This window comes from Phreatobacter sp. (assembly GCF_016793595.1).
Taxonomy (GTDB): Bacteria; Pseudomonadota; Alphaproteobacteria; order Rhizobiales; family Phreatobacteraceae; genus Phreatobacter.
On sequence record NZ_JAEULY010000029.1, the window covers coordinates 55,517 to 112,736 of the forward strand.

Genomic DNA, 57,220 nt, shown 5'->3' on the forward strand with positions numbered 1-57,220 from the left:
CGCGTCGATCGCCGCCGGGACGCCGCAGTAGATCGCGGTCTGCAGCAGCACCTCGCGGATCTCCTCGACCGTGCAGCCGTTGTTGACGGCGCCGCGCAGGTGGAGCTTCAGCTCGTGCGGCCGGTTCAGCGCCGTCAGCATCGCCAGATTGATCAGGCTGCGCGTGCGCGGCGGCAGCTCGGGCCGCGTCCACACCTCGCCCCAGCAATAGCTCGTGACGAGCTCCTGCAGCGGCAGGTTGAAGGCGTCGGCCGAGGCGATGGACTTGTTCACGTAGTCCTCGCCGAGCACGGCCTTTCGCATCCGCAGGCCCTTGTCGAAGGTCTCGCTCGTCATGGCGTCGGCTCCGGAATCATGGTCTGACGGCCAAGCCAGACACGATGCCGGCATGCCGATCAAGTGCGGCGCGCGGCCGGCCGGGGGCGCTCCATGATCACGATCAGGGCGATCATCGCCCCGACGAGCAGGCTGAGGAGCAGGAAGATGTCGGCGAAGCTCATCACCAGCGCCTCGCGGCGGACGAGTTCGCCCAGGCGCTTGAGAGCGATCGAGTTCCCGTCCACCCCCTGGTCTCCGAAGCGCGCCGCCATCCCGGCAAGCGTCTCGACCGCGACCCCGCGCCCCCAGCCCACCTGCTCGCGCAGGCGCACGAGATGCAGGTCGAGGCGCTGGTTGAGGACCGTGTTGATCAGCGCGAGGCCGAGCGCGCCGCCGAGATTGCGCATCAGGTTGTAGAGGCCGGCGGCGTTCTTGAGCCGGTCGACCGGCAGCGTGCCCAGCGCCAGGTTGTTGATCGGGATCATGCAGAACATCAGCGAGCAGCCGCGCAGGATCTGCGGCACGAGCAGCTCCCGGAAGTCCCAGTCCTTCGTGATGTCGGTCAGCAGGAAGGTGCTTGCCGAGAAGAGCGAGAATCCGAAGAGCAGCATGGCGCGCGGGTCCATGCGCGCGACCAGTCGGCTGGCGATCGGCGCGGTCAGGAACATGAACGCGCCGGTCACGAACATCGTCTCGCCGATCTGCAGCGGCGTGAAGCCGCGGATGCGGGCGAGATAGAGCGGATAGAGGTAGGTGAGCCCGAACAGGCCGGCGCCCATCACCACCGAGTAGAGGGAGCCGAGCGCGAAGTTCCGGTTGGCGAAGGCGCGCAGGTCGACGATCGGCACCTCGGCGCGGAAGGCGCGCCAGAAGAAGAGCAGTCCGGTGGCGGCGCTCGCCGCGGCGACCGAGCACAGCGTGTCGTCGGCGAACCAGTCCTTCGACGGCCCCTCCTCGAGCACGTACTCCATCGTTCCCAGGAAGCCGGCCATGGCGAACAGCCCGGACCAGTCGGTCTTGCGGAACAGCCCCCAGTTCGGCTGGTCGTAGTCGATCAGCGTCCAGGCCGCGATGGTCACGCCGATGCCCGGCACGAGATTGACGTAGAACAGCCAGTGCCAGGAGAACGCGTCGGTGAGCAGGCCGCCGACGGTCGGGCCGATCGTCGGCGCGAGCGGCACCACCAGGCCCATCATCGGCATCACGATGTGCCGCTTCGACAGCGGGAACATCGCGAAGGATGCCGCGAAGGTGGTCGGGATCATGCCGCCGCCGATGAAGCCCTGCAGCGCGCGGAAGACGACCATCTCCTCGATCGACGTCGCCATGCCGCAGAGCACGCTCGCGGCGGTGAAGCCGGCCGCCGAGATCGTGAACAGGATCCGCGTCGACAGGATCCGCGCCAGGAACCCCGACAGCGGGATCATGATCACCTCGGCGATGAGGTAGCTGGTCTGCACGTAGGCGATCTCGTCGCTGCTTGCCGACAGCCCGGCCTGGATCTCGACCAGCGAGGCGGAGACGATCTGGATGTCCAGGATCGCCATGAACATCCCGAAGATCATCGCCAGGAAGGCGACGAGCCGGCGCGGATCGACGCGGTCCTCGGTGGACGCGCCGCCGGCCGCGCGCGCCGGGCTCATCGCGCCGGGGACGCGGCCAGGGCGCCCTCCGCCGCGCGGGTCTCGACGCGCACGACGACCGACAGGCCGGGGCGCAGCAGTCCCGTCGCGACCGCCTCGGGCGCGACGGCGATGCGCACGGGCACGCGCTGCACGATCTTGGTGAAGTTGCCGGTCGCGTTCTCGGGCGGCAGGAGGCTGAACACCGCACCGGAGGCGGGCGAGAAGCTCTCGACCCGGCCCTCGATCGGCCGGTCGGGCAGCGCATCGACCGCGAGGCGCACGCGCTGGCCGACCTGCAGCCGCGCGAGCTGCGTCTCCTTGAAGTTCGCCTCGACCCAGATGCGGTCCAGCGGCACGAGCGCCGCGAGGCGCGCACCCGGCTGCACGAAGTCGCCCGCCTGCACCGCCTTGTTGCCGATCACGCCGTCGAAGGGCGCCTTGACGAGCGTGAAGCCGAGATCGCGTTCGGCGCGCGCCAGCGTGGTCTCGAGCTCGGCGACCAGCTTGCGACCCTCCTCGCGCTGCGCGACCGCGACCTCGACATTGGCCTGGGCGGCGACCAGCGCCGCCTCGGCCCAGGCGACGGCGGCGATCGCGCGCTCGCGCTCGGCGCGCGCCTGGTCGAGGCGGCTGCGACTGGCGAAGTCGCTCGCCGCGAGCGCGCTGAAGCGCTGGAAGTCTGACTGCGCGCGCGATGCCTCGGCCCGGGCGCCCGCGATCTGCGTCGCGGCCTGCGCCGCGCCGGCCTGCGCGGCCTCGACCTGCCGGCCGAGCCGCAGCTGCGCCGCGCGCTGGGTCTCGACCCGGTTGCGCGCCGCCTCGACGGCCAGGCGAAAGTCGCCGTCGTCGAGCCGCGCGATGACGTCGCCGGCGCGGACCCGGTCGCCGTTGCGCACGTCCATCGCCGCCACATAGCCGCTGATCTTGGTGGCGACCGTCGTGACCTCGGCACGGACATAGGCGTCGTCCGTGACGACCAGGAAGCGGCCGTCGACCCACCAGTCCCAGCCCCAGCGTCCGGCAACGGCCAGGGCGAGCAGCACGACGGCCGCGAGCACGAACCGCGCGAATCCGCGCTTACGCGGCGGGGCCGGTGCCGGGCCCGCGGCGGGGGCGAGCGGCGTGTCGCGCGTCACCGGCGGCACCACGGCCGGCGGCGCCGCAGGTGACGGCGGAGCTGTCGGGGCCGAGATCGCCGGCGCGTCGTCGGGTCGGGGGCGCTTCACGCCGGCAGACTAGCGCAACGCCCCGCGCGGCACCGCTCCGGCCGTCGGAAGCCTGCCTTGCGTCAGGCGGCGAGCTTGGCGAGATCGGGCAGCGGCCGGCGCAAGGCCGGGTCGCTCGCCATCGCCTGCTCGAGCGCGAGGGCGATGGACAGCACCTTGGCGTCCCCGCCATACGGGCCGACGATCTGCAGATGCATCGGGGTCCCCGTCGGCTCGAGGCCGCAGGGGATGGTGATCGCGGGATGGCCGGTGAGCGTCACGCCGTAGGCCATCGACAGCCAGTGGAAATACGTGCGCATCCTCACGCCGTCGACCTCCTCGGCGTAGAGCTGCTCGATCGGGAACGGCGGGATCGTGACCGCGGGGCAGATCAGCACGTCGTGGGCGCGGAAATACTCCTGGAATCCCCGGAAGATCCGCGTCTGGCGGGCGTGCGCCTTGGCGACATCGACCGCGGAATAGCCGAGCCCCTGCTCGACATTGGCCACGATGTTCGGCCCGAGCAGATGCCGGCGCGTGCGGTAGTTCTCGAGCTGGCTCGCCAGGAAGTTCTGGGCGCGGATGACCTCGAACGTCTCGTCGGCCTCGGCCATGTCCGGATCGGCCCAGGCGCATTCCCTGAACCAGCCGCCGATGCGCTTGACGCGATCCGCGAAGGCGGCACGGATGCGCGCGTCGACGATCGCGAAGCCGAGATCGGTCGAGACCGCGAGGCGCAGGCTGCCGAGGTCAGCAGGCGCCGGCGGTCGCAGCAACGCCGGATCGATCCCGTGGAAATGCGGGTCGGCGCCGTCGGAGCGGACCTGGGCCGCCAGCAGCAGCGCCGCATCGGCGACGTTGCGCCCCATCGGTCCCTGGACCGAGATGTTGGTCCAGCCGAGCGGCCGCCGCTCCGTCGGCACCACGCCGGGCGAGACCCGGAAGCCGACGATGCCGCAGAAAGCGGCGGGCGTGCGCAGCGAGCCGCCGGTGTCCGAACCGGTGCAGATCGGCAGCATCGAGGCCGCGAGCGCCACGGCCGAGCCGCCCGACGAGCCGCCGCAGATCCGCGCGGTGTCGAAGGGATTTCGCGTCGGGCCGTAGACCGGGTTGTTGGTGTTGGCGCCGGCGCCGAACTCCGGAACATTGGTCTTGCCGACGACGATCGCGCCCGCGGCACGGCAGGCCGCGACCATGCGCTCGTCCTTGGCCGGGACGTGGTCCTTGTAGATCGGCGAGCCCCAGGTCGTGCGCAGCCCCTCGGTCTCGTTCAGGTCCTTCACGCCGAGCGGCAACCCCTCCAGGAGGCCCAGCGCCTCGCCGCGCCGGACCTTCGCCTCCGCCGCCGCGGCCTCGGCCCGCGCGCGATCCCAGCAGGTCGCCGTCACCGCGTTGAGCCGGGGATTGACCCTGGCGATCCGCGCCTCGCAGGACGCGAGCAGCTCGACCGGCGAGATCTGCTTGGCGCCGATGAGCCGCCGCAGCTCGACGGCGGTCAGGTCGCAGAGTTCCGTCATGGTTCAGAGTCCCTTCGACTTCGGGTCGTGCCACCAGTGCGCGAACGGGTTGGAATGGAGGATGCGCTCGATCGTCTCGTTCGACACCGGCGGAAGACCCGAATGGCCGATGACCCGGTTGACGTCGCGCAGGCCCTGGATCGATTCCTCGACCTCCGAGAACGGGAAGTCGGTACCCCAGAAGATCTTGTCGCGATGCGCGATCGTGTACTCCTCGGCGGTCTTGAGGATGTTCCAGAACTGCCACGGCCGGTAGAACAGCGCCGAGACCTCGCAGTACACGTTGGGCTGCTTGCGCGCGACGATGATGCATTCCTCGAACCAGGGATGGCCCATGTGCGCCATCACCATCTTCAGGTCCGGGTGCCTTCGGGCGACGTCGTCGACGTAGATCGCGCGGCCGTATTCCGCGACCGAGTTCGCCGCGAAGGTCGTGCCCATGTGCATCGTCAGCGGCAGGTCGTGCTTCACCAGGTAGCGGTAGATCGGCTCCATGCGCGGGTCGTTGAGCGACACGCCGTTGTAGATCGGCCCGAACTTCACGCCCTTGAGCCCGAGGTCCTCGATCGCGTGGACGAGCAGGTCCATGCAGTCCGGCATGCGCGGATCGATGCAGGCGAAGCCGACGAACTTGTCGGGATGCTTCGCCACGGCCGCAGCCGTGACCTCGTCGTCGCCGTCGATGCCGGCGGCGTCCCTGTAGCGCAGCGAGAAGATGATCGCCTTGTCGACCTTGGCCATCGCCCGGTGCAGCGTCTCGGCGTCGGCCTTGATGCCGACCGAGCCGGGGCGCGCGAAGCGCGTCTGCTCGCGGAACATCTCCGTGCAGTGGCGGTCTTCCCAGATGTTGACGTGGCAATCGACGATCATGCGGCGGCCCTCAGCCTCATCGCGCGCCAGCCGAGCCAGGCAAACGGCGCAATCCAGATCACGAGCGTGAGCGCGCCGAGCGTCCCGCCGATCGGGCGCTCGAACAGCCCCGCGACGTTGCCGCCGACCTTGATCATCGACAGCAGGAAGTTCTCCTCGATCATCTTGCCGAGCACGAGGCCGAGGATAGCCGGCGAAGTCGGTATGCCGTTCTCCTCGAACAGGTAGCCGATGATCCCCATCACCAGCATCACGCCGACATTGAACAGCGAGTTCTCGATCGCGAAGGAACCGACCACGCAGAACAGCAGGATGACGGGCATCAGCACCTCGCGCGGCACCGACAGGATTCGGCGAGACGCCTTGATCATCGCCCAGCCGAACGGGATCATCAGCAGATTGGCGAGGAAGAAGACGATGAACAGGGCGTAGACGAGCTCCTGGCTCTTGATGAAGACCGTCGGCCCCGGGTTCATGCCCTTCATGTAGAGGACGCCGATCACGATCGCCGTGATCGAATCGCCGGGGATGCCGAAGACGAGTGCCGGCACCCAGGCGCCGCCGAGCGCCGAGTTGTTGGCTGCGCCGGCATCGACGAGGCCCTCGACATGGCCGGTGCCGAACTTCTCCGGCTCCTTCGAGAATTTCTTCGAGACCGCGTAGCTGATCCACGCCGCGATGTCGGCGCCCGCGCCGGGCAGCGCGCCGATCAGCACGCCGATCACGTTGCCGCGGAAGTTGTTGACCGGATAGCGCTTGAACAGGTCCCACTGGCCACGGAACACCGAGCCGATCTTCTGCGTGACGACCTCGACCCGCCCGTAGTTGGCGGTGACGTTGCGGATCAGCTCGGGAATCGCGAAGAAGCCGACCAGCGCCGGGACCAGGTCCACGCCGCCGGAAAGGCTGATGCTGCCGAAGGTGTAGCGCGGCGTGCCGTGCACGACGTCGATGCCGATCTGCGCCACGCCGAGGCCGAAGCACAGCGAGATGACGCCCTTCAACGGATCGCCGCGCGACACGAACACGGCGCAGGTCAACCCCAGGCAGGCGAGCCAGAAATACTCGAAGGTCGAGAACTTGAGGGCGAACTCGGCCAGCGACGGCGCCGTGAGCACCAGGGCGGCCGATCCGAACAGGCCGCCGATCACCGAGAACACGAGGCAGGCGCCGAGGGCGAGCTCGGACTGCCCCTTCTTCGTCATCTCGTAGGCCTCGTCCGTGTAGGCGGCCGAGGCCGGCGTTCCCGGGATGCGCAGCAGCACGCCCGGCACGTCGCCGGAGAAGATCGCCATCGCGGTCGCCGCGATGATGGCGCCGATCGCCGGCACGGGATCCATGAAGAAGGTGACCGGCACGAGCAGCGCCGTCGCCATCGTGGCCGTGAGGCCCGGGATCGCGCCGAAGAACAGCCCGTAGAAAGATGCCAGGAAGATGATCAGGAGCGTCGTCGGCTCGAAGACGAGGCCGAGCGCCTTCATAAGGTTGGCGGTGTTGACCAGCCCCTCGAACATGGCGCGCGCCTCAGAAGAGCTTGAAATAGGGGACGATGCCCCAGGGCAGCGGCACCAGCAGGACCTGGACGAAGAACTGGTGGATCACGAAGCTCGAGGCGACGGCGACCGCGAGCGCGACGAACGGATGCCCCCATAGCAGCCAGATCAGCCCCCAAAGCAGGACCGGCGCCACGACGAGGAAGCCGAGCTCTTCGGAGAACAGCAGGTAGGCGAGCAGGAAGCCGAACACGCTGGCGCCCTGGAGCACCAGCCGCGGCTTCGAGAACCAAGGATCGAGCTCGATCCAGGGATGCGCGGCGCGATTGACCAGTCCCTTGACGATCAGGCCGATGGCCGCGACCGCCATCACCGACGCGACGATCGTGGGAAAGAAGCCCGGGCCGAACTTCTGGCCCTGCGGCGTGTGGAATCCCTGGGTGAGCGCGATCATCCCCAGGGCGAGCGCGAGGAAGATCGCGCCCAGGATCGCATCGTTGAAGCGCATGGCGATGGGGGCGAGCCGTGGCGGCCCGCCCCCGTCCCCGTCACTTCGCGAGGCCGACCGCGACGATCGTCTCCGCGAGCGACTTCTCGTGGCCCTTCATGAACTCCAGCGTCTGCGCCGAGTTCATCCACTTCAGGCCGAAATTGCGCTGCTTCATGCCGTCCTGGAATTCCTGCGACTTCCAGATCTTCTCGAGCGTCGTCTCGAGCGTCTTCACGATGTCCGCCGGCAGGCCCTTGGGGCCGGCCACCAGACGGAACGCGCCGCCCTCGTGATCGATCCCGACCGCCTCCTTGGAGGTCGGCACGTTCTGGAACGGCGCGCCCTGGCGGCCGTTGGCGATCACCATCAGCGGCCGCAGCTTGCCCGCCTCGATCAGCGCCTTCGCCTCCGGCAGCGACGCCATCACCATGTCGAGGCCGCCCGAGGCGAGGTCCTGCAGGCTCGGCGCGGCGCCCGCGGCCGGCACCATCACCGGCTTCTTCACGTCGATGCCGTACTTGATGAACAGCTCGGCGTTCGGAATGTGCCACGAGCCGCCGCACGCGCCGCCGCAGCCGATCTTGTACTTGCCGCCATCCGCCTTCAGCGCGTCGTAGGCGTCCTTGCCCGTCTTGAACGGCGAGGTGTCGGCCACGATGAGGGCCGAGGGATCGACGTTGTAGAGCGCGATCGGCGTGTAGAGCGTGTAGTTGATGTCGGCTTGGCCGAGCATCTTCCACTGATAGTAGTTGTAGACGATGCCGAGCGTGTACCCGTCGGGGCGCGCCGTCGCGATCTGGGTGTGGCCGACGATGCCGCCGCCCTGGCCGTTGTTGACGATGTTGAAGGGCTGCTTGAGCTCGTCCTGCAGCTGCTTGGCGAGCAGCCGCGCGGTCCCGTCGGTGCCGCCGCCGGCGCCCGCCGGGACGATGATCGTCACCGGGCGCTCCGGCCACGCCGCCTCGGCGCCGCCGACCAGGGCGAGCGCCGCAAGGGCCACACCACCGAGAATTGCCGTCGTCGTCTTGCGCATTTGTTCCTCCCCACGAGTTCCGACCGGCGGCGGCCTCCCGCGAGGCGCCGCGACGTCGACCCGATTATGGCAAGGCGCCGCGCGAAAGCCAGCCGCGCTTCGCCACCCGAAACGCGACGCGCGCGGTCAGGCGTCGAGCCGCCAGCCGTCGACCGCGACGACGCGTCGCTCGCGCACCGATTGTTCGGCCGCGAGTCCGACCGCGACCGCGCGCAGCCCGTCCTCCATCGTGACGTCGATCGCGCCGCCGTCGAGCACCGCGCGGCGGAAGCCGAGGTGCTGGAAATAGGTCGACCCGTGATGGTCGCCGAGCTTGAGCACGGCCTCGTCGACATGGACCGGCCGGCGCTCCGGTCGCTTGGCCGCGCGCGGCGACAGCTCGATCTCGGCGACGCGCTCCGCGCCGCCCGGCCAGAACCTCGCGGGGCCCGGGATGAAGCACTCGACGCGGCCGCCGTCGCCCGTCGCCGCGATGATCTCCTGCCAGTAGGCGCCGTCCGCGAACATGCAAAGGTCGAGCATGGCGCGGATGCCCGAGCGGAAGTCGACGACGACATAGGCGTTGTCGAGGATGTCCGGCACGGCGCCGTCGTAGCGTTCGTCGCGATGGTTCACGTCGGCGGCACCCGAGGCGTAGACGCGCACCGGCTCGTCCTGCGCGATCAGGCGCATCAGGTCGAAGAAGTGGCAGCACTTCTCGACGAGCGTGCCGCCCGTGCGGCGCGCGAAGCGGTTCCAGTCGCCGACCTTGGCGAGGAACGGGTAGCGGTGCTCGCGGATCGACAGCATGCGCAGGCGGCCGACATCGCCGCCGGCGACATGCGCGCGCAGGGCCGCGACGGGCGGCATGTAGCGATACTCCATCGCGACCCACACCGGTGCGCGATGCGCCGCGGCCGCCGCGGCGAGCGGCGCGCAATCCTCGATCCGGGTGCAGACCGGCTTCTCGACGATCACCGGCAACGCGCGCGGCGCCGCGAAGACGTCGGCGAGGATCGCGGCATGCGTGTCGTTGGGGCTCGCGATCACCAGGGCATCGACGAGGCCGCCGCGCAGCAGCGCGCGATGATCCTCGAACACGGCCGGCGCCGCGCCGAACAGATCCTGCGCGAGCCGCGCGCTCGCGGCGCGCGAGCCCGCATCGGGATCGCTCAGCGCGACCACGCGCGAGCCCGGGATGATCGCGAGATTGCGCATGTGCTCGCCGCCCATCATTCCGGCGCCGACAAGGCCGTAGCGAAGCGGTTCGGTCATGGCTCGGGCTTCCTCGCGTCTCGGGACGGGATGGCGCGCCCGCGGGCCGGACCCGCGTCGCGGGGGCGGGCGACACGTCCCCGGCGGGGGCCCCGGATCGATAGGCGGCAAGCCGCCGCGATGCAATGAGCGGTTCTCAGGAGCGGCGCGCAGCGACTATCCTGCCGCTCCGAGAAAGGCCCGCCATGACACGCAAGCTCCTCGCCACCCTCTCCCTCGCCGCCGCCACGTCCCTCGCCGCCTGCGTTCCCGGCGGCCCCGACGGCGGCCTCAACGCCTCCGCCGATCCGCGCGCGCGCATGGGCGCCCAGCAGGCCGGACGCAGTGGCGCGGCGCCGGCGGCGATGCTCGAGGCGATCGCCGACGCGCAGAGCGCCGAGTTCGACGCATTCGACTACCTCGATGCGGGCCAGTCCATTGCCCTCGGCGCCCGTGGCCGCGCGACCATCGCCTATTTCGAGAGCTGCCGGGTCGAGCAGATCCGCGGCGGCACCGTGACCGTCGGCAATGCCGAAAGCCGCGTCGCCGGCGGCCAGGTCAATGCCCGCACCATGGCCTGCAAGGGAACCAAGCCGGTCGTCGTCGCCGAGGCGCGCGAGGCAGGCGGCGGCGTGTCGCGCGCCTTCCCCGCCGACCGCTGGGCCGAATGGTCGCTCAAGTCGGGCCGCCCGATCTTCAAGTGGAGCGGAGGCGCCGGCGCGCCGGCGCACCGCATCACCGTCACCGAGCTCGAGCAGCGGCCGGGGCGCGTGGTGTGGACGGGCACGGCGCGCGGCAGCTACGTCGCCTATCCGCCCTCGGCGCCGGTGCTCGCGCCGGGCATGCCCTATCTCGTGAAGGTCGAGGGACCGTCGACGACCGCCGAGTCGGTGTTCTCGATCGATCCGAACCTGGATATCGCGGACACGCCCGCCTCTCGTGTCGTCGTCGTCGGCCGCTGACCGGTCGAGCTTCGCCGCACGCCGCCGGCGCGTCGAGCAGCGGCGCCGCGCGCTGCGGCTTTGGCGCGGCCGCGCCGCGGTCGCGCTGCTGTTCGGACTGATCGCCGGGCTGATGACCGTCGCGCCGTGGGCCGGCCCGCTCGAGCGCGCCGGGCTCGACGCGCTGTTCGTGGCGCGGCACTGGCTGTTCGGGCCGCTGTTCCCCGCCGAGCGCTCGGACGTCGCCGTCGTCGTGATCGACGAGGAGACCTATCACACCCATCCCTTCGCGGCCCGGCCGCGCGTCGCCTGGTCGCCCTACCTCGCCGCGGTCATCGAGGCGATCGACGCCGCGGGCCCGCGCGTCATCGGCTACGACCTGGTGGATCCGACGACCCTCGACCAGCCCGATCTCCTGCCGCGCTTCGACCGGCCGCTGTTGCGCGCGCTCGCGGGGCCGGGGCGCGAGGGCCGGCTCGTCCTCGGCGAGATCCGCCTCAGCGGCGAGATGATCGGCCCGACCCGCGGCCAGCGCATCGCCGTCGGCGGCGACGACAACGTGCGGCTGCTCAACCTGATCGTCGATCCCGACGAGGTCGTGCGCCGGCAGGCGATCTCCTTCACGACCGAAGGCGGCGGCGCGATGCCGTCCTTCGCGGTCGAGCTCGCGCGTCGCGCCGGTGCCGCGATCCCCGCCGCCGAATTCCTGGTGAATTTCAACACCGGGCCCGGCGACCTGCCGACCTACTCGCTGGGCGACCTGCTCGCCTGCGCCGAGGGCGGACGCCGCGAGTTCTTCGAGCGCGCGTTCAAGGGCAAGGTGGTGCTGATCGGGCTCGCGCTCGACGTCGAGGATCGCCGCTACGGCGCCAAGTGGCTGCTGCCCGAGCGGGCCGACTCGTCGCGGCAGGCGCGTTGCCTGCTGCCCGCGAACGCCGAGCGCTTCGATGCGCGCATCGAGCGCCGGACGATGCCCGGCGTCTTCATCCACGCGGCGGCGGTGAACACGCTGACCAAAGGCCTCGCGCTTGAGCCGCTCGGCCCTGCCGCCCGATTCCTCGCCGTGACGCTCGCCGGCATCGCGATGGCGCTGATCTTCTTCGCGCTGTCGCCGCCGGCCGGCCTGCTCGCCGGCGCCGCGGCCTTCGCGGCACAGGCGCTCGGCGCCGTGGCGGCCTTCCGCGCCGGCCTGGTCGCGCCGGTCGGCCTGCTCGCCGCGACGGCCGCCCTCGCCTTCGCGCTGGTCTACGCCTACCGCTTCGTGATCGAGGATCGCGACCGCCGGCGCATCTCTGCGGCCTTCCGCCACTACCTCGCGCCGGAACTCGTCGATCGCCTCGCCGCCGACCCCGACGCCCTGCGCCTCGGCGGGGAGCGGCGGCGGATCACGGTCATGTTCACGGACCTCGTCGGCTACACCGCGCTGACCGAGCGGCTGGGCGAGCAGCCGGAGCGGCTGGTCGAGATCCTCAATCGCTACCTCGCGGCGGCGAGCGCGATCGTCGGCCGGCAGGGCGGCTACGTCGACAAGTTCATCGGCGATGCGGTGATGGCGATCTGGGGCGCGCCGCTCGACCACGCGCAGGCCGAGCGCCACGCGGTCGAGGCGGCGCTCGACCTCGTGGCCGCGGTCGCCGAGCTCGCCGCGACGATGCCGGCCGGCGATGCCGGCCTGTCGGTCCGCGTCGGCATCAATTCGGGCGTCGCCATCGTCGGCAACATGGGCTCCGAGAGCCGCAAGAACTACACGGCGACCGGCGACGTCGTGAACCTCGCGGCGCGGCTCGAAGGCGCCAACAAGGCCTATGGCACGACCATCATGATCGGCGCCGGCGTCGCGGCGCGGCTGGGCGATGCGTTCGTGCTTCGCGAGCTCGACCGCCTGATCGTGAAGGGGCGGACCGAGGCCGAGCGCGTCTTCGAGGTCGTCGGGCGGCGAGAGGCCGTCGATGCGCGGATCATCGCCCGGCTGGAGGCCTTCGCGGCGGCCTTGGCCCGCTATCGGGCCCGCGACTTCGCGGCGGCGGCCGACGCCTTCGGCGCCCTGGCGCCGGTCGACCCCGTCGCGAGGCTCTACGCCGGCCGCGCGAGCGACTATGCTCGGCATCCGCCGCCGGCCGACTGGACCGGCAGCTTCGCGCTCGACACCAAGTGACGCCGGCCCGCGGCGCACCCGATCGCGCACGACGCGACCATGACGGCTACGATTTTGACGCCAACGACATCGACGGCAACGGCCATGATCTCGACGACCACGATTGCGACGACCACGATTGCGACGACCTCGACCGCGCCCCCCTCGACGCCCCGCTGCGGAGATCGCCCATGACCAGCCCTGATCCGACCCGCCGCACGCTGCTGACCGCCGCCGCGGCCCTCGCGGCCGCTCCCGCCGCGGCCCAGGTGCCGTTCAACACGCTGTTCAACGCCGGCAGCTCGGTGATCCGCGCGATGCAGATGAGCGAGCCCGACGAGCTCGCCCTGGGCCGCGACCTCTACCGGCCGCTGCTGCAGGAATCCGGCGGCGTCTACGCCAATCGCAAGGTCCAGTCGGCCATCCAGCGCTTCGCCGCGCCGCTGTTCGCGACCAGCGCGCGGCGGAACTTCCAATGGGAAATCGCCGTCGTCGACGACAATTCCGTCAACGCCTGGGCGCTGCCGGCTGGCAAGATCGCGATCAACAAGGGGCTGGTCCGCTACACCGAGACCGAGCACGAGCTCGCCGCCGTGGTGGCGCACGAGATCGGTCACGCCGAGCTCAGCCACCAGATCCAGGCGATGCGTCGCGAGAACTTCACCCAGGCGATGACCGCCGCGGGCCGTGACATCGTCGCCTCGCAGCTGCGCGGCCCGGGCGGCGCCCTGACCTCGGCCGGCATCGACGCGCTGCGCGCGCCGATGCATGCGATGATCCGGACCGGCTACGGCCGCGATGCGGAGCGCGAGGCCGATGCCCACATCCTCGCGGTCTTCAGGTCGACCGGCCACGATCCCGCCGGCGCCCCGGCCTTCTTCCGCACCATGCTGCAACTGGTGCCGCCGGGCTCGGAGGCGACGACGTCGCTGTTCAGCACCCATCCCGGCACCCAGGAGCGCATCGCCAATCTGGAGCGCGCCGGCGCCGGCTTGCCCCGCGGCGCGGGCAGCCGCGCGACGGCGACCGCCTTCGCGGAACTCAAGGAGACGTTCCCGACCCGCCGCAGCTTCCGCCGCAACATCGGCTGAACGGCGAAGTGGCGCCGCCGGCGGTGCGCGATTCGAATGGCGTCCGGATAGCGAACGCCCGGCGGGGCCCGCCGCGGCGCGAAAGTAACAATGCCTTCATGGGGCGCTGTTAGACCGGATCGACCGCGGTCGAGGCGGTCCGCGGCGATCGGGCGAGCTCCCGAGGAGCCGCGACCGAGCCGCGCAACCCGGGCCAGATGCCGACCGTCCAATCCTTCCTCGAGGGTCTCGCGACTTCGCAGCTGGTCGGCTTGCAACGGCCCCGCCGACGCATCCTGCTCGCGATGGTGGGCGTGCTCGTCCCGATCTGGACGATCGTGGCGCTCGCCAGCTTCCAGCAGCGCGAGGCCGCGCGCAGCGGCGCGCTCGCCAACTCGGCCACGGTCGTCAAGCTCGTCGAGGCCTGGGCGCTCGCCACGCTCGGCCGCATCGACGATCTCGCGACCTCGATCGAGGGCCACATCGCCTGGGGCGTCGAGGGCCGGGGAATTTCCGACATCCTCGACCGGCACAAGACCAACAATCCCGATCTCTTCCGCCTGACCGACGTCATCGCGCCCGACGGCACGCCGATCGCGTCGACGGCGCCGGGGCATGCCTCGCTCGCGACGCGCAACTACGACAGCGACAACGGCCCGACCACCGACGTCGCCATCGGCCTGCCGCGGTTCGTCGGCGACACGGTGCTGGTGCCGATGGCACGCACGCTTCGGGGGCCCGATGGGACCGCGCTGGGAACGCTGGTCGCCGAAGTCGATCCGTCCTATTTCGCCGGCTTCTACGGCGATCTCGGCATGCCGCCCGGCGCCTCCGTGCTGCTGTTCCGGACCGACGGTCCGCTGATCGCGCACAACATCCCGAGCGTCGGCGAGCTCGGGAGAAGCTATCCCGACATCCCGATCTGGCGGGCCGTGGAGTCGCGGCCCGACGGCAGCTACCAGGGCATCGACATCGACGGGACCAACCGCCTCGTCTCCTACCGGGTGAACGGCCGCATGCCGATCCTGGTCGCGATCGGCCTGCCGAGCCGCACCGTCTACGGCCAGGCCCACAACCGCATCCTCGTCGCGGTCGCGCTCACCGCCATCCTGTCGATCGCCGTGATCGCCTTCGGGGCCGCGACATTGCGCGGGCTGCGGCGCTACGACGTCGTCGCCAAGGCCCTGGCGCTGTCGGCGGCCGGCGTGCGCTCGGCAGGCAGCGGCATCGCCATCCTGCGTCTCGCCCGCGGCGATGCGGCGATCGTCCAGCACAACCCGGCCTTCGTGGACCTGTTCGGCGCCCGGCGGGACGGCGACCTGCCGGCGGCCTGGACGCGGATCGCCGGGCCCGCGGCGCTCGCGTGGCTGCCGCCGGCCGGCGACCTCGCGGAACGACGGCTCGAGGCCGAAATCACGCGCGCCGACGGCGCATCGTTCTGGGCCGAGATCCGCGCCGCGCGCGTGCGCGACGCCGGCATGGGCGGCGACCACGTCGTGGTGGTCGTCACCGACATCAGCGAGCGAAAGCACGCCGAGGCCGCGCTGATCCAGGCGCGCGACGCGGCCGAGGCCGCCAACCGGGCGAAGTCGGAATTCCTCGCCAACATGAGCCACGAGCTGCGCACGCCGCTCAACGCCGTGATCGGCTTCGCCGACATCATCGCCGGCGAGCTCATGGGCCCCGTCGGCACGCCGATCTACGGCGCCTATGCGCGCGACATCAGCATGTCGGGCAACCACCTGCTCGGGATCATCTCGGACATCCTCGACTTCGCGAAGATCGAGGCGACGGCGATGCGGCTCGACGAGACGGACGTCGAGATCGGCCCTCTGCTCGAGACCTGCCTTCGCTTCACCCAGGCGCGCGCCGCGGCGGTCCAGGTCGTCGTCGAGGCCGACTATCCGGACGACCTGCCTTTGCTCCGCGCGGACGAGCTGCGCATCAAGCAGATCCTCCTCAACCTGCTCAGCAACGCGATCAAGTTCAGCCCGGCACGCCGCACCGTCCGGCTGGTCGCGCGGGTGAACGGCCTCGGCGGCCTGGAGATCTCGGTCGTCGACCAGGGGCCGGGCATGACGGCGGCCGAGATCCGGCTCGCCGAGCAGCCGTTCCAGCAGATCGACAATCCGGCGAACAAGCGCACCGAAGGCACCGGCCTCGGCCTGCCGCTCGCCAAGCGCCTCGCCGAGCTGCACGGCGGCGATCTCGTGATCGAGAGCGTGCCGGGGCGCGGGACCTGCGTGACGCTGTTCCTGGGCGCCGACCGATTGCACGCGGCCGCCGCGCCGGACCGCCGCGAACGACGCGCCTAGCGCCGGAACAGCTGGCCGCGGATCTCCCCGCTGGGATGGCCGGGCGTGTGCACGTTGATGTACCAGCGGCCCGCCAGCATGTCCTGGACCTGCTGCTCGTTGATCGTCGCCTTGCCCTCGATCACGCCGCTGCGATCGAGCTTGCTCGCGATCGGGACGAGGATCGGCGCATTGCCGTTGGTCGCTGCGGGCCCATGGAAGTGCGTCGCACTCAGCGGGGTCGACAGGTCGCGAAAGCGCAGCGTCCAGCGGATCTCGCGCGTCGCGGTGTCGACCAGCACCTCGGCCTCGCCCTGGGCCGCGGTCGCGACCGGCGGGACCTCCATGTCGCCGCGCAGCTGGGCGCGCAGCCAGACCCCGTCGGCCCACGCCATCGCAGGCAGCGCGGCCAGCGCCGCCGCCAATCCGAAACGAACCGGAACTCCCATCGACGTCCTCCCGAGACGATCGCGCGTCGGCGACGCGCGGGGAATGCGGCTTAGGGAAACTCGGCTAACCAACCGTTAAGAGGCGCGGCGGCCAGCATCAGGGCTTGCCGGAAGCCTTGCCGACGAGGCGCGTGGTCGAGTGCCCCTGCTCGAGATCGACGAGCACGACCTTGCCGCCCCAGGACTGCACTTCGCGGGCGCCGACGACCTTGTCGATCGTGTAGTCCGCGCCCTTCACCAGCAGCTCCGGGCGGATCTGCTGGATCAGCTGCAGCGGCGTGTCCTCGCCGAACACCACGACGCCGTCGACGCTGGCGAGCGAGGCGAGCACGGTGGCGCGCGCCGCCTCGTCCTGGATCGGGCGGTCCTTGCCCTTGAGCCGCTTGACCGAGGCGTCGGAGTTCATGCCGACGATGAGGCGGTCGCAGGCGGCGCGCGCCTTGCGCAACAGCGTGACATGGCCGGGGTGCAGGAGGTCGAAGACGCCGTTGGTGAAGCCGACCTTGAGGCCGAGCCGCCGCCAGCGCGTCGTCTGGTCGGCGGCCTGCGCCGCCGTCAGGATCTTGGCCTCGGTCGCCACGTTGGCCTCGTGGACCAGCTCGCGCTTGATCTCGTCGGGATGGACCACCGCGGTGCCGACCTTGCCCACGACGATGCCCGCCGCGACGTTGGCCAGCAGGGCGGCGGTCGGCAGGTCGGCCTTCGCCGCCAGCGCGGCGGCGAAGGCGGCGATCGCCGTGTCCCCGGCGCCGGAAACGTCGAAGACCTCGCGCGCCGAGGCCGGCAGCAGATGCGGCTTGCCCGTCCGCCCGACCAGCGCCATCCCGTCCTTGCCGCGCGTGCACAGGATCGCGTCGAGCTGCAGCGTGCGGATCAGCTTGCGCGCCGCGGCCGCGATCGCGGCCGCGTCGTCGACTGCGGCGCCGGCCGCGAGCGCGAGCTCGGGCCGGTTCGGGGTCAGGATCGAGGCCCCCTTGTAGCGCGACCAGTTGCTCCCCTTCGGATCGATCAGCACCGCCTTGCCCGCCTTGCGGGCCGCGGCGATGACCTGGCGCGTCGTATCCTCCGCGAGCACGCCCTTGGCGTAGTCGGACAGGACGACGATGTCGCAGTCGCGCACCGCCTCGGCGATGACGCCCTGGATGTCGCGCGCGGTCACGCCGTCCAGCGCCGCGCTCGACTCCTGGTCGGCGCGCAGCAGCTGGTGGCCGTCGGCGACGAAGCGCGACTTGATGGTGGTCGGCCGCTGCGGATCGACGAGCAGATGCGGCTCGACGCCGGGCAGCTCGCCCACGAGGCGCATCACGTCGCGGCCGGCCGCGTCCTTGCCCACGACCGAGACGAACTCGACGCGCGCGCCGAGCGCCACGAGATTGCGCACGACGTTGCCCGCGCCGCCGAGCATCGCCTGCTCGCGATCGACGCGGATGACCGGGATCGGCGCCTCGGGGCTGATGCGCTCGACGCGGCCGTAGATGAACCGGTCGAGCATGACGTCGCCGACGCACAGCACGCGCACGCCGGGCAGGCGATCGACGACGTCGGCGAGGGACTGCGGAGCGCTCATCGCCGGCGCCTCAGACGCCGTGGTACTTCCGGAACCAGTCGACGAAGCGCGGGATCCCCTCGTCGATGGGAGTCTTCGGCTCGAAGCCGAGGTCGCGGCGCGAGGCCTCGATGTCGGCGTAGGTCTCCTTCACGTCGCCGGGCTGCATCGGCAGGAACTCGATCACCGCCTTGCGATTGGTCGCCCGCTCGATCTCTCCGATGAAGCGCATCAGGGGCTCTGAGCGGTGGTTGCCGAGGTTGTAGCGGCGATGGCGCGCGCCCGCGCCGGCCGGCGGGCGGTCGAGCGCGGCGATGATCCCGGCGACGATGTCGTCGACGTACGTGAAGTCGCGCTTCATGTCGCCGTTGTTGAAGACCTGGATCGGCCTGCCCTCGAGCACCGCGCGGGTGAAGATGTAGGCCGACATGTCGGGACGCCCCCACGGACCGTAGACCGTGAAGAAGCGCAGGCCGGTCTGCGGCAGGCCGTAGAGATGTGAATAGGAATGGCTGATCAGCTCGTCCGCCGCCTTGGTCGCCGCGTAGAGCGACACCGGGCTGTCCACCTTGTCGTCGACCGAGAAGGGCAGCTTGGTGTTGCCGCCGTAGACCGAGGACGACGACGCGTAGACGAGATGCCGGATCGCGCCGTGGCGGCGGCAGGCCTCGACGACATTGAAATGTCCGATGAGGTTCGAGCGGATGTAGTCGCCGGGATGCTCGATCGAGTGGCGCACGCCGGCCTGCGCGGCGAGATGCACCACCCGGTCGGCGCCGGACTCGGCCAGCGCGCGCGCGAAGGCGCCGTCCTCCTCGAGGGGCGCCTTCACGAGGCGGAACGCCTCGCCGTGGCGCGCCAGGCGGTCGAGCCGCGCCTGCTTGAGCTTCGGGTCGTAGTAGGCGTTGACGACGTCGAAGCCGACCACGCGCTCGCCGCGCGCGATCAGCGCCTCGCTGACATGGGAGCCGATGAAGCCGGCGGCGCCGGTGACGAGGACGGTCATGCGGGAGTGCCTGGGCCCTGGGAAGACGCGGAGGAAGCCGGGATGGCTCGGAGAGGGCGTGTTATAGAGGCCCGCCCCCGGAAAATCACGCCACCCCGCCATCCATCAGGGACAAGCTTCGTTCAATGGGCCTTAACGTTCTCGTCGCCGGCGGCGCCGGCTATGTCGGCGCGCATGTCTGCAAGGCGCTCGCCCGGGCCGGTCACCATCCGGTCGTCCTGGACTCGCTGGCCCACGGGCATCGCGAGGCGGTCCGCTGGGGACCGCTCGTCGAGGCCGACATCGCCGACCGGGCCGCGGTCGGCCGCGCGATCGGGTCGCACCGGATCGACGCGGTGATGCATTTCGCGGCCTGGATCTTCGTCGGCGAGTCGATGACCTCGCCGCTGAAGTACTTCGCCAACAATCTCGGCGGCAGCCTCGCCCTGCTCGACGCGGCGATGGCGGCGGGCGTGCGCCGGGTCGTGTTCTCGTCGACGGCGGCGGTCTATGGCGAGCCGCGCCAGGTGCCGATCCCGGAATCGCATCCCACCGAGCCGATCAATCCCTACGGCGAATCGAAGCTGATGGTGGAGCGCGTGCTGCGCTGGCTGGACCGGCAGCAGGGCCTGCGCTTCGCCGCCCTGCGCTACTTCAACGCCTCGGGCGCCGACCCCGATGCCGAGATCGGCGAGCGCCACGATCCCGAGACGCATCTCGTGCCGCTGGCGATCCTCGCCGCCCTCGGCAAGGCGCCGGCGCTGAACATCTTCGGCGACGACTACGACACGCCCGACGGCACGGCGATCCGCGACTACATCCACGTCGCCGATCTCGCCGGCGCCCATGTCGCCGCGCTCGAGCATCTCGCCGCCGGCGGCGCCAGCCTCACGCTCAATCTCGGCGGCGGCAGCGGCACGAGCGTGCGCGAGATCGTCGACGCGGTCGCCCGCGTCGGCGGCCGGCCGGTGCCGGCGAGTTTCGCGCCCCGCCGTCCCGGCGATCCGCCGCGGCTGGTCGCGGACATCGCCGCGGCTCGCGCCGCCCTCGCCTGGTCGCCGCGGCATTCGGACATCGACACGATCGTGCGCACGGCCTGGGCCTGGCACACGCGCGGCTGAGCTGAGCCGCGCCGCCCGACCGGCGACCGGCTCAGCCGCAGCGCCGGCAGCGGCGCTCGAGGAAGATGCGCTCCTCCTCGGCGTCGAACATCGCGTGGTCGAGGACCACGCGCAGCGCCTTCGAGGCGTCGGGCAGACCGTAGGCCCTGGCCATCTCGGCCAGCCATTCGAGCTGGTCGGACTCGAGCTCGAGCTTCTCGACGACCTTGTGCTTCTGCATCCCGCGGGGCTCCCTTCGCCGCCGCGTCAGGCGCGCAGCGGCTCCAGGATCGACACGTAGTTCGCGACCGCCGCGCCGCCCATGTTGAACACGCCGGCGAGGCCGGGGTTCGGCACCTGCATCGGGCCGGCCGTGCCGGTGGCCTGCATCGCCGCCATGATGTGCATCGACACTCCGGTCGCGCCGATCGGATGGCCCTTGGACTTCAGCCCGCCCGAGGCGTTGATCGGCAGCCGCCCGTCCTTCTCGGTGACGCCGTCCAGCGCCGTCTTGCCGCCCTGCCCCGGCTTCGCGAGGCCCATCGCCTCGTACTGCAGCAGCTCGGCGATGGTGAAGCAGTCGTGCGTCTCCACGAGGCGAAGATCGTCGACGCGCGTGCCGGCGGCCGCATGCGCCTGGCGCCACGCCGCGCCGCAACCCTCGAAGGCGACGATGTCGCGCCGGCTCATCGGCAGGTAGTCGTTGACCTGCGCGCGGGCCCGGAAGGCCACGGCCTTCTTCAGGCGCAGCGCGGTCTCGACGTCGGCCAGGACGAGCGCAGCCGCCCCGTCCGAGACGAGGCTGCAATCGGTGCGCCGCAGCGGCCCCGCGACGATCGGATTCCGGTCGGACACGGTGCGGCAGAACTCGAAGCCGAGATCCTTGCGCAGCTGGGCGTAGGGATTGTCGACGCCGTTGCGATGGTTCTTCGCCGCGATGCGCGCCATCGCATCGGACTGGTCGCCGTAGCGCTGGAAGTAGAGCTGCGCGATCTGGCCGAAGACGCCGGCGAAGCTCATGCCGTCGCGATCCTCCTCCTTCACGTAGCTCGCCTTCATGAGGATGCCGCCGATCTGCTCGCCCGGAGTCTCGGTCATCTTCTCGACACCGACGACAAGCACGACGCGCGCCTCGCGCGCCGCGATCGACGTGACGCCCTGGAAAACGGCCGCCGAGCCCGTCGCGCAGGCGTTCTCGACGCGCGTCGCCGGCTTGAAGCGCCAGGCGTCGCAGGCCTGCATCACCAGCGAGGCCGGGAAATCCTGCTTCACGAACCCGCCGCCGAAATGGCCGACATAGATCGCGTCGACGTCGCGCGGCTCGAGGCCCGCATCGGCGATCGCGCCGACCGCGACCTCGGCGATCAGCGCCTCGAGGTCGAGGCCCTCGCGCTTGCCGAACTTGCCGTGCGACCAGCCGACGATGCATGCCGTCATGGCGTGTTCCTTTCGATCGGATAGGCGAAGGACTATAGGCCTCGCGAGCCGCGGATCCAGCCGCGCCGTCAGGCCGCCGGCTCGATCCGCCAGGCCAGCGCGGTCTCCGGGAATGCGCGCACCCGCGTCGGCCCGGCTCCGACCGCCTCGGGTGCCGGCTGCTGCGCGCGCACCAGCACGATGCGCTCCTCGTTCGGCGGCAGGCGGTAGAAGCGCGGTCCGTTGAGGCTGGCGAACGCCTCGAGGCGGTCGAGCGCGCCCTCCTCGTCGAACACCTGGGCATAGACCTCGATCGCCGCGCCGACGTTGAAGATTCCGGCGGCGCCGCAGGCGCACTCCTTCGCCTCGACGCCGTGCGGCGCGGAGTCCGTCCCGAGGAAGAACTTGGCGTTGCCGGATGTCGCGACGCGGCGCAGCGCGATGCGATCCTCCTCGCGCTTGGCGATCGGCAGGCAATAGAGGTGCGGGCGCAGGCCGCCGCGGAAGATGTCCGTGCGGTTGATGACGAGGTGGTGCGGCGTGATCGTCGCCGCGACGCGCTCGGGCGCCGCGAGCACGTAGTCGGCCGCGCGGCGCGTCGTGATGTGCTCGAGGACCAGCCGCAGGCCCGGATGGCGCTGGACGAGCCCGTCGAGCACCTCGTCGATGAACAGCGTCTCGCGGTCGAACACGTCGACCGACGGTCGCGTCACCTCGCCGTGGACCAGCAGCGGCAGGCCCGCGCGCTCCATCGCGGCGAAGACCTTGTCGAGCTTCGCGACATCCGTGACGCCGTGCGCGGAATTCGTCGTGGCATGCGCGGGATAGAGCTTCACCGCCGTGAACACGCCCTGCGCCGCCCCGGCCGCGAGGTCGGCGGGATCGGTGTGATCGGTGAGATAGGCGGTCATCAGCGGCGTGAACCGCGCCGAGGCGGGAACCGCGGCGCGGATCCGCTCGCGATAGGCGATCGCCTCGGCGGTGGTCGTCACGGGCGGCACGAGATTGGGCATCACGATCGCGCGGGCGAAGCGCGTCGCGGTGAGCGGCGCCACCGCCGCGAGCATCGCGCCGTCGCGCAGATGGACGTGCCAGTCGTCGGGGCGTCGGATCGTGAGCCGATCGGTCATTCCGGTCATCCTGCGGGCGTGGAGGCGAGGCAGTCGAAGACGTCGCCGTCGGCCCCGAGGCCGAGGACGTGGCGGCGGTGCCAGAGGGCGTAGAACAGCAGCGTCCAGGCGGCGAAGCCCTCGCGCTTGCCGCCCCGCGTGAAGAGCCGCTCGATCGTGCCGGGCCGCGCGATCTCGGCGATGCCGGGCTGGCGCGCGACGAGCGGGCCCAGCCGCGCGCCCTCGGCGAGGATCCATGTCGCCACCGGCACGGTGAAGCCGCGCTTGCGCGCCATCGGCTCCGATGCCGGCAGCGCCCCGGCGAGCCAGCGGCGCAGGATCCATTTGCCGAGGCCGTTGCGGATCTTGAGCCCGTCGGGCAGGCGGAAGGCGGCGTCGGCGACCACCGGGTCGAGGAAGGGCGTCCGGCCCTCGATGCCGTGGGCCATCAAGCAGCGGTCGAGCTTCGCAAGCAGGTCGTTGGACAGCCAGTCCGCGCTGTCGAGCGCCTGCGCGACCTGCAGGCGCGTGCGCCCGTCCGTGCGTGCCGCCACGTCGGCCGCCTCGACGCCGTCGCGCCAGCCGCGGCTCGGCTCGCGCAGGATGTCGAGGGTCTGCAGATTGCCGCGACGGCGCATCGCGCGGCCGCCGAGCCACCACGGCCGCATCACCGCGCGATAGCGGCCGTAGCCGCCGAACAGCTCGTCGCCGCCTTCGCCCGAGAGCACGACCTTGAGGCCGGCGGCGCGCGCGGCCTTCGCCAGGTGCCAGGTCGGCACGATCGCGTAGTCGGCGGCGGGATCGTCCATCGCGGCGGCGATCGCCGGCAGCGAGGCGAAGAAGTCCCGGGCCTCGACGGCGACGTCGGTGAGCTCGGCGCCACAGGCCTCCGCCGCCTTGCGCGCCGCGCCGCGCTCGTCGCGCGCCGGGGCGTCCGGGAAATACGCCGTCAGGGCGCGCACCGGGCGCTCGTTCACCCGCGCCATCAGCGCCAGCACTGCCGAGGAGTCGATGCCCCCCGACAGGAACATGCCGTAGGGCACGTCGGAGCGCTGGTGGACGACGACCGAGTCCGTCAGCGCCGCCTCGAGCTCGCGCAGTGCCGCCGCCTCGTCGCGATCGACAGGGCCGCCGTCCGGCAGCGCGGCCCGGCGGCGGCGATCGACGATGCGGCCGCCCGAGACCACGATCGTCTCGCCGGGCATGACGCGCTGGATTCCCGGGAAGATCGTCTCGCGGCGCGTGGTGAACTGCAGCTCGAGCAGCTCGCCGAGCGCGGTCGGATCGACACCGCGCGCGGCGAAGCCGCCGGCCAGCAGCGCCTGCGGCTCCGAGGCGAACGCGACGCCGTCGGCGCCCTCGACGTAGTAGAGCGGCTTGATCCCGAACGGATCGCGGCTGAGGACCAGCCGCCCCTCGCGCGGATCGTGGATCGCCATGCCCCACATGCCGCGCAGCCGGTCGACGAAGCCCAGCCCCTCGCGGCGGTAGAGGACGAGCGGCGGCTCGCAGTCGGACTGCGTGGCGAAGGCGGCGTCCGGCATCGCCCGGCGCAGCTCGCGGTAATTGTAGATCTCGCCGTTGGCGATCAGCGCCGTGCCGTCGGCATCGAGGAGCGGCTGCTCGCCGGTCGTCAGGTCGATGATCGCGAGCCGGTTGTGCGTCATCGCGACGGCGCCGCTCTGGTAGTCGCGCATGCCGTCGGGACCGCGATGGGCCAGCGCCTCGCCCATCCGCGCGACATCGCGCAGGCGCAGGCCCTGGCGGTGCGCGGCCATCATCCCTGAGATCCCGCACATCAGCGTTGCTCCAGGGCCCGGGCGAAGAATTCGAGATAGCGGTCCACGACGGCGGCCTCGGTATAGCCGGCTTCATAGGTCGCGCGACCGGCCGCAGCAAGCGCATCGGCGAAGCCGCGGTCGGCCAGGACGGCGCGTATGGCGCCGGCAAGCGCGTCGGCATCGTCGATCGGCACGAGCAGGCCGGTCTGGCGGTCCTGCACGAGCTGCCGGGGCCCCTCGCTCGCCGCCGCCACCACGGGCCGGCCATGGGCCCAGGCCTCGATCACCACGTTGCCCAGCGGCTCGTGGCGCGACGGACACACGAGGAGATCGGCAGACGCCAGCAGCGCCGCGATGTCGCGGCGCCAGCCGAGAAAATGCACGCGCCCGACGAGGTCGCCCTGCGCCGCCGCCGCGCGCAGCTCGGCCTCGAGCGGCCCCTCGCCGGCGATCCAGAGATGCAGCGCGGGGAGCCGCGTGGCCGCCGCGATGAGCACGTCGAACGCCTTGTTGGGGTGCAGTCGGCCGAGCGCCAGCGCGACCGGCGCATCCGCGGGCGTGTCGAGGGTCGCGCGGTCGACCGGCGGCGCCGCCACCGCGTCGACGAAATTCGGCAGGTAGACGGCGCGCGACGCCGGCCATCCCGCGCGCACGACGTAGTCGCGGATGTCCTGGGTGTTGCCCACGAGCCAGTCGCAGCGACGATAGTATTTGAGATCGTAGTAGCCGCCCAAGCGCCCGACGGTGACGTAGCGCGCGCCGCGCACCAGGCTGCGCGGCGGCAGCGCGGTCGAGGCGCGATTCATCCACCCCAGCACGATACTGGGCGCGAAGGCGCGGAGCTCGCGCGTCAGGGCGATGCGCGTGGCGATGTCGAGCGGGCCGCGGAACCCGAGCTCGACGACGTCGACCGCCGCGGCGCGCAGCCGCGCCGCGCGGTCGGGGTCCCGGCGGATCGCGACCCGCTGCGCCAGGCCCCGGCGCTGGACCGCGGCCGCGAAGCGCTCGAAGAACGCCTCCGCGCCGCCGACCTTCGCGCCCGCCATCGCCTGGAAGAGTCGCAGCCTGTTCGCCATCGCCCGGCGGGTGTGCCCGATCGCGACGCCGGGAACAAGGCGCGTCGCGCGCGCGGGTTGACGGCACCGCGCTCGGGCGTCGAAGGTCGCGCGCGCCGTGATCCCCGACTCCCCACGACCCGAGACCGTCGTCCTCCAGGGCCTGCCCGGGATCGGCGACGCGCTGTGGCATCTGCCGGCCTGCCGTGCGATCGCCGCGGCGAGCGCGGCCGGGCGCATCGTGCTCGCCGCGCCGGCGCGCACCCAAGGCGCGCGCCTGTTCGCCGCCGAGCCGTGGTTCGGCGGCGCGATCGACCTCGCTCGCGGCTGGGCCGGCCTGCGGCCGCTCGCCGCCGCCCTGCGCGCCGGCGGATTCGCGCGGGCCATCATCCTCCATCACAGCCCGACCCTCGCCGTCGCCGCCTGGCTCGCGGGCATCCCGGAGCGGCACGGCTTCGGCTATGGCGCCCAGCGCGTCCTCCTGTCGTCGCGCATCGCCCTCGAGGCGTCGTTGCGCCGCGCGCCGCAGCTCGCGCGCGTCGAGGCCCTGCTCCGGCGCCTCGCGATCGAGCCCGTCGCCCCGACGCCGCTCGCCGTCGCGCCGGACGCGGCGCGACGGGTCGCCGCGCGACTCGCTGCCATGCCGGCACCGCGCCTCGCCCTGGGCCTCGGCGCCTCGGAGGCGTTCAAGCGCTGGCCCGTTCCGGCGATGGCGCGCTTCGTCGCCGACCTCGCTCCGGGCCGCTGGCCCAGCGTGCTGCTGCTCGGCGCCGCCGCCGACGCGCCGATCGGTGCCGCGGTCGCCGCCGCCGCGGCGCGCCGAGGCGTCGACGTCGTCTGCGACCTGGCGCTCGACGAGAGCGCCGCCCTGCTCGCCACGGTCGATCGCTATGTCGGGCCGGATTCCGGGCTGCTCAATCTCGCGCTGGCGATGGGCATCCCGTCGACGGGCCTGTTCGGCGCCACGCCCGTCTTCACGCGCGATCGGCGGCTGTCGGCGCTCGTGCCGCCCGGCGGGCCGAGCGCCGAGGGCATGGCCGCGATCACCCCGCAGGCCGTGCTGGCGACGCTGACACCACGCGCGTGAGCAGGGCCTCGGCGGCCGTCGTCGCGGCCGCCACCGAGATCGACTCCATGAGCCGGCCCGGCTGCGTCTCGCCGGCACGCGCCCGCGCCATCAGTGTCGCGAAGTCCTGGTCGGCGCGGAGCACGGCCGCGCGCGAGCCCCACGGCGCGTAGCGCGCGTCGGGGCTCGGCCCGAACAGGCCCAGCGTCGGCGCTCCTGCAGCGGCGGCGAGGTGCATCAGGCCCGAGTCGTTGCCGACATACAGGGCCGCCCGCTCGAGGCAGGCCGCGACGTCGAGGAGGTCGTCGCCGCCGGTCAGGTCGATCAGGTCGCCGGGCGCAATTGCCGCCAGCATCGGCGCGATGAGCGGGCGCTCGGCAGGCGCCGCCGCGACGAGCACGCGCGCCCCGGCCAGCGCCGCGCCCGGCCGACGCAGCGCCTGCATCAGCGCGACGAAGCGGTCGATCGGCCAGGTCTTGGGCGGCCAGTTCGCTGCCGGGCCGATCGCGAGCACCGGACGGTCGGCCGGCACCCGCGCGGCGGCGCGGGCGCGATGTTCGGGCGTCAGCCAGACCCGGGGTGCGGGCGGCGGCTCGACCCCGGCGAGACGGCCGAGCTCGACCACACGATGCGATCCGGGATGAGCGCCGCGATCGACGAGCGAGCGCGCACGCCACAGGAAGTTCGTGAGCAGCGAGCCGCGCAGGTCGACCGCGACCGTCCAGCGCGTCGGCAGCGTCGACGCCCAGAGCCCGAACCAGTGGCCGGCGAATTTCCGCTTCTCGAGCACGATCAGGCGCTCGAGCCCCGGCACTGCGGTGAACAGCGAGCGCGCAGGCGCGCCGCAGGCGACGGTCACCCGCGCGCCGGGATGGCGGTCGAGGAGATGTCCGAGCAGTCCGGTCGACAGGACCGCGTCGCCGATCCGCGTCGCGGTGACGAAGAGCAGCCTCACGCGGGCCGCCACCCGCTCACCCGACCAGGCCTTCGAACTCCGCAGCGGCGATCGGCCAGGTGCGGCCGCGGCGCAGCTCGCGACAGCGTGCGCTCATGCGATCGAACACGGCGCGATCCTGCAGCAGCTCGATCGTCTTCGCCGCGAACTGGGTCTCGTTGCCGGCGACCCAGCCGGTCTCGCCGTCGACGACGCGCTCGGCGAGCACCGCCGACATCGGCCGCACGACCGCGGGCAGGCCGAGGGCCTGACTCTCCGCCAGGGTGAAGCCGTAGGTCTCGTTGGCCATGCCCGGATAGAGGAAGGCGCGGGCGGCGCGGTAGGAGTCCGCCATGCCGGAATCGCCCTGCGGCCGCATCACCAGGATGCCGCGGTCGCGGGCCGCGTTCACCAGATCGACCAGCGGCTTCAGGCCCGGCGCCACCTCGCCGCCGAGGATGCCGCGATTGAGCAGCGCGGAGTACACGTGGAGTTCCGCGTTCGGGACCTGGGGCCGGATCTTGTCGATCCACAGCGGCAGCAGCCAGCCGAGCCCCGCCTGGGGATGCGCCGTCGTGACGGCGCGCGGCGGCTCGTAGACGCGCATCGGGTCGCTGTCGAGGTAGTTGGTCGCGAGCGCGGTCTCGAACACGCGCGCCTCGAGCTTGAGCGGATTGGCCCAGCGGTCGAGCTGCGACTTGGAGAAGAACAGCACCAGCGGCCGATGGCGCTCGAGCGGCGGCCGGTTGGCGGCGCCGTCCAGTTCCGCCGGATCGCCCGCACACCACAGCACGCGCTTGGTCGCCGTGGTGACGAAGTCGAGCAGTTCAGGCTTGCGCAGCGCCACCAGCACGTCGGTGTCGGCCGGCCGCTCGGTCTCGAACGGCTCCCAGCGCGCACCGTCGACCTGCAGGCCGTAGGTTGTGCGATTGAACACCGTCGCCTCGTGGCCGCGCTGGACGAGCGGACCGGGCAGCAACGCGAACGCCTTCTCGGGGCCGGCCATCGGCTGGCTCGAGGGGCTGTAGCCATCAAAGGCGAAGGAGTCGTCGACGAACAGGAAGCGCATCGGAGGAGCCGGGTTATAGGGACCGCGCCCGGCCTTGCCAAGCCGAGGGGCGGACCTTAGCTCTCCATACTCCGGCAATCCTCAACCGCGAGCGCCCGACCGATGAGCCCGCCGACATCCGTCGTCCTCGATTCCCGTGCCGTTCTGGCCGTGACGGGCGAGGACCGGCGCGCCTTCCTTCAGGGGCTGATCTCCAACGACGTGAACAAGGTGGCCGCGGACCATGCGGTGCACGCGGCCTTCCTGACGGCGCAGGGTCGGTTCCTGCACGAATTCTTCGTGGCCGAGCTCGGCGACCGGCTGCTGCTCGACGCCGAGGCGCCCCGGCTCGAGGACCTGCGCCGGCGCCTCGCCATGTACAAGCTGCGCGCCAAGGTCGCTCTCGAGCCCCTCGCGGACGGTTTCGCGGTGGTCGCCCTGATCGGCGACGGCGCCGCCGCCGCGCTGGGCTGCGGCGGCGCGCCGGGCGATGCGGTCGGGTTCGCAGGCGGCATCGCGTTCGTCGACCCGCGGCTGGCGGAGCTTGGCCTGCGCGCGATCCTGCCGCCGACGGAGCTGTCGGCCCTGGCGGCGCGCGGCTTCGTCCCCGGACGCCTCGAGGACTACGATGCGCTGCGCCTGACGCTGGGCGTCGGGGATGGCAGCCGCGATCTCGCCGTCGAGCACGCGCTGCTGCTCGAGAACGGCTTCGACGAGCTCAACGGCGTCGACTGGAAGAAGGGCTGCTACATCGGCCAGGAGCTCACGGCCCGAATGAAGTACCGAGCTCTGGTCAAGCGCCGGCTCACGCCGGTGCGGATCGAGGGTCCGCGGCCGGCGCCCGGCACGCCCGTGACGCTCGACGGCGCCGAGGCCGGCGAGATGCGCAGCAGCTCCGGAACCCTCGGGCTCGCCCTGCTGCGCATCGAAGCCCTCGAGGCCCTCCGGGCCAGGGGCGGCACCCTCGTGGCGGGCGAGGCGCGGCTGGCACCTCAGACGCCCGCCTGGCACGCCGGCGCCTGAGCGCGCAGCGCGCCGGGAGCATCAACGAAAGGTTAAGCGCATCGCCGCATCCTCCGCGGGACCCGTACGCGGAGCCACGCCTTGCGTCCGACCCTCGAAGCCTCCGGCAGCACGCCGATCCGCGAACCGCTCGCCGGGCTGCGCACCACGCTGTTCGCGGTCACGATCGGCCTCAGCGCGTTCCTGCTCTTCTCGGTCCAGCCGATGTTCGCGCGGCTGGTCCTGCCGCTGCTCGGCGGCGCGCCGGCGGTCTGGAACACCGCCATGGCCTTCTTCCAGGTGGCACTGCTCGCCGGCTACGCCTACGCCCACGGCGCAACGCGGGTCGCGCCGGCGATCCAGCGGCCATTGCAGCTCGCCCTGCTCTGCGCCGGGGCCTTCGCGCTGCCGATCGCGCTGCCCGCCGATCCCGGCGTGCCGGTCGACGGCTCGCCGATCCCCTGGCTCCTGGGCACGGCGACGACCACGATCGGCCTGCCTTTCCTCGCTCTCGCCGCCAACGCGCCACTGATGCAGGCCTGGTTCGCGCGCGCGAGCCGCGGCGCCGATCCGTACTTCCTCTATGCGGCCAGCAACATCGGCAGCGTCGCCGCCCTCCTCGCCTACCCCCTCGTGATCGAGCCGTCGCTGCCGCTGCCCGACCAGGCGCGGCTGTGGACGCTTGGCTATGCCGCGCTCGCCGTCCTCATCGCCGGCTGCGCACTGGCGAGCGGCCGCGAATCGCAGGTGCACGACGCCGCGGCCGAAGCACGCGCGACGACCCCGATCCGGATCCAACTGCAGTGGATCGCGCTGGCTGCGATCCCCTCGGCGCTGCTGCTCGGCGTCACCGGGCACATCACGACGGACATCGCCGCCGTGCCGCTGCTCTGGATCGGCCCGCTCGCGCTCTACCTGGCAACCTTCGTGATCGCCTTCGCCGCACGCCCGCCGATCGCCGCGGCGACGAGCCTGAAAATCGCGCCCTATGCCGTGGTCGCGCTCGTCCTCGGATTCTGGCTGCCCGGCGCGAAATGGGCCGCCTTCGCGCTGCATCTCGTCGGGTTCTTCTTCCTGGCGCTGGCCTGCCACGGCGCGCTCGTCGAGCGGCGCCCGCCGGCGGGCCAGCTCACCCGCTTCTACATCTGCCTTTCCGCCGGCGGTGCGCTGGGCGGGACGCTGACCGCGCTCGCGGCCCCGATGGTCTTCGCCGACATCCTCGAATACCCGCTCGCGATCGCCGCCGCCTGCCTCGCGCTACGCGCCGCCGATGCGCCGCGCGCCACCTGGCGCGATCCCGCTGTGGGCGGTGCCGCGGCGATCGGGTTCCTGGCGGTCGCGCGGCTCCTGGATCCAGGCGCGGGCGCTTCCGGGGCCGTGCTCGGTCTCGCGGTCGTGGGGCTGGGTGCAGCGCTCGTCTTCGCGACGCGCGCCCGTCCGGCTCGTCTCGCCGCGACCGTGGCGGCGGCGCTGCTTGTCGCGCCGGTGACGCGCAGCGTCTCTCCGCTGCTGCAGGAGCGCAGCTTCTTCGGCGTCTTCCGCGTGTCCGACGACGCCGACGCGCGCCATCGACTGTTCTGGCACGGCACCACGCTGCACGGCGTCCAGGCGACGACGCCGGGACGACGCCGCGACACGCTGGTCTACTACGACAAGGACGGCCCGGTCGGGCAGATCGCCGCGCGCTTCGCCCAGCGGCTCGAGGCCGCGCGCATCGGCGTCGTCGGGCTGGGAGCCGGCGCGCTCGCCTGCTACGCGCGGCCCGGCCAGGACTGGACCTTCATCGAGATCGACCCGCTGGTCGTGCGCATCGCGCGCGACAGCGGCCTGTTCACGCTGCTCGCCGAATGCGCGCCGCAGGCGCGCACGGTGCTCGGCGACGGCCGCCTCGTCCTGCAGCGCGAGGCGGCCGTGCGCTACGACGCGCTGATCGTCGATGCGTTCAGCTCCGACGGCGTGCCGACCCACCTGCTGACGCGCGAGGCACTGGCGCTCTACCGCGCGCGGCTCGCACCCGGCGGCCTGCTGCTCCTGAACCTTTCGAACCGCTTCCTCGCGCTCGAGCCGGTGCTCGCCGCGACGGCGGCCGAGGCCGGCCTCGCGGGAGTGGCGCAGGAATACCGGCGCGCGGCGAGCGCCCCGGGCGAACTCGCCGTCGCGGCGCACTGGGCGGTGCTCGCCGCCGAGCCCGCGACGCTGGCGCCGCTCGCGGTCGACACGCGCTGGCGCCGGCTCGTCGCCGACGGTCGCACGCGCGCCTGGACCGACACCTACTCGAACGTCTTCGCCGCGCTGCGTTGAGGGCCGCGCCGCGCCCGCGTCAGCGCTTGCGACCGCGCGGCTTGCCCTTGCCCTTGGGCGCGGAACCCCGCTTCGCCGGCCCCTTGGCCTTGGGTTTGGGCTTGGATGCGGCCGGCCGTTTGACGCGGCTCGGCTTGGCGGCAGCCGGCTTCGCAGCTGCCGTCTTCGCCGCCGATGGCCGCGGCTTCACGGATTTGACCGGTCCGCGCGTGGCGGACTTGCCGACGGAGACGCGGCCCGAGGCCGAGCGGCGGCCGGCGGCGAGCAGCACGCGGCGATGGCGCTCGTCGTTCGCCGTGCCGCGGGTCGGCGCCTTGGCCACCGCCTTGTCCGGCGTCGCCAGCGCGGCCTGTGCCGCGGCGAGCCGGGCGATGGGCACGCGATAGGGCGAGCACGACACGTAGTCGAGACCGACCTTCGCGCAGAAGCGGATCGAGGCGGGATCGCCGCCATGCTCGCCGCAGATGCCGAGCTTGAGCTTCCCGCGCGTCGCGCGGCCGCGCTCGGCCGCGATGCGCACCAGCTCTCCCACGCCGTCCTGGTCCAGGCTCACGAAGGGATCGACGCTGATGATCTTGGCGTTCTCGTAGGCGTCGAGGAACGCGCCGGCGTCGTCGCGGCTGAGGCCGAAGGTCGTCTGGGTCAGGTCGTTGGTGCCGAAGGAGAAGAATTCCGCCGTCTCGGCGATCTCGCCGGCGCGCAGGGCCGCGCGCGGCAGCTCGATCATCGTGCCGAGCTGGTAGGCGACGTCCGCGCCCGTCGCGGCCTTGATCGCGGCATGCTCCTTGGCGACGAGATCGCGCATCAGGTCGAGCTCGCGCCGGGTCGCCACCAGCGGGATCATCACCTCGACCAGCGGCGCCTTGCCGCCGGCGCGCGTGACGTCGACCGCGGCGCCGAAGATGGCGCGCGCCTGCATGGCGTAGATCTCGGGATAGGTCACCGCCAGGCGGCAACCGCGATGCCCGAGCATCGGATTGAACTCGTGCAGGCGCTGCGCGCGCGCCTTGATCGCGGCGATGTCCTTGCCGGCGATGCGCGCGAGCTCGGCGTAGTCCTCCTCGCGCTGCGGCAGGAACTCGTGCAGCGGCGGATCGAGCAGGCGGATCGTCACCGGCAGGCCGGCCATGATGTCGAACAGCGCCTTGAAGTCCTGGCGCTGCATCGGCTCGATCTTGGCGAGCGCACGGGCACGGCCCGCGCCGTCCTCGGCCATGATCATCTCGCGCACCGCCAGGATGCGCTCGGGGTCGAAGAACATGTGCTCGGTCCGGCACAGCCCGATGCCCTCGGCGCCGAACTCGCGCGCGGTGCGCGCGTCGAGCGGCGTCTCGGCGTTGGTGCGGACCTTGAGCCGGCGGAACCCGTCGGCCCATTCCATCAGCGTCGCGAAGTCGCCTGACAGCGTCGGCTGGATCGTCGGCACCTCGCCGACGAACACCTCGCCGGTGGAGCCGTCCAGCGTGATCTTCTCGCCGAGCCTCACGACCTTCTCGCGCACGGTCATGTGCCCGGCCTGGTAGTCGATTCGAACCTCGCCCGCGCCGGCGACGCAGGGGCGGCCCATGCCGCGGGCGACGACGGCGGCGTGGCTGGTCATGCCGCCGCGCGTGGTCAGGATGCCCTTGGCGGCGTGCATGCCGTGGATGTCCTCGGGGCTCGTCTCGACGCGCACCAGGACGACCGCCTCGCCGTCCTTGGCGCGGCGCTCGGCCTCGTCGGCGGTGAAGACGATGGCGCCCGAGGCGGCACCCGGCGAGGCAGGCAGGCCGCGCGCGAAGGACACGCGCGGCGCCTTCGGGTCGAGCGTGGGATGCAGCAGCTGGTCGAGCGCCGCGGGATCGATGCGGTTGACCGCGGTCGCCTTGTCGATGAGGCCTTCCTTGACCATCGCCACCGCGATCCGCAGCGCCGCGGCGGCGGTCCGCTTGCCGTTGCGCGTCTGCAGCATATAGAGCTTGCCGCGCTCGACGGTGAACTCGATGTCTTGCATGTCGCGGTAGTGGCGCTCGAGCCGCGTGCGCACGTCGGCGAGCTGCGCGAAGACGGCCGGCATGACCTCTTCCATCGCCGGCATCTTCGACTTCTGCTTCTGCTTGCCCTTGATCGTGAGCTGCTGCGGCGTGCGGATGCCCGCGACGACGTCCTCGCCCTGCGCGTTCACAAGGTACTCGCCGTAGAAGATGTTCTCGCCGGTCGACGGGTCGCGCGTGAAGGCGACGCCGGTGGCGCAGTCGTCGCCCATGTTGCCGAACACCATCGCCTGGACGTTCACGGCCGTGCCCCACTCCTCGGGGATGCCGTTGAGCTTGCGGTAGGTGATCGCGCGCTGGTTCATCCAGCTCGCGAACACGGCGCCGATGGCGCCCCAGAGCTGCTCGCGGGGATCCTGCGGGAACGGCTTGCCGAGCTCGCCCTGGACCATCTCCTTGTAGCGCCCGACCAGCGCCTTCCAGTCGTCGGCATCGAGCTCGGTGTCGAGATGGACGCCGCGCTCGTCCTTGAGCTGCTCCAGCAGCTCCTCGAAATGGTGATGGTCGATGTCGAGCACGACGTTGCCGAACATCTGGATGAATCGGCGGTAGCTGTCCCAGGCGAAGCGCGGATTGCCCGACGAGGCGGCGAGGCCCTCGACCGTGTCGTCGTTGAGGCCGAGATTGAGGACGGTGTCCATCATGCCCGGCATCGAGGCGCGCGCGCCCGAGCGGACCGAGACGAGCAGCGCGTTGTTCCGGTCGCCGAAGCTGCGGCCGACGATGCGCTCGATCTCGGCGAGGGCGGCCTTCACCTGGCCGTCGAGGTCGGCCGGGTACTTGCGATCGTTGGCGTAGTAGTAGGTGCAGACCTCGGTGGTGATGGTGAAACCCGGCGGCACCGGCAGGCCGAGATTGCTCATCTCGGCGAGGTTGGCGCCCTTTCCGCCAAGAAGGTTCTTCATCTCGGCGCGCCCTTCAGCGCGCCCATCGCCGAAGCCGTAGACCCAATTCGCCGCCATCGCCGTCACCTGTTCTCAGACCGGATTCGCGCCCAAGTTGTTACCGGGACGGATCGGGTTTTGTCAGCGCCAATTGGGAAGTAGGCGCCGCGTCCGACACCGCCGGAATCAGCCGGCAGGCCGCGGCACGACGACGCGCCCGGCCGGGACATCACGCTCATCCCTCGATCCGCGTGAAGTCCGCCACCTGCCCCAGCGTCGCGCGGATGCGCGACAGGAGCCGCAGGCGGTTCGCGCGCAATCCGGGATTCGAATCGTTAACCGTGACCTTGTCGAAGAACGCGTCGACCGGCCCGCGCAGCCCCGCAAGCGCCGTCATCGCCGCCGCGAAGTCCTCGCGCGCGAGTGCCGCCGCGACGACCGGCCCGGCAGCATCGAGCGCCGCATTCAGCGCCTGTTCCTCCGGCGCGACGAGATCGCCCGGCGCGACGGCGCCGCCATGCGTCGTCTTGTCCTTCTTCTCCTCGATCGCGACGATGTTCGAGGCGCGCCGGAACGCGACCAGCAGGTTGTGGCCGTCGTCGCCGCCCAGGAAACCCTTGAGCGCATCGACGCGCGCGAGCAGCCGCACGAGATCGTCCTCGCCGCCGAGCGCGAAGACCGCGTCGATCAAGTCGTGGCGCACGCCCTGCTCGCGCAGCGCGACCTTCAGTCGGTCGGCGAAGAAGGCGACAAGGTCCCTGGTCGGCGCGCTGCCAGCGACCGCGGACCCGAGCTGGTTCGCGAAGAGCCGGTGCACGCTCGCAAACACGCCCTCGAGCCCGATGCGCAGCCGGTTCTCGACGACGAGCCGGATGACGCCGAGCGCCGCGCGGCGCAGCGCGAAGGGATCCTTCGAGCCGGTCGGCTTCTCGCCGATGGCGAAGAAGCCGACGAGCGTGTCGAGCTTGTCGGCGAGCGACACCGCGATCGAGACGGGCGCGCTCGGGCAGGAATCGCCGGGACCCAGCGGCTGGTAGTGCTCGCGGATCGCCTCTGCCACCGCGGCGTCCTCGCCGTCGGCCTTGGCATAGTAGCGGCCCATGATTCCCTGGAGCTCGGGGAACTCGCCGACCATCCCGGTCGACAGGTCGGCCTTGGCCAGGAACGCGGCGCGCTCGGCCTTCGCCGGCTCGCAGCCGGGGATCATCGGCGCCAGCGCGGCGGCCAGCGCCTGCAGCCGGACGACCTTGTCCTCCATCGTGCCGAGCTTGGCGTAGAAGGTGCGCTCCTTCAGCGCCGGCACGCGTGAATCGAGCCGCGCCCTGCGGTCCTGGTCCCAGAAGAACTTGGCGTCGGACAGCCGCGCCCGCAGCACCCGCTCGTTGCCCGCGACGATGTTGGCCGTGCCGGCCGCCTCGGTCCTCATGTTGGCGACAACGACGAAGCGCGGCGCCGTCGTCCCGTCGGGCTTTAGCAGCGTGAAGTAGCGCTGGTGCGTGCGCATCGAGGTCGAGAGCACCTCGCCCGGCAGCTCCATGAACGGCGCGTCGATCGTGCCGACATGCGCGACCGGCCACTCGACCAGGCCCGCGACTTCGTCGAGCAGGCCGGGATCGTCCTTGAGCGCCAGTCCCGCCGTCGCCGCCGCGGCCTTGGCCTGGCGCTCGATCTCGGCGCGCCGCTCCGCGGGATCGAGGATGACGAAGGCGGCGCGCAGCCGGTCGCGATAGTCCGCGAAGTTCTTCACAGCGAACGAGGCCGGGGCGAGGAACCGGTGGCCGACCGTCGCGTTGCCGAAGGTCTTGGTGGCGCCGCCGAGGTCGATCGACTGCGGCACGACGACGCCGTCGAAGAGCACGACGATGCCCTGCAGCGGGCGCACCCAGTTCTGGCGCAGCGCGCCCCAGCGCATCGACTTCGGCCAGGGAAAGGCCTTCACCGTCTCGCCGAGCGCGCGCGCAACGGTCGCCGTCGTCGCCTCGCCGGCGACGCGGTTCACGAACACCCAGGACTCGCTCTTGCCGTCGCTGCGCTTCTCGCAGTCCGCGAGCGTGCGCCCGCCGCCGACCTTGCGCAGGAACCCCTGCACCGCCTGGTCGGGCGCGCCGACGCGCGGGCCCTTGATCTCCTCGCTGCGGTCGGGCGTCGCCGCGGGGAGGCCGTCGACGACGAGGGCGAGACGGCGCGGCGTCGCATAGGCGTCGGCGCGGGTCCAGGCGAGCCCGGCGGCCTTCAGGCCGTCGGTGATGAGGCGCTTGAGATCGTCGGCCGCGCGCGCCTGCATGCGCGCGGGGATCTCCTCGCTCAGCAGCTCGATGAGGAGCTCAGCCATGACGCGAGGCCCCTCGCCGCGACGACGCGATGGAGGCGCTCACGACTGGTTCTCCAGCCACTGCTCGCAGCAGGCCTTCGCCAACGCGCGCACGCGGCCGATATAGGCCTGTCGCTCGGCGACCGAGATCGCGCCGCGCGCATCGAGCAGGTTGAAGCGATGGCTCGCCTTGATGCACTGGTCGTAGGCGGGCAGCGCCAGCTTGGCACCGAGCAACGCCTCGCATTCCTTCTCCGCGTCCTTGAAGTGCTGCAGCAGCATCGCGACGTCGGCATGCTCGAAGTTGTGCTTCGAGTACTCGACCTCGGCCTGGTGGAAGACCTCCCGATAGAGGATCGGCGCGCGGCTGCCGGGATCGTTGAACGGCAGGTCGTAGACGCTCTTCTTGTCGAAGAGATACATCGCGAGGCGCTCGAGCCCGTAGGTGAGCTCGACCGACACCGGATCGCACTCGATGCCGCCGACCTGCTGGAAGTACGTGTACTGCGTCACCTCCATGCCGTCGCACCACACCTCCCAGCCGAGGCCCCAGGCGCCGAGCGTCGGGCTCTCCCAGTCGTCCTCGACGAAGCGGATGTCGTGCAGCCTGTGGTCGAGGCCGATAGCCTCCAGCGAGCCGAGATAGAGCTCCTGCAGGTTCGGCGGGTTCGGCTTCAGGATCACCTGATACTGGTAATAGTGCTGGAGGCGATTGGGGTTCTCGCCGTAGCGGCCGTCCTTCGGGCGGCGCGAGGGCTGCACATAGGCGGCGTTCCACGGCTTCGGTCCCAGCGCGCGCAGCGTCGTCGCGGGGTGGAAGGTGCCGGCGCCCACTTCCATGTCATAGGGCTGCAGGATCACGCAGCCCTTGTCCGCCCAATAGGAATGGAGCGTCAGGATCAGGCCCTGGAACGAGCGTTCGGGCCGCATATGGGCGGGAAGGTCGGAAACGGACATGGGTCTGGCGGCCTGCGGCAAGGTGCGCGCCGACCCTTAAAGTCAGGGTGCGAGGGGGTCAACCGCCGTCAGTAGGGGCGGTACTCGCCCGTGACCGGATCGCGGCGCAGGCGACGGATCGGCTGTTCGGCGCGAACGGGGCGCGCCTGCAGCGTCAGGCTGCGGCGGACCAGGATGAAGGTCGCGATCACAACGGCCGCCACGGCGGCCCCCATCAGAACTGGCGGCATGAATCCCTCCTGCCCCGCATGATGCATTGCGGCATATCGCTCCGCAATTCCGGCAAAACCGCGGCGAATCGCGCTGACGAATAGTTTATCCGCAGGCCGGTTGGCCGAGCCGCACGCCCTCGAACAGGCCCTTCACCTCGGGCGAGGTGTCGATGCCGAAATCGAACGGGGCGAGCGCGCCCTTCTCGGCGAGTTCGTGGACCGTGCGGCGAACGGTGCTCGCCTCGGTGCGCGACCAGAAGGAAGTGTTGGCGGCGGCGCGGCTGTCGATGGGCGCGCGCAGCGGCATGAACGAGGCCACGAACAGATTGATGTTGGCGGCGGCGAGATAGCGCAGGCTGCGGTCGCAAGGCGTGAAGGCGAGGCCGCGCAGGTCGTTGGACAGTTTCATGGCATGGTCGAGCACGGCCCGACCGGTTCGCTGCTGGCCGATGGGCGGGACGATCAGGCGCTGGCCGTCGACCTCCACGAAGGACTTGTCCATGCGCATGACCACCGGGCCGACGGGCACGTAGCTCAGCGACAGGCCCTGCGTTCCCTGCAGCGACATGCCGGTGACGCCGCCGCCCTCGATCTCGCGCACGCCCGGCACCACCGCGATGACACGCGGTCCGGCGGCCGGCGGCGCGCTCGCGGCCGGTGGCGCCTGCGTCGAGCGCAGGAGGCCGAACAGGCCCCCGCCGATGCCCCCCTGCGAGACGAAGGCATAGGCCGCGAAGCCGATCGCCGCCGCCGCGACCACGAGCCAGATTGTCGACAGCCCGTCCTCGCCCTTCGGCTCGGCGGCCGCCGGCTGGCCCCGCTTCTTGCGGAAATTCATCGCGACATTGTCGGCCATGGCCCCTCGCGGCGTAACGCAACAGCCGGAGATGATGCGGGCCAAGTGATGAGGGGCGGTTTAACGGATCGGGCCGATTTGAGGAAAAATCTCAGTGGGATGGGGGAGATCGGGGCGCGGTCACCACGCGCCGATCTTTCCCGCTCGCCCTTGTCTCTCGCTCAGCGCGGCAGCTTTTTGCGCAAACCCTCTCCCCATGCGGGAGAGGGCGCATGCGCCGCGGGCGAGTGAGGGGCATGACACGGCCGCCCCTCGTCCGGCGTCTGCCGGCGCCACCTTCTCCCAACAGAGGGAGAAGGATCGCGGCGGTGCGGGGCGCGCCTATACTGAAGCTCCTCGCCTCAGGTCAGCGTCCAGTCCAGCGTGATCTCGGCATTGAACAGACGGGAGATCGGGCAGCCCTCCTTCGCGGCCTTTGCGATCTCGCCGAACTTGTCCTTGTCGACGCCGGGCACCTTGGCGGTCAGTTTCAGCGCCGATTTGGACACTTTGAAGCCCACGGCATCCTTCTCGGCCGTCACCACGGCCTCGGTCTTCAGCTCGGTGGCGGTGAGGTTCTCGCGCTGCAGCGCGAAGGCGAGCGCCATGGTGAAGCAGCCGGCATGGGCGGCGGCGACCAGCTCTTCGGGGTTGGTGCCCTTCTCGTTCTCGAAGCGGGTGGTGAAGGAATAGGGCGTCGCATCCAGCACGCCCGACTGGGTGGTCAGGCTGCCTTTTCCGTCGCGGCCGGTTCCGGTCCAGACGGCGCTCGCAGTGCGGTTCATGTCATTCTCCTCCGGGGGTGAACAAGGCTAGGCTAGCAGCATATGGGGCACCGGGCCCATCCGGCGATGGTCGTCCGGCGCAACTCTGCGCGGCTTGTCTCAAACGACCGTGACGGCCGGACTGTTCCGGTCCGCGACGGCGACCGAGACACGCCCGCCGCAGAACCGGCCGATCAGGTCGTGCGCATCCGCCACCGCCGCGTCGAGGTCGCCCCAGCCATTGGTCTGGATGGTCAGGATCGCGCGCGAGGTCGCCGGCGTGATGATGGAGCGGGCATCCTGCCGCCAGTTCCAGCGCCGGCAGAGCACGTGCGCGGCGCCGGCATAGACGACCTCGCCGTCCTTGGGCGGATCGTTGGGGTCCTCGCCGGCTTCCGCCGCCATGTCGATGAAGCTGTCGCCGGGGCGGGAATATCTGAACGCGAAGGGGCCCTCAGCCTTGCCGAGGTCGTCCGCCCCGACGCAGGCGACGGCCGCGAGCGAGACGGCGTTGTATGCGTCGACGAAGGGGTTGATGGCGGGCAGGGGGCGTTCGGCGAGCGCGTTCTTCATCAACCGTTCCACCGAGCAGCGGTAGCTGGTCTTCTTGATGCCGAAGCCCTTGTAGGCGGCGCGCCAGGCCGCGATGCCGGGTATCTCCGCAAGCTCCGAACCGCCGTAGCGGGCGCGCGCCGCGGCCTCGCGCTCAGCGATCAGCCGATCGAGCTCCGGCGGCCGCACGGCGGGGATGGCGAGGTGGTCGCAGACGAGGACGGCGACGCGGAAGTCGGGGAAGCGTTCGGTCAGTTCGGTGATGGTGAGGCTTGTCGGCATGGCGCTCTCGCGGGCGAAAGCCGATGCCTATCACGCCGTGCCCGCATGGCCATCCGGGTGTGGCCAGCCGCGCTGCTGTCATGCGCGCGGAGGGCGGGTTAGTGTCGCTGACACGGATTCGCCGCAAGCCGCCCTCTACGATGGCCGGCAAATCCCGAGGGATCACCGCCATGACGTTTCGTTCCGCCGCCGCGGCCTTCGCCGCCACCGTGCTGATCGCCCTGCCGGATATGGCGTCGGCCCAGCAGCAACGCCCGCCGCAGGCCGGCGGCGGTCACCGCATCGAGGATTTCACGGGGCAGTGGGCCGCCCGGCCGGGCGGCCAGCCCGGCGTCGAGATTCGCAGCCAGCGCGCGATCCTGATCGCGCGCGAACTGTTTCGCCACTCGGGGGAAGGCCGCTGCGGCACCGAGGGGCGCGGCCGCTGGACCGGCCGCACGTCGCATATCAACTTCCGCGGCGTCTGCGACAACGGCCGGCCGATGCCCTATTCGCGCTGCGCGGTGACGGTCGAGACGCCCGACCGGCTCTCCACGCGCTGCCAGAACGGCCACCGCATGGTCCTGTACCGGGTCTCGCGCTAGGACCGGATCAAGCCTGGAAATCGGGTGGAGGGATCGGGTGGCCGGCCGGCCGCCCGATCCTGCATGTCGCGCTCCTCGGTGGCGGATGGCCGCCGCATGACAGGAGCAGGACATGGCAAGGCTCAGGGACAAGGTTGCGATCGTCACAGGCGCGAGTTCCGGCATCGGCCGGGCGGCGGCGATCCGCTTCGCTGCTGAAGGCGCGCGGATCGTGGCGGTGGCGCGCGGGCGGGAAGGGCTCGACAGGCTGGCCGGCGAGGTCGTCGCGTCGGGCGGCGAGATCGCGGTGCTCGCGGGCAGCGTCGCCGACGAAGCGGTGGCGGAAGAAGCGGTCGCCATCGCGCGGGAGCGGTTCGGCGGCCTCGACATTGCCTTCAACAATGCGGGCGCGCTTGGCGAGATGGGGCCGGCCGCGACCGTTTCGCTGGCCGGCTGGCAGGACGCCATCGACGTCAACCTGACCGGCTCGTTCCTCTGCGCGCGACATCAGGTGCCGGCCATGATGGAGCGCGGCGGTGGGTCGATCCTGTTCACCTCGTCCTTCGTCGGCCACACGGTCGGTTTTCCCGGCATGGCGGCCTATGCGGCGAGCAAGGCGGGACTGATCGGCCTGATGCAGGTGCTGGCGGCCGAGTACGGTCCGCAGAAGATCCGCGCCAATGTCCTGATCGTCGGCGGCACCGACACGCCGATGGGCCGGCAGGTGATCAGCACGCCCGAAATGCGCGCCTTCGTCGAAGGGCTCTACCCCTTGAAGCGGCTGGCCGAGCCGGACGAGATCGCCGAGGCCGCGCTGTTCCTCGCCTCCGACGCGTCGAGCTTCGTCACCGGCGCGGCCCTGCCGGTCGAGGGCGGCGTGTCGATCAACCGGACCTGACGGGGCACCGAAAAGCAGAAGGGGCGCCGGTGGGCGCCCCTCGCTGATTGTCTCACATGCCCGGATAGTTCGGGCCGCCGCCGCCTTCCGGCGTCACCCAGTTGATGTTCTGGGCGGGGTCCTTGATGTCGCAGGTTTTGCAGTGGACGCAGTTCTGCGCGTTGATCACGAATTTCGGGTCGGTCTTCGCCTCCGGGTCGGCATAGACCACCTCGTAGACGCCCGCCGGGCAGTAGAGCCGCGCCGGCTCGCCGTATTTCGGCAGGTTGTCACGGATCGGGACCGACGGGTCCTTGAGCGTGAGGTGGATCGGCTGATCCTCCTCGTGGTTGGTGTTCGAGATGAACACGCTCGACAGCTTGTCGAAGGAGATCACCCCGTCCGGCTTCGGATAGACGATCGGCTTCACCTGATCGATGGGCTTCAGCGTCTGGAAGTCGGCCTTGCCATGCTTCAGCGTGCCGAAGGGCGACCACCGGAACAGCGAGTTGATCCACATGTCGATGCCGCCGAGGACGACGCCGCCGATCGTGCCGAACTTCGACCAGAGCGGCTTGACGTTGCGCACGGTCCACAGGTCCTTGCCGATGGCGCTGGACCGCCAGGCATTCTCGTAGGCCGCCAGTTCGTCGTGCTCGCGACCGGCCGCGATGGCCTCGCTGAGGTGCTCGGCCGCCAGCATCCCCGAGAGGATCGCATTATGCGAACCCTTGATGCGCGGCACGTTGACGAGGCCGGCAGCGCAGCCGACCAGCGCGCCGCCGGGGAAGGCGAGCTTCGGCACCGACTGCCAGCCGCCCTCGGTGATGGCGCGCGCGCCGTAGGACAGGCGCTTGCCGCCCTCCAGAACGGGGCGCACCATCGGGTGCTGCTTGAAGCGCTGGAACTCGTCGAAGGGCGAGAGCGTCGGGTTCTCGTAATTGAGGTGCACGACGAAGCCGACGTAAACGAGGTTGTCCTCGGCGTGATAGAGGAACGAGCCGCCGCCGGTCTTCATGTCGAGCGGCCAGCCGAACGAGTGCTGGACGAGGCCTGGCTTGTGGTTTTCCGGCTTCACCTGCCAGATTTCCTTCAGGCCGATGCCGAACTTGCCGGGTTCGCGGCCCTCGTCGAGCTTGAAGCGCTTGATGAGCTGCTTGGTCAGGTGGCCGCGGGCGCCCTCGGCGAAGACCGTGTACTTGCCACGCAGCTCCATGCCGCGCGTGAAACGGTCGGTGATCTCGCCGTCGCGGGCAATGCCCATGTCGCCGGTGGCGATGCCGCGCACCGCGCCCTTGTCGTCGAACAGCACTTCCGCCGCCGCGAAGCCCGGATAGATCTCGACGCCGAGCGCCTCGGCCTGCGCCGCCAGCCATTTCGTCACGTTCGACAGCGAGCCGATGAAATTGCCGTGGTTGTTCATCAGGCCGGGCATGCCGAAATTCGGCAGGCGCAGCGCGCCGGAATGGCCGAGGAAATAGAACCGGTCGTCGGTGACTTCCTGCTTCAGCGGCCGGTCGGGATCGCTGCGCCACTCCGGCAGCAGCTTGTCGAGGCCGACAGGATCGATCACCGCGCCGGACAGGATGTGCGCGCCGACTTCCGAGCCCTTCTCGACGACGACCACGGTCAGGTCGGCATTGAGCTGCTTCAGCCGGATCGCGGTCGCAAGGCCCGCCGGCCCGCCGCCGACCACCACCACGTCGTAGTCCATGCCTTCGCGCTCGGGCAGGTCGGCAGGTTCGGCCATCGCGAATTCCCCTTGTGATTTCAAGCGCCGGGCGGGCGCCATACTCTGGAGTTTGTTGGTTTTCTAAAGCACGCTCCGCGCGGGATGACAACGCGCCGAGCGGGAGAGGGTTCGCGGTCGGGGGCGGCCTTCGGCCCGATATCGCAAAGGAGCGGATGTCCGGAGCGGCCCGGCGCTGAAATCCGGGCCCGAGGCCGGCAGCCGGCCGAGCGCCTCCCGGGGGCAATTGCACGGCTGGACGCCCATTTTATCGCGGTTGCCCGCCGATGCGCGGCGGCCGGGGCGACGGCCTCAGGCGATCGACGCCCGCTCCGGGCTGCGCGTATTACAGAGAATATCGACCGGTGCGCCGACGCCGTAGGGGCCGGTGAGCAGGCCCCGGACGCGCCTTGCATCCGGATGGCTCTCGCGTGCGACCGGCAGGTCGAGCGCCACCTGTTCCATGCCGCCAATGACATAGGCGACGGAGAGAACCGGGAAATACTGCGTGACCGACCCGGTGTCGTTCTCGCCGAGCCGCGCGGCGACGATCCGCGCCTCGATCCTGGTCCAGCCCGGCCGCCGCGCGGCGCGAACCAGCAGGACGACCGGAACCGCCAGCAGCAGGACAGGAAGGAGGATGAAAGCGAGCTCGGTCATGGCTCCTTGTCACACTTATAATGCTCAGTGAGCATAATATAATATGCCGGCGCTGCAACAATGAAGGGAGGCGGCGAAGGACCGGACCTTGTTCGGCAACCGGATGGCGGCAGGATTCTCGCCTGCATCCTCGCGGGTTTCGCGCTGGCGGCGGCGATCGCCGTCCTGAAGGAGGGCGGGCGCAATCTCGGCATGGTCTTCGGGATCATGGGCAGGCTGGTCGCCTTCTGCTTCCTGCTGCTCTGGCTGGTGACGAGCCTCGCCATGAAGCGCCAGATCGCCGAACTGACGCGGAGCGGCGACGTGCTGCTGGCCGAAATGGTCCACATGTTCGGACGCGGCAGGCGCGTCGAAATCCCCGTGTCGTCGGCCGGCAACTCGCGGGGATGGGCCTCGCCGCTCGCTAGCGCGCCGCCCGGGAACTCGCATCGCCGGCAAACCGGGAGGCCCCTGTGGCGGCGTGCCGCCGGCATTCGCATCGGGCTGATCGCCGCTCGGAGGGGGCCGGTGTTGCCTGCCCGGCACTCGGGCCGGGCCATCGTTAACGATATATTAACGTCGCACTTGAGCCGGAAAGATTAACAGGAGATTAATGACCCCGGGTCGCAGGGCAGTCATCGTTGGTTCAGGGGTTTTCACCCATGCGTCGCTTTGCGTCCTGGTTTTTTGTGTGCGCTGTCGCCGCGGTTTCGGGCGGATTGTCGGTCGAGGCTTCCGCCCAGCAGGCGGGCCGCCGGCCGGTCTCGCTGCCTGCGGGCGCCATTTCCACCCCGCCCATCGGCTGGGTGCAGTTCTGCTCGGAAAACCCGGCCGATTGCGCGCAGCGCTCCGCGTCGGCGCGCAGCCTGACGCTGACCTCCGCCGCTTTCGCCCAGCTCGCCCGCGTCAATCTGGCGGTGAACCGCGAGATCGCGCAGGTCTCCGATCAGGAGAATTTCGGCGTCGAGGAATACTGGACCTATCCCGTTGACGGGAAAGGCGACTGCGAGGACCTGGTGCTGGAGAAGAAGCGCCGCCTCATCGCCCTCGGCGTGCCGCGCGAGGCGCTGCTGATCACCGTGGTGCGCGATCTTGCCGGCGACGGCCACGCCATCCTCACCGTCGTCACCGACCGCGGCGACTACGTGCTCGACAATTTCACCAACGAGGTGAAGCTCTGGCACGAGACCGGCTACCGCTTCATCAAGCGCCAGGCGCAGACCGACCCGAACCAGTGGGTCTCGCTGAACGGCGGCGGCGCCGGCCCGGCTCTTGTCGCCAACCCCGCCCAGCAGCCCGTTCGCCGCTGATCGATCGGAACGTCTCCCTGTTGTCGCAGGCAGGTCGAGACCGAAGGCCGGAGCGGGTCGCAGCGCTCCGGCCTTTCGCTTTTCAGCCCGCCGTGGCTTAAGCTCCCGCGATGACCGCACTCATGGACAGGGACGCTCTGGAGGCCTTGCTCGCCTTCTACCGGGATGCCGGCGTCGATGCCGCCATCGACGAGCAGGCGACCGACTGGCTGGCGAAGGGCGAAGCGGAGATCGAGGCCCGGGAAGAGGCTCGCCCGGCGGCCCGTCCCGCGACCCGCGCGCCCGACGGAGAGCGGCCGTCCGCGCCCGTCGTGCAGCGGCCGCAGCCCGTCAGCGCCGCCGGGGCGCCGCCCGCGCCCGAATCCGCCGTCGTTTCCGCCCGCGAGGCGGCCCGTTCGGCCGGCGACCTCGACCAGCTGCGGGCGGTGCTTGAAGGGTTCGATGGTTGCGCCCTGAAGGCGACCGCCTCCCGCACCGTCTTCGAGGACGGCGCACGCGACGCGCGGATCATGTTCGTCGGCGAGGCGCCCGGCCGCGACGAGGATGTCGAGGGCAAGCCCTTCGTCGGCCGGTCCGGTCAGCTGCTGGACCGGATGCTGGCCTCGATCGGCCTCGACCGGCGGGCCAATGCCTACATTGCCAACATCATTCCGTGGCGGCCTCCGGGAAACCGCACGCCGACGCCGCAGGAGATTGCGATCTGCGAGCCGTTCATCCGTCGCCAGATCGAATTGAAGGCGCCGGAGCTGCTGGTCTGCGTCGGCGCGCCCTCCACCGAGACGTTGCTGGGCCTAAAGGGCATCATGAAATCGCGCGGCCGGCTCATGCCCTTTCAGGCCGGCGGCCGCGAGATACGCGCCATCGCCACCCTCCACCCGGCTTATCTCCTGCGCAGCCCGATCGCCAAGCGGCTCGCCTGGCGGGACATGCTGACGATCCGGCAGACGCTGGGACTCTAGCCGCGCGGCGCTCAGCGCTTCTTCAGGCTGCCGAAGGTCATCCGATGATGGACACAGGCGCCGTGAGCCGCGATGGCCGCGCGATGCGCCTTCGTGCCGTAGCCCTTGTGGATCGCGAAGCCATAGGCCGGATGCGCCGCATCGACATGGCGCATCAGCCGGTCGCGGTGGACCTTGGCGATGATCGAGGCCGCGGCGATGGACAGAACCAGCGCGTCGCCGTCGATGATCGCCTCGCCGGTGACGCCGAGCGGCAGGGGCGGAAGGTCGCGGCCGTCCACGAGGACATGGCGCGCGGGGACCGCGAGGCCGGCGACCGCAGCCGCCATGGCGTGGAGCGTCGCCTTGCGGATGTCGGTCGCGTCGATCCGGGCAGGGGAGGCGGAGGCGACGGCGACGGCGAGCGCGGTCGCCATGACCGCCTCGTAGAGGGCTTCGCGGCGTGCCTCGTCCAGCACCTTGGAATCGGCAAGACCCGGCGGCACCGCGTCGGGGTCGAGGATCACCGCCGCCGCGACCACCGGCCCGGCGAGCGGGCCGCGCCCCGCCTCGTCGACGCCGGCGACGGGCGCGAAGCCTTGCGCGAGGGCGCGGCGTTCGAGGGTGAAGGTCGGAACGGGAGCGGTCATGAACGCGGTTTCGCCCAACCGGCCCCGGGGAGCAAGCCGCGCGTTGCCAAGCCGTGCCGCGGCTTGCCGTTCCGATTCAGATTCAGGGGTGAAACCCGAATCGCATCAGCGGCTTGTGGTGGGCGGCTGATGATTTGAATCCGGCTGCTACATTCCGATTCAACTGCCTCAGGGATCGATTCAGGAGATCCCGCCAAACCGCCGGGTTGCAAGCTGCGGCGATATCGATGCGGCAGAGGGACCGCCTCGGCCCGGCTCCGCGATCCGGTCAGCCGCTGGCGGGCCAGGGGGATGGCCTTACGTTCCACGGGCGCGCCGGGTGGCTTGCTAGCGTCCGGGTCTGACCAGAGGCTTAACGGCCGGGCCTCTCACCCGCTCCGCGTCTCTGCCACCGTTCGAACCTACCCGGGCAGATCGATGCCGCCGTCATCCCGGAGGGGAAAGAAGGGGTTCCAGGCGAGTTCCAGCGGATGGCCGTCCGGGTCCGCGACATAGCCGGAATAGCCACCCCAGAACACGTCCTGCGGCGGCTTGAGGGGGGCGGCGCCAGCGGCTAGCGCCTGCCGGAACGCCGTGTCGACGGCCGCCTTCGAGGGCAGATTGCGGGCGATGGTGATGCCGCCGAAAGGGCCGCGCGGCGCGTCGGAAAGGTTCGCGTCATGGGCAAGCTCGGCGCGGCCGAACAGGGCCAGCACCACGCCGCCTGCCTTCAGGAAGGTGACCTGCTCATTGCTCTGCGAGGCCGAGCGGATGAAGCCGAGCGCCTCGTAGAAGGCTGTCGCGCGGGCAAGATCGGCGACGCCGAGGGTGATCAGCGCGATGGCGGCGGGTGTCAGGGCTTCGGTCATGTGCGCGTCCTTGTCCTCGTCCCCGCTTCCTAGAACAGGCTGAGCTGTTCGGCGGCGGCGGGCCCCTTGCGCGGCGGCGGGGTGAAATGTTCGGTGGCGAGCCTCAGCGTGCGCTTGTTGAAGCCCAGCCTGTTGCGCGCCACCTCGAAACGGCGGCCGATCATCCAGGCGAAGGGCCCGGTTCCCTTCTGCCGCATGAAGAAGGTCGAATCATAATCCTTGCCGCCGCGCGTTCCCTGCACCAGCGAGAGGACGTGACGGGCGGCATCCGGCCGGTTCGCGACCAGCCATTCCCGGAACAGGTCGCGGATTTCCAGCGGCAGGCGGAGGAGCACATAGCCTGCCTCCCGCGCGCCCATGTGCCAGCAGGCGTCGAGGATGCGCTCGATCTCGGCGTCGTTCACAGCCGGAATGATCGGCGCGACCAGCACGGCGGTCGGGATGCCGGCCTCCGACAGCATGCGGATCGCTTCCAGCCGCTTCGGCGGCGTCGAGGCGCGCGGCTCCAGCGAGCGCGCCAGCTTGCGGTCGAGCGTGGTCACCGAGATCGCCACCTTGGCGAGCCCCTTCTTCGCCATGCGCGAGAGGACGTCGATATCCCGGGTGACGAGGTGGTTCTTGGTGACGATGCCGACGGGATGGTTGGCCTTCTCCAGCACTTCGAGGATGCGCCGCGTCAGCATCCAGGTCTTCTCGATCGGCTGATAGGGGTCGGTATTGGTGCCGATGGCGATGGTGCGCGGCTGGTAGGCGGGGTCGGCGAGCTCCTTTTCCAGAAGGTCCGGGGCATTTGGCTTGGCGAACAGCCGGGTCTCGAAATCGAGGCCGGGGGAGAGGCCCATATAGGCGTGGGTCGGCCGCGCGAAGCAGTAGGCGCAGCCGTGCTCGCAGCCGCGATAGGGGTTGATCGACCTGTCGAAGGACAGGTCCGGCGAATCGTTGCGGGTGATGATCCGGCGCGCCTTCTCCTCGGTGACGGTGGTGGCGAGCTCGGGCAGCTCGTCGATCGTGCCCCAGCCGTCATCGACGGCCTCGCGGCTCTGTTTCTCGTAGCGGCCGGAAGCGTTGGTCAGCGCGCCGCGCCCGCGGCGGCGGTCCTCGCCGACGCCAGGGCCCGACGACAGGTCCAGCGCCCGGGCCGTGCGCGTACCGAACAGACGGGCGGCGGCGGCCTCCATGCCTCCGGCGTTCAGCCGTTCGGTGAGATCGATGTCCTTCCGGGAGAGGGGGGGTGCCATGGCGAAATGTGTATCATTGGCACTGGATCAAAACAAGAACAAAAACGGATCATAGGAGAACATTCCGTGTGACGCTCCCTCCTGCGTGTGGGCGGCAGCGCTACCCCTTGAATCTAAAACGATAACGGCATAAAGATATCTTTATATGTGAGTGAGGCCCGTGGCGACGCTATCCCCGAGGATTTCCAAGGCGCACGATTTCGACGATGCCGTGGCGGTGCTGCGGGCGGTCGGCGAACCGACGCGCCTGCGTCTTCTGGCGCTGACGGCGGAAGCGGAGCTCACCGTCACCGATATGGTCGACATCCTCGGCCAGAGCCAGCCCCGCATCTCGCGCCATCTGAAACTGCTGCTGGAGGCCGGGCTCGTCGAGCGGGTCAAGGAGGGCTCCTGGGCCTTCTTCCGGGCGGCGGGCGAGGGTGCCGGCGTCAGGGCTGTCGCGGCGCTGGTGGCGCTGGTCGACCACTCCGATCCGATCCTCGCCAGCGACCGCGACCGGCTCGCCGAGGTGCGCGCCAAGCGCTCGGAGGAGGCGCAGGCCTTCTTCCGCCGCCATGCCGCCGACTGGGACCGCCTGCGCGCGCTGCATGTCGCGGAGGAGCGGGTCGAGAAGGCGGTCAGGGATGCTCTTGCCGGCCGTCCGGTGCGCTCGCTCCTCGATCTCGGCACGGGTACGGGGCGGATGCTCGAACTGTTCGCGCCGGAGATCGAGCGCGGGCTCGGCATCGACGCCAATCCGGAAATGCTGACGCTGGCGCGCGCGGCGCTCGACCGCGCCGGCATCCGCCATTGTTCCGTGCGCACCGGCGACATCTATTCGCTGGCCTTGCCGCGCGATGCCTATGACGCTGTCATCATCCATCAGGTGCTGCACTTCCTCGACGATGGCGCGCGCGCCATCCGCGAGGCGGCCCGGGTGCTGCGCCCCGGCGGCCGTCTGGTCGTGGTCGATTTCGCGCCGCACGAGCAGGAATTCCTGCGCGAGGCGCAGGCGCACCGCCGCCTCGGCTTTTCCCGCGACGTGATCGAGGGCTGGATGGAGGCCGCCGGCCTCGAGCCCGTCCGCTTCCAGAACCTGGAACCCGACAGCCGTCGCGACGGCGATCTCACCGTTTCCATCTGGGTCGGCCGCGACCCGCGCATCATCACCGATCTTCCGGTCCAGCCGGATGTGTCAGCCGTCGAGGTTGCCTGATGTCCTCCTCCTACAAGCCCAGCCGCTATGTCTCGCGGTCGCGCCTCAAGGTGTCGTTCGAGTTCTTCCCGCCCAAGACGGAGGAGATGGAGGCGACGCTGTGGGACTCGATCGAGCGCCTGGCGCCGCTCAATCCGGCCTTCGTCTCGGTGACCTACGGCGCCGGCGGCTCGACCCGCGAGCGCACCCATTCGACGGTTGCCCGCATCATCAAGGAAACCAGCCTGAAACCGGCCGCGCATCTCACCTGCGTCGCAGCGACGAAGGAGCAGGTCGACGAGGTGATCCGCGACTACTGGGCGGCGGGCGTGCGCCATATCGTGGCGCTGCGCGGCGATCCGGTCGGCGGCGTCGGCACGAGATACGAGAGCCATCCCGGCGGCTATGAGGGTTCGCCGGAGCTGGTCGCGGGCATCAAGGCCATCGGCGATTTCGAGGTGTCGGTCTCGGCCTATCCGGAAAAGCATCCGGAGAGCGGTTCCATCGACACCGATATCGAGATGCTGAAGCGCAAGGTCGATGCGGGCGCGACGCGCGCCATCACCCAATTTTTCTTCGATAACGACGTCTACCTGCGCTATCTCGACCGGGCCCGCGATGCCGGCATCACCATCCCGATCGTGCCGGGCATCGTGCCGGTGCAGAATTTCAAGCAGACGGCGGGCTTCGCGGCGCGCACGGGCGCGAGCGTGCCCGACTGGCTCGCCCGCCGCTTCGAGGGGCTGGAGAACGACCCGGCGACGCGCAAGCTGATCGCGGCGGCGGTCGCGGCCGAGCAGGCGCTCGATCTCGTCGATCGCGGCGTCACCGATTTCCACTTCTACACGATGAACCGCGCCGACCTCGTCTACGCCATCTGCCATCTGCTCGGCATGCGCCCGCAGGAGGCCGGCGTCAGCGCGGTTGCGGCCTGATGATTCACGATTCCCTTCGTTCCGGAGGACATGCCCGATGACCCAGTTCACTCCCCGCCATGCCGATGGCGCCGAAGTCCTCGCCGCCCTGGCCAAGGCCGCCTCCGAGCGCATCCTCGTGCTTGACGGAGCCATGGGCACGATGATCCAGCGCTACAAGTTCTCGGAAGCCGATTTCCGCGGCGAGCGCTTCAAGCACTGGAACCACGACCTCAAGGGCAATAACGACCTGCTGATCCTGACCCGGCCCGACGTGGTCGAGGCGATTCACCTCGAATATTTCGAGGCGGGCTCGGACATGGTCGAGACCAACACCTTCTCGTCCACCTCCATCGCGCAAGCCGATTACGGCATGGAGGAACTCGCCTACGAGCTGAACTACGAGGGGGCGCGGCTCGCCAAGAACGCCGCGAAGACGGCCGAAGCCAAGGATGGCCGCCGCCGCTTCGTCGCGGGCGCCTTCGGCCCGACCAACCGTACGGCGTCGATCTCGCCGGACGTCAACAATCCCGGCTTCCGCGCCATCACCTTCGATCAGCTTCGCGAAGCCTACGCCGAGGAGGCGAGGGGGCTCATCGATGGCGGCGCCGACATCATGCTGGTCGAGACGATCTTCGACACGCTCAACGCCAAGGCGGCGCTGGTCGCCATCGAGGAGGTGTTCGAGGAGAAGGGTGCGCGCCTGCCGATCATGATCTCCGGCACGATCACCGACCTGTCCGGCCGCACCCTGTCCGGCCAGACGCCCGAGGCCTTCTGGTATTCGCTCATGCACGCGAGCCCGTTCTCCATCGGGCTCAACTGCGCGCTCGGCGCCAAGGAAATGCGCGCCCATATCGCCGCCATCGCGAAGGTCGCGGACACGCTGGTCTGCGCCTATCCGAATGCCGGCCTGCCCAACGAGTTCGGCCTCTACGACGAGAGCCCGGAAGCCATGGCCGCCATGGTCGGCGAGTTCGCGACGAGCGGCCTCGTCAATGTCGTCGGTGGCTGCTGCGGCTCGACGCCCGACCACATCGCCGCCATCGCCAGGGCGGTGAAAGGCGTGAAGCCGCGCGCTATTCCCCAGATCGAGACCAAGCTCCGGCTTTCCGGCCTCGAAGCCTTCGAGTTCGCGGCGTGATGCGCTGCGAACTTCCTTCCATTCCCGTGAGTGCCCGATGACCACCCCCGCTGTCGCGTCCTTCATCAATATCGGCGAGCGCACGAACGTCACCGGTTCGGCGAAGTTCCGGAAACTGATCACCAACGGCGATTATTCCGCCGCGCTGGATGTCGCCCGCGAGCAGGTCGAGAACGGCGCGCAGGTTCTCGACGTCAACATGGACGAGGGCCTCTTGGATTCCGAGAAGGCCATGGTGACCTTCCTCAACCTGATGGCCGCCGAGCCGGACATCGCCCGCGTGCCGGTGATGGTCGACAGCTCCAAATGGGAGGTGATCGAGGCCGGCCTGAAATGCGTGCAGGGCAAGGCCATCGTCAACTCGATCTCCATGAAGGAGGGCGAGGAGAAGTTCATCGAACAGGCGAGGAAGGTGCGCCGCTACGGCGCGGCCGTCGTGGTCATGGCCTTCGACGAGGTCGGTCAGGCCGACACTTTCGCCCGCAAGACCGAGATTTGCGCGCGCGCCTACAAGATTCTCACCGAGAAAGTCGGCTTCCCGCCCCAGGACATCATCTTCGATCCGAACGTCTTCGCGGTGGCGACCGGCATCGAGGAGCACAACAATTACGGCGTCGACTTCATCCAGGCGACGGAGTGGATCCGCAAGAACCTGCCGCATGCTCATGTTTCGGGCGGCGTGTCGAACCTGTCCTTCGCGTTTCGTGGCAACGAGCCCGTCCGCGCCGCGATGCACTCGGTCTTCCTCTACCATGCGATCAAGGTCGGCATGGATATGGGCATCGTCAACGCCGGAGCCCTGCCGGTCTATGACCAGATCGACCCGGAACTGCGCGATCTCTGCGAGGACGTGATCCTCAACCGCCGGCCCGACGCGACCGAGCGGATGGTCGACAATGCCGCGCGCTTCAAGGGCGACGGCGCCGCCGCCCAGCAGGACTCGAAGAAGGACATGTCCTGGCGCGAGAAGCCGGTCGGCGAGCGGCTGACCCATTCGCTCGTCCACGGCATCACCGAGTTCATCGAGCAGGACACCGAAGAAGCGCGCCAGCAGTCGGCGCGGCCGCTGCACGTGATCGAAGGCCCGCTGATGGACGGCATGAACCATGTCGGCGACCTGTTCGGCTCCGGCAAGATGTTCCTGCCGCAGGTTGTCAAGTCGGCGCGCGTGATGAAGCAGGCCGTTGCCTATCTCCAGCCCTTCCTGGAGCAGGAAAAGCGCGACATGGGGCTCGCCGAGAAGCCGGCCAACGGCAAGATCCTGATGGCGACCGTCAAGGGCGACGTCCACGATATCGGCAAGAACATCGTCGGCGTCGTGCTCCAGTGCAACAATTACGAGGTCATCGACCTCGGCGTCATGGTGCCGGCGCAGCGCATCCTCGACGAGGCGAAGAAGCACAACGTCGACATGATCGGCCTGTCCGGCCTGATCACGCCGTCGCTCGACGAGATGGTCCATGTCGCCGGCGAGATGGAGCGGCAGGGCTTCGACGTGCCGCTGCTGATCGGCGGCGCCACCACGTCGCGCGTCCATACGGCGGTGAAGATTCACCCGAACTACAATCAGGGCCAGACCGTCTATGTGCTCGACGCCTCGCGCGCGGTCGGCGTCGCCTCGGCGCTGCTGTCCAGCGAGCAGAAGCCGGCCTATGTCGCCGACATCAGGGCGGAATACGCCAAGATCGCCGAGGCGCATCTGCGCGGCGAGCAGAACAAGCAGCGCCTGCCGCTGGCGGACGCCCGCGCCAACGGCCTCAAGCTCGACTGGAAGGATTATCAGCCGCCGAAGCCCGGCTTCATCGGCACGCGCGTCTTCGAGGATTTCGATCTCGCCGACCTCGTCAGCGCCATCGACTGGACGCCGTTCTTCCAGACCTGGGAGCTGAAGGGCCGCTATCCCGCGATCCTCGACGACGAAAAATATGGCGAGGCCGCGCGCACCCTGTTCAAGGACGCGCAGGTCATGCTCCAGCGCATCGTCGGCGAGAAGTGGCTGACGGCCAAGGCCGTGGTCGGCTTCTGGCCGGCCAATGCCGTCGGTGACGATATCGCGCTCTACGGCGATGAGGGCCGGACGCAGGAGGTCGCGCGCCTCCACACGCTGCGCCAGCAGATTGCCCGCCGCGAGGGCCGCGAGCGCGCCCATATCGCGCTGTCGGACTACGTGGCGCCGAACGGCACGAAGGCCGACTGGGTCGGCGGCTTCGTCGTCACCGCCGGCATCGGCGAGGAGGCGCTGGCGAAGCGTTTCGAGGCGGAGAAGGACGACTATTCCTCGATCCTGTCCAAGGCGCTGGCCGACCGCCTCGCGGAAGCCTTCGCCGAGCGCATGCACCAGATCGTCCGCAAGCAACTCTGGGGCTATGCGCCGGACGAGGCCTATTCCAACGAGGAACTGATCCTCGAACAGTATCGCGGCATCCGCCCGGCGCCCGGCTATCCGGCCCAGCCCGACCATACCGAGAAGGACACGCTGTTCCGCCTGCTCGATGCCGAGCGCGCCATCGGCGTGAAGCTGACGGAGAGCCGCGCCATGTGGCCGGGCTCGTCGGTCTCCGGCCTCTATTTCTCGCACCCCGACAGCGAATATTTCGGCGTCGGCCGCGTCGAGCGCGATCAGGTCGAGGACTACGCGAAGCGCAAGGGCTGGGCGGTGGAGGAGGCCGAGCGCTGGCTCGCGCCGGTGCTCAATTACGATCCCGCGCTGATGAAGACGATGAGCGTCGCGGCGGAGTAGAGCAGCGGCCGGCGGCCGATACCGGCGGGTCGATCAGGACTTCGGCCGGGAGGCTGTCTGGCCGGAGCGCTTGTCAGCCTTCCTCCAGCGTGCCGCCCCCCTGCCGGGCGACGCGCACCAGCCAGCGCCGGACCGCTCCGATATCATCCGGTGGAGTTTCGGCTACCAGCTCGGCCTCGATCGCATGGACGCGGTCGCGGCACCGGGCCAGCAGTTGCCGGCCGGCGTCGCTCAGCTCCAGGTTCAGGATGCGACCGTGTACCGGGTGGGCATGGCGGACCACGGCGCTGCTGCGCAGCAGGTTGGCGACGATCACGCTGAGGGTCTGCGGGGTGAGCAGGGCAAGGCGCGCCAGCTCGGCATTGGACAGCCCCGGATAGGCCGACAGCATCGTCAGCACCGCGAATTGCGGCGGCGTAACGTCCAGGTCCGCCAGGGCACGGGCCATGCGCAGGCGGAACACACCCGCGGCCTGTTGCAGCAGGTAGCCGATATGCCCGTCCTCGCCGCGCTTGCCCTGGCCGATCTCCGGCGCACCAGTTGAATTTTCCATCTTGCTCATAATGTAAGAGTTCTTATATTATATTCGTGCTCTGATAATAGGCGCGACGAGCCATCGCTGTCGATGGCCACGGGAGGAGAGGGCGATGGCCACGAAGGACGAGAACGGTGCTTGCCTGGCACGGCATCTGGAGGCCGAGGGCCGCCACGACATGGCGGTAACCTTGGCGACGCTGCACCCGGACTGCGTGTTCGAAGACAGGCCGATCGGCATGACGCTGCACGGCCGCGAGGGCGCGCGGCGCCACTACGAGCTCTGGTGGAATGCCTTCGGAGTGGTGACGGAGGAGGGGCGGTTGCATTGGGTGCGCGATGACCTCGCCATCGGAGAGGCGTGGTTCGCCGGCGTTCACCGCGGCGAATTCCTCCGCATCCCGCCGACCGGCCGGACCATCCGCTTCCCGTTCACTGTGGTTGTCAGTTTCCGCGATGGGCTGCTGGCCGGCGAGCGCTTCACCTACGATTTGAACGACATCCTGCGGCAAATCGGCCAACCCTTCTTCGACACGGCCCAGGCGGCCTGATGCCGTCGCAAGCTGCCCGTCGGGCTTCGCCCGGCGGGAATCGGATCGCCACTTGCGTTGCGACCTCGACAATCCGCCCCGTCGACAGGTGAAGATAGTCCGAGGCTGCATTTGTGTTCACCCCATGCCGACGAGGATGTAGTCCCGTCAGAGCAACATGCCGATACGATCCGGGCCTGATGAAGCCGACGAATGTCGCGACCGAATGAACTGAAGCGCTGACTCACGTTCTGATGACTCGGCCGTCGCCTCCGCGGCGTCTTTCGGCTATCGAGTGTCGATTGCGGGCGCGGGATCGCTTCAGGGACTTATGGCCGCCGAGACCTCAAAGACGCCGCCGGTCTGGGCCATCGCGACGGTGTTCCTGGCGGCCTGGATCGCCAGGACGGCAGTGGTCCTGATCCTGCCGAACGTCCATCATCCCGACGAGGTCTTCCAGAGCCTCGAGCAGGCCCACCGCATCGTCTTCGGCTACGGCTTCGTGCCATGGGAGTTCGAGCACGCGGTGCGCTCATGGCTGCTCCCC

General features: G+C 70.3%; 48 protein-coding genes and 2 pseudogenes (2 of these 50 cut by a window edge). 18 read left to right on the plus strand and 32 right to left on the minus strand.

Translation table 11 applies throughout. The features are described 5' to 3' along the window. The 9 genes from JNK84_RS22570 to JNK84_RS22610 all read right to left on the minus strand — a co-directional run. On the minus strand, window positions 1–336 hold the 5' portion of the coding sequence (locus JNK84_RS22570; RefSeq protein WP_293428467.1) for a carboxymuconolactone decarboxylase family protein. It extends 60 nt beyond the left edge of the window; 336 of the gene's 396 nt are visible here — the first part of the coding sequence; it begins with the start codon at window positions 334–336; its stop codon lies beyond the left edge, outside the window. A gap of 59 nt (window positions 337–395) precedes the next feature. After that, window positions 396–1,961 carry a DHA2 family efflux MFS transporter permease subunit gene (locus JNK84_RS22575; protein ID WP_293428469.1) on the minus strand — a complete coding sequence of 522 codons (1,566 nt, stop codon included), beginning with the start codon at window positions 1,959–1,961 and terminating at the stop codon, window positions 396–398. Beyond that, complete coding sequence (locus JNK84_RS22580) at window positions 1,958–3,169, minus strand: HlyD family secretion protein (RefSeq protein ID WP_293428471.1); 1,212 nt, start codon at window positions 3,167–3,169, stop codon at window positions 1,958–1,960. Before JNK84_RS22580 ends, JNK84_RS22575 begins: the two co-directional genes overlap by 4 nt. A 62-nt stretch (window positions 3,170–3,231) precedes the next feature. Next, complete coding sequence (locus JNK84_RS22585; RefSeq protein WP_293428473.1) at window positions 3,232–4,665, minus strand: amidase; 1,434 nt, start codon at window positions 4,663–4,665, stop codon at window positions 3,232–3,234. A 3-nt stretch (window positions 4,666–4,668) separates the two neighbouring features. Beyond that, complete coding sequence (locus JNK84_RS22590; protein ID WP_293428475.1) at window positions 4,669–5,535, minus strand: amidohydrolase family protein; 867 nt, start codon at window positions 5,533–5,535, stop codon at window positions 4,669–4,671. Further along, complete coding sequence (locus JNK84_RS22595) at window positions 5,532–7,049, minus strand: tripartite tricarboxylate transporter permease (protein ID WP_293428476.1); 1,518 nt, start codon at window positions 7,047–7,049, stop codon at window positions 5,532–5,534. The genes JNK84_RS22590 and JNK84_RS22595 overlap by 4 nt, the downstream gene beginning before the upstream one ends. A gap of 10 nt (window positions 7,050–7,059) precedes the next feature. Continuing rightward, complete coding sequence (locus JNK84_RS22600) at window positions 7,060–7,536, minus strand: tripartite tricarboxylate transporter TctB family protein (protein ID WP_293428477.1); 477 nt, start codon at window positions 7,534–7,536, stop codon at window positions 7,060–7,062. Between the two features lie 40 nt (window positions 7,537–7,576). Then, a complete protein-coding gene (locus JNK84_RS22605) occupies window positions 7,577–8,551 on the minus strand; it encodes a Bug family tripartite tricarboxylate transporter substrate binding protein (protein WP_293428478.1) in 975 nt (324 codons plus the stop codon). Between the two features lie 126 nt (window positions 8,552–8,677). Beyond that, window positions 8,678–9,805, minus strand: coding sequence for a Gfo/Idh/MocA family protein (locus JNK84_RS22610; RefSeq protein WP_293428479.1), 1,128 nt, complete (start codon window positions 9,803–9,805; stop codon window positions 8,678–8,680). Between the two features lie 185 nt (window positions 9,806–9,990). Here JNK84_RS22610 and JNK84_RS22615 point away from each other — a divergent pair, with 185 nt between their 5' ends. The 4 genes from JNK84_RS22615 to JNK84_RS22630 all read left to right on the plus strand — a co-directional run bounded on the left by JNK84_RS22615 (window position 9,991) and on the right by JNK84_RS22630 (window position 16,244). Further along, window positions 9,991–10,746 (plus strand): hypothetical protein, encoded by a 756-nt coding sequence (locus JNK84_RS22615; RefSeq protein WP_293428480.1) that lies wholly within the window; start codon window positions 9,991–9,993, stop codon window positions 10,744–10,746. Then, entirely contained in the window at window positions 10,724–12,880 is a 2,157-nt protein-coding gene (locus tag JNK84_RS22620) for an adenylate/guanylate cyclase domain-containing protein (RefSeq protein WP_293428481.1), read from the plus strand. Before JNK84_RS22615 ends, JNK84_RS22620 begins: the two co-directional genes overlap by 23 nt. After that, window positions 12,877–13,950, plus strand: a complete 1,074-nt coding sequence (locus JNK84_RS22625) for a M48 family metalloprotease (protein WP_293428482.1) — start codon at window positions 12,877–12,879, stop codon at window positions 13,948–13,950. Before JNK84_RS22620 ends, JNK84_RS22625 begins: the two co-directional genes overlap by 4 nt. A gap of 197 nt (window positions 13,951–14,147) precedes the next feature. Next, complete coding sequence (locus JNK84_RS22630) at window positions 14,148–16,244, plus strand: sensor histidine kinase (protein ID WP_293428483.1); 2,097 nt, start codon at window positions 14,148–14,150, stop codon at window positions 16,242–16,244. Here the strand turns inward: JNK84_RS22630 and JNK84_RS22635 are convergent. The 3 genes from JNK84_RS22635 to JNK84_RS22645 all read right to left on the minus strand — a co-directional run bounded on the left by JNK84_RS22635 (window position 16,241) and on the right by JNK84_RS22645 (window position 19,224). Continuing rightward, window positions 16,241–16,672, minus strand: a complete 432-nt coding sequence (locus JNK84_RS22635; RefSeq protein WP_293428484.1) for a CHRD domain-containing protein — start codon at window positions 16,670–16,672, stop codon at window positions 16,241–16,243. The two genes, JNK84_RS22630 and JNK84_RS22635, sit on opposite strands and share 4 nt — an antisense overlap. A gap of 97 nt (window positions 16,673–16,769) precedes the next feature. Further along, the gene (rfaE1, locus tag JNK84_RS22640) at window positions 16,770–18,239 is read right to left on the minus strand and encodes a D-glycero-beta-D-manno-heptose-7-phosphate kinase (RefSeq protein WP_293428485.1); all 1,470 of its coding nucleotides are present in this window, start codon (window positions 18,237–18,239) and stop codon (window positions 16,770–16,772) included. A gap of 10 nt (window positions 18,240–18,249) precedes the next feature. Next, window positions 18,250–19,224: an NAD-dependent epimerase/dehydratase family protein gene (locus tag JNK84_RS22645; protein ID WP_293428486.1), complete on the minus strand. Its 975-nt coding sequence runs from the start codon at window positions 19,222–19,224 to the stop codon at window positions 18,250–18,252. 125 nt (window positions 19,225–19,349) lie between these two features. Between JNK84_RS22645 and galE the strand changes: the two genes are divergently transcribed. Continuing rightward, window positions 19,350–20,324: a UDP-glucose 4-epimerase GalE gene (galE, locus tag JNK84_RS22650; protein WP_293428487.1), complete on the plus strand. Its 975-nt coding sequence runs from the start codon at window positions 19,350–19,352 to the stop codon at window positions 20,322–20,324. Window positions 20,325–20,355: 31 nt separating this feature from the next. On the opposite strand, the gene JNK84_RS22655 is transcribed toward galE, so the two are convergent. The 5 genes from JNK84_RS22655 to JNK84_RS22675 form a co-directional block, all read right to left on the minus strand. Beyond that, window positions 20,356–20,544 (minus strand): hypothetical protein, encoded by a 189-nt coding sequence (locus tag JNK84_RS22655; RefSeq protein WP_293428488.1) that lies wholly within the window; start codon window positions 20,542–20,544, stop codon window positions 20,356–20,358. Between the two features lie 26 nt (window positions 20,545–20,570). Further along, window positions 20,571–21,740 (minus strand): acetyl-CoA acetyltransferase, encoded by a 1,170-nt coding sequence (locus JNK84_RS22660; protein WP_293428489.1) that lies wholly within the window; start codon window positions 21,738–21,740, stop codon window positions 20,571–20,573. A 68-nt stretch (window positions 21,741–21,808) separates the two neighbouring features. Next, window positions 21,809–22,849, minus strand: coding sequence for a dihydroorotase (pyrC, locus tag JNK84_RS22665; RefSeq protein WP_293428490.1), 1,041 nt, complete (start codon window positions 22,847–22,849; stop codon window positions 21,809–21,811). A 5-nt stretch (window positions 22,850–22,854) separates the two neighbouring features. Next, window positions 22,855–24,627, minus strand: a complete 1,773-nt coding sequence (gene asnB, locus JNK84_RS22670; RefSeq protein WP_293428491.1) for an asparagine synthase (glutamine-hydrolyzing) — start codon at window positions 24,625–24,627, stop codon at window positions 22,855–22,857. After that, window positions 24,627–25,685: a glycosyltransferase gene (locus JNK84_RS22675; RefSeq protein ID WP_293428492.1), complete on the minus strand. Its 1,059-nt coding sequence runs from the start codon at window positions 25,683–25,685 to the stop codon at window positions 24,627–24,629. Before JNK84_RS22675 ends, asnB begins: the two co-directional genes overlap by 1 nt. A gap of 97 nt (window positions 25,686–25,782) precedes the next feature. Here JNK84_RS22675 and JNK84_RS22680 point away from each other — a divergent pair, with 97 nt between their 5' ends. Continuing rightward, window positions 25,783–26,751, plus strand: a complete 969-nt coding sequence (locus JNK84_RS22680; protein ID WP_293428493.1) for a glycosyltransferase family 9 protein — start codon at window positions 25,783–25,785, stop codon at window positions 26,749–26,751. Here JNK84_RS22680 and JNK84_RS22685 read toward each other — a convergent pair. After that, a complete protein-coding gene (locus JNK84_RS22685) occupies window positions 26,708–27,685 on the minus strand; it encodes a glycosyltransferase family 9 protein (RefSeq protein ID WP_293428494.1) in 978 nt (325 codons plus the stop codon). The two genes, JNK84_RS22680 and JNK84_RS22685, sit on opposite strands and share 44 nt — an antisense overlap. Before the next feature lie 16 nt (window positions 27,686–27,701). After that, window positions 27,702–28,733 carry a glycosyltransferase gene (locus JNK84_RS22690; protein ID WP_293428495.1) on the minus strand — a complete coding sequence of 344 codons (1,032 nt, stop codon included), beginning with the start codon at window positions 28,731–28,733 and terminating at the stop codon, window positions 27,702–27,704. Window positions 28,734–28,835: 102 nt separating this feature from the next. Between JNK84_RS22690 and ygfZ the strand changes: the two genes are divergently transcribed. Then, complete coding sequence (gene ygfZ / locus JNK84_RS22695) at window positions 28,836–29,735, plus strand: CAF17-like 4Fe-4S cluster assembly/insertion protein YgfZ (protein WP_293428496.1); 900 nt, start codon at window positions 28,836–28,838, stop codon at window positions 29,733–29,735. An 81-nt stretch (window positions 29,736–29,816) separates the two neighbouring features. Continuing rightward, window positions 29,817–32,015, plus strand: coding sequence for a spermidine synthase (locus tag JNK84_RS22700; RefSeq protein WP_293428497.1), 2,199 nt, complete (start codon window positions 29,817–29,819; stop codon window positions 32,013–32,015). Between the two features lie 340 nt (window positions 32,016–32,355). On the opposite strand, the pseudogene ppdK reads toward JNK84_RS22700, so the two are convergent. The 7 genes and pseudogenes from ppdK to JNK84_RS22735 form a co-directional block, all read right to left on the minus strand. Further along, window positions 32,356–35,010 (minus strand): annotated as a pseudogene (gene ppdK / locus JNK84_RS22705) (pyruvate, phosphate dikinase); the annotation flags it as partial. Between the two features lie 157 nt (window positions 35,011–35,167). Continuing rightward, window positions 35,168–37,264 (minus strand): glycine--tRNA ligase subunit beta, encoded by a 2,097-nt coding sequence (gene glyS, locus JNK84_RS22710; RefSeq protein WP_293428498.1) that lies wholly within the window; start codon window positions 37,262–37,264, stop codon window positions 35,168–35,170. Between the two features lie 39 nt (window positions 37,265–37,303). Then, a complete protein-coding gene (locus JNK84_RS22715; RefSeq protein ID WP_293428499.1) occupies window positions 37,304–38,200 on the minus strand; it encodes a glycine--tRNA ligase subunit alpha in 897 nt (298 codons plus the stop codon). A 68-nt stretch (window positions 38,201–38,268) separates the two neighbouring features. Beyond that, entirely contained in the window at window positions 38,269–38,430 is a 162-nt protein-coding gene (locus JNK84_RS22720; protein WP_293428500.1) for a hypothetical protein, read from the minus strand. Between the two features lie 85 nt (window positions 38,431–38,515). Beyond that, on the minus strand, window positions 38,516–39,268 hold the full coding sequence (locus JNK84_RS22725) for a hypothetical protein (RefSeq protein WP_293428501.1): 753 nt from the start codon (window positions 39,266–39,268) through the stop codon (window positions 38,516–38,518). A gap of 341 nt (window positions 39,269–39,609) precedes the next feature. Then, on the minus strand, window positions 39,610–40,032 hold the full coding sequence (locus tag JNK84_RS22730; RefSeq protein ID WP_293428502.1) for an OsmC family protein: 423 nt from the start codon (window positions 40,030–40,032) through the stop codon (window positions 39,610–39,612). Window positions 40,033–40,131: 99 nt separating this feature from the next. Next, window positions 40,132–40,845: a B3/B4 domain-containing protein gene (locus JNK84_RS22735; RefSeq protein WP_293428503.1), complete on the minus strand. Its 714-nt coding sequence runs from the start codon at window positions 40,843–40,845 to the stop codon at window positions 40,132–40,134. 170 nt (window positions 40,846–41,015) lie between these two features. Between JNK84_RS22735 and JNK84_RS22740 the strand changes: the two genes are divergently transcribed. Together JNK84_RS22740 and JNK84_RS22745 are read left to right on the plus strand one after the other, a co-directional pair. Continuing rightward, entirely contained in the window at window positions 41,016–41,429 is a 414-nt protein-coding gene (locus JNK84_RS22740) for a hypothetical protein (protein WP_293428504.1), read from the plus strand. A gap of 112 nt (window positions 41,430–41,541) precedes the next feature. After that, the gene (locus JNK84_RS22745; protein ID WP_293428505.1) at window positions 41,542–42,306 is read left to right on the plus strand and encodes an SDR family oxidoreductase; all 765 of its coding nucleotides are present in this window, start codon (window positions 41,542–41,544) and stop codon (window positions 42,304–42,306) included. A gap of 52 nt (window positions 42,307–42,358) precedes the next feature. Here the strand turns inward: JNK84_RS22745 and JNK84_RS22750 are convergent, their stop codons facing one another. Beyond that, window positions 42,359–44,035 (minus strand): electron transfer flavoprotein-ubiquinone oxidoreductase, encoded by a 1,677-nt coding sequence (locus tag JNK84_RS22750; protein WP_293428506.1) that lies wholly within the window; start codon window positions 44,033–44,035, stop codon window positions 42,359–42,361. 291 nt (window positions 44,036–44,326) lie between these two features. Continuing rightward, a complete protein-coding gene (locus tag JNK84_RS22755) occupies window positions 44,327–44,674 on the minus strand; it encodes a hypothetical protein (protein ID WP_293428507.1) in 348 nt (115 codons plus the stop codon). A gap of 60 nt (window positions 44,675–44,734) precedes the next feature. On the opposite strand from JNK84_RS22755, the gene JNK84_RS22760 reads away from it, so the two are divergent. The 3 genes from JNK84_RS22760 (at window position 44,735) to JNK84_RS22770 (ending at window position 46,922) form a co-directional block, all read left to right on the plus strand. Beyond that, complete coding sequence (locus tag JNK84_RS22760) at window positions 44,735–45,256, plus strand: hypothetical protein (RefSeq protein WP_293428508.1); 522 nt, start codon at window positions 44,735–44,737, stop codon at window positions 45,254–45,256. Between the two features lie 59 nt (window positions 45,257–45,315). Next, on the plus strand, window positions 45,316–45,963 hold the full coding sequence (locus tag JNK84_RS22765; protein ID WP_293428509.1) for a transglutaminase-like cysteine peptidase: 648 nt from the start codon (window positions 45,316–45,318) through the stop codon (window positions 45,961–45,963). A gap of 110 nt (window positions 45,964–46,073) precedes the next feature. After that, window positions 46,074–46,922: a uracil-DNA glycosylase gene (locus JNK84_RS22770; RefSeq protein ID WP_293428510.1), complete on the plus strand. Its 849-nt coding sequence runs from the start codon at window positions 46,074–46,076 to the stop codon at window positions 46,920–46,922. Window positions 46,923–46,933: 11 nt separating this feature from the next. Here JNK84_RS22770 and JNK84_RS22775 read toward each other — a convergent pair whose 3' ends face one another. The 3 genes from JNK84_RS22775 to JNK84_RS22785 form a co-directional block, all read right to left on the minus strand. Then, the gene (locus JNK84_RS22775) at window positions 46,934–47,551 is read right to left on the minus strand and encodes a ribonuclease HII (protein WP_293428511.1); all 618 of its coding nucleotides are present in this window, start codon (window positions 47,549–47,551) and stop codon (window positions 46,934–46,936) included. Window positions 47,552–47,952: 401 nt separating this feature from the next. Continuing rightward, window positions 47,953–48,399 (minus strand): VOC family protein, encoded by a 447-nt coding sequence (locus tag JNK84_RS22780; protein WP_293428512.1) that lies wholly within the window; start codon window positions 48,397–48,399, stop codon window positions 47,953–47,955. Window positions 48,400–48,428: 29 nt separating this feature from the next. After that, entirely contained in the window at window positions 48,429–49,577 is a 1,149-nt protein-coding gene (locus JNK84_RS22785; protein ID WP_293428641.1) for a PA0069 family radical SAM protein, read from the minus strand. Between the two features lie 220 nt (window positions 49,578–49,797). Here JNK84_RS22785 and JNK84_RS22790 point away from each other — a divergent pair, with 220 nt between their 5' ends. The 3 genes and pseudogenes from JNK84_RS22790 (at window position 49,798) to metH (ending at window position 55,609) form a co-directional block, all read left to right on the plus strand. After that, the gene (locus JNK84_RS22790; RefSeq protein ID WP_293428513.1) at window positions 49,798–50,832 is read left to right on the plus strand and encodes an ArsR/SmtB family transcription factor; all 1,035 of its coding nucleotides are present in this window, start codon (window positions 49,798–49,800) and stop codon (window positions 50,830–50,832) included. Then, complete coding sequence (gene metF, locus JNK84_RS22795; protein ID WP_293428514.1) at window positions 50,832–51,746, plus strand: methylenetetrahydrofolate reductase [NAD(P)H]; 915 nt, start codon at window positions 50,832–50,834, stop codon at window positions 51,744–51,746. The genes JNK84_RS22790 and metF overlap by 1 nt, the downstream gene beginning before the upstream one ends. A 37-nt stretch (window positions 51,747–51,783) precedes the next feature. Further along, window positions 51,784–55,609 (plus strand): annotated as a pseudogene (metH, locus tag JNK84_RS22800) (methionine synthase). Between the two features lie 73 nt (window positions 55,610–55,682). Here metH and JNK84_RS22805 read toward each other — a convergent pair. Continuing rightward, entirely contained in the window at window positions 55,683–56,171 is a 489-nt protein-coding gene (locus JNK84_RS22805; RefSeq protein ID WP_293428515.1) for a MarR family winged helix-turn-helix transcriptional regulator, read from the minus strand. An 85-nt stretch (window positions 56,172–56,256) separates the two neighbouring features. Here JNK84_RS22805 and JNK84_RS22810 point away from each other — a divergent pair, with 85 nt between their 5' ends. Next, entirely contained in the window at window positions 56,257–56,694 is a 438-nt protein-coding gene (locus JNK84_RS22810) for an ester cyclase (RefSeq protein ID WP_293428516.1), read from the plus strand. A gap of 310 nt (window positions 56,695–57,004) precedes the next feature. After that, window positions 57,005–57,220 carry the 5' end (the start) of a hypothetical protein gene (locus JNK84_RS22815; protein ID WP_293428517.1) on the plus strand. Its footprint extends 1,326 nt past the window's final position, so the window shows 216 of its 1,542 coding nt (coding positions 1–216); the start codon lies at window positions 57,005–57,007; its stop codon lies off the right edge, out of view.

Bases quoted from the DNA above. Each gene is read 5' to 3' on its own strand.
- JNK84_RS22575 (WP_293428469.1), bottom strand. From the start codon at position 1,961: ATGAGCCCGGCGCGCGCGGCCGGCGGCGCGTCCACCGAGGACCGCGTC.
- JNK84_RS22585 (WP_293428473.1), bottom strand. From the start codon at position 4,665: ATGACGGAACTCTGCGACCTGACCGCCGTCGAGCTGCGGCGGCTCATC.
- JNK84_RS22590 (WP_293428475.1), bottom strand. From the start codon at position 5,535: ATGATCGTCGATTGCCACGTCAACATCTGGGAAGACCGCCACTGCACG.
- JNK84_RS22595 (WP_293428476.1), bottom strand. From the start codon at position 7,049: ATGTTCGAGGGGCTGGTCAACACCGCCAACCTTATGAAGGCGCTCGGC.
- JNK84_RS22600 (WP_293428477.1), bottom strand. From the start codon at position 7,536: ATGCGCTTCAACGATGCGATCCTGGGCGCGATCTTCCTCGCGCTCGCC.
- JNK84_RS22605 (WP_293428478.1), bottom strand. From the start codon at position 8,551: ATGCGCAAGACGACGACGGCAATTCTCGGTGGTGTGGCCCTTGCGGCG.
- JNK84_RS22610 (WP_293428479.1), bottom strand. From the start codon at position 9,805: ATGACCGAACCGCTTCGCTACGGCCTTGTCGGCGCCGGAATGATGGGC.
- JNK84_RS22615 (WP_293428480.1), top strand. From the start codon at position 9,991: ATGACACGCAAGCTCCTCGCCACCCTCTCCCTCGCCGCCGCCACGTCC.
- JNK84_RS22630 (WP_293428483.1), top strand. From the start codon at position 14,148: ATGCCGACCGTCCAATCCTTCCTCGAGGGTCTCGCGACTTCGCAGCTG.
- JNK84_RS22635 (WP_293428484.1), bottom strand. From the start codon at position 16,672: ATGGGAGTTCCGGTTCGTTTCGGATTGGCGGCGGCGCTGGCCGCGCTG.
- rfaE1 (WP_293428485.1), bottom strand. From the start codon at position 18,239: ATGAGCGCTCCGCAGTCCCTCGCCGACGTCGTCGATCGCCTGCCCGGC.
- JNK84_RS22645 (WP_293428486.1), bottom strand. From the start codon at position 19,224: ATGACCGTCCTCGTCACCGGCGCCGCCGGCTTCATCGGCTCCCATGTC.
- galE (WP_293428487.1), top strand. From the start codon at position 19,350: ATGGGCCTTAACGTTCTCGTCGCCGGCGGCGCCGGCTATGTCGGCGCG.
- JNK84_RS22655 (WP_293428488.1), bottom strand. From the start codon at position 20,544: ATGCAGAAGCACAAGGTCGTCGAGAAGCTCGAGCTCGAGTCCGACCAG.
- JNK84_RS22660 (WP_293428489.1), bottom strand. From the start codon at position 21,740: ATGACGGCATGCATCGTCGGCTGGTCGCACGGCAAGTTCGGCAAGCGC.
- pyrC (WP_293428490.1), bottom strand. From the start codon at position 22,849: ATGACCGATCGGCTCACGATCCGACGCCCCGACGACTGGCACGTCCAT.
- asnB (WP_293428491.1), bottom strand. From the start codon at position 24,627: ATGTGCGGGATCTCAGGGATGATGGCCGCGCACCGCCAGGGCCTGCGC.
- JNK84_RS22675 (WP_293428492.1), bottom strand. From the start codon at position 25,685: ATGGCGAACAGGCTGCGACTCTTCCAGGCGATGGCGGGCGCGAAGGTC.
- JNK84_RS22690 (WP_293428495.1), bottom strand. From the start codon at position 28,733: ATGCGCTTCCTGTTCGTCGACGACTCCTTCGCCTTTGATGGCTACAGC.
- ygfZ (WP_293428496.1), top strand. From the start codon at position 28,836: ATGAGCCCGCCGACATCCGTCGTCCTCGATTCCCGTGCCGTTCTGGCC.
- glyS (WP_293428498.1), bottom strand. From the start codon at position 37,264: ATGGCTGAGCTCCTCATCGAGCTGCTGAGCGAGGAGATCCCCGCGCGC.
- JNK84_RS22715 (WP_293428499.1), bottom strand. From the start codon at position 38,200: ATGTCCGTTTCCGACCTTCCCGCCCATATGCGGCCCGAACGCTCGTTC.
- JNK84_RS22720 (WP_293428500.1), bottom strand. From the start codon at position 38,430: ATGCCGCCAGTTCTGATGGGGGCCGCCGTGGCGGCCGTTGTGATCGCG.
- JNK84_RS22725 (WP_293428501.1), bottom strand. From the start codon at position 39,268: ATGGCCGACAATGTCGCGATGAATTTCCGCAAGAAGCGGGGCCAGCCG.
- JNK84_RS22730 (WP_293428502.1), bottom strand. From the start codon at position 40,032: ATGAACCGCACTGCGAGCGCCGTCTGGACCGGAACCGGCCGCGACGGA.
- JNK84_RS22735 (WP_293428503.1), bottom strand. From the start codon at position 40,845: ATGCCGACAAGCCTCACCATCACCGAACTGACCGAACGCTTCCCCGAC.
- JNK84_RS22740 (WP_293428504.1), top strand. From the start codon at position 41,016: ATGACGTTTCGTTCCGCCGCCGCGGCCTTCGCCGCCACCGTGCTGATC.
- JNK84_RS22745 (WP_293428505.1), top strand. From the start codon at position 41,542: ATGGCAAGGCTCAGGGACAAGGTTGCGATCGTCACAGGCGCGAGTTCC.
- JNK84_RS22750 (WP_293428506.1), bottom strand. From the start codon at position 44,035: ATGGCCGAACCTGCCGACCTGCCCGAGCGCGAAGGCATGGACTACGAC.
- JNK84_RS22755 (WP_293428507.1), bottom strand. From the start codon at position 44,674: ATGACCGAGCTCGCTTTCATCCTCCTTCCTGTCCTGCTGCTGGCGGTT.
- JNK84_RS22760 (WP_293428508.1), top strand. From the start codon at position 44,735: ATGAAGGGAGGCGGCGAAGGACCGGACCTTGTTCGGCAACCGGATGGC.
- JNK84_RS22765 (WP_293428509.1), top strand. From the start codon at position 45,316: ATGCGTCGCTTTGCGTCCTGGTTTTTTGTGTGCGCTGTCGCCGCGGTT.
- JNK84_RS22770 (WP_293428510.1), top strand. From the start codon at position 46,074: ATGACCGCACTCATGGACAGGGACGCTCTGGAGGCCTTGCTCGCCTTC.
- JNK84_RS22775 (WP_293428511.1), bottom strand. From the start codon at position 47,551: ATGACCGCTCCCGTTCCGACCTTCACCCTCGAACGCCGCGCCCTCGCG.
- JNK84_RS22780 (WP_293428512.1), bottom strand. From the start codon at position 48,399: ATGACCGAAGCCCTGACACCCGCCGCCATCGCGCTGATCACCCTCGGC.
- JNK84_RS22785 (WP_293428641.1), bottom strand. From the start codon at position 49,577: ATGGAGGCCGCCGCCGCCCGTCTGTTCGGTACGCGCACGGCCCGGGCG.
- metF (WP_293428514.1), top strand. From the start codon at position 50,832: ATGTCCTCCTCCTACAAGCCCAGCCGCTATGTCTCGCGGTCGCGCCTC.
- JNK84_RS22805 (WP_293428515.1), bottom strand. From the start codon at position 56,171: ATGAGCAAGATGGAAAATTCAACTGGTGCGCCGGAGATCGGCCAGGGC.
- JNK84_RS22810 (WP_293428516.1), top strand. From the start codon at position 56,257: ATGGCCACGAAGGACGAGAACGGTGCTTGCCTGGCACGGCATCTGGAG.